Raw genomic sequence first — 57,671 nt, 5'->3', positions numbered from 1 at the left:
CATCTGTGAATATAGAGAAGAAAAGCCGATAGAGACTACATTTGAACTGACTGATGTAATTAAAAGGGCAATACCAAAAAAGGCGAGGGAGAACAAACATCCATCTAAAAAGACTTTTCAAGCCTTAAGGATAGAGGTAAATGATGAGCTTGGCGCATTAAATGCTGCCTTGCAAGACGCTATCGATATTTTAAATCCTGATGGAAGGATAGCGATAATAACATTTCATTCGATGGAAGATAAAATTGTTAAAGATATATTTAAATTTAACACGCTTGATTGCATTTGCCCGCCAGAGAGCATTATATGTACATGCAATCACAAGAGAAAGTTAAAACTTGTTAACAATAAGCCACTTGTGGCAAGTAAAGAGGAATTAGAAGCTAACCCAAGAAGTGAAAGCGCTAAACTTAGGATAGCTCAAAGAGTATAGGGAGGTATATTATGTCATCTGCAGCGAGAAAATTATATGATAGTCCAGTTTATTCGCAAGAAAGAACAATAAGTAAGCCACTAGTTAAAAAGAATTTAAAGCGTAGAACAAAAGCAAAGGAGAGAGTTATCAACGTATCTTTCGTAAGAACTGTTTTATGTGCTATGGCTCTTGGAATTGTTTTTACTATGCTTGTTTTTTGCGCAGATAGAGTGACTAGAGTACAAAACTCCATAAATCATAGTAACGCTGAGATCAATAGGCTAAAAACTACTCTTATAGACGAGACAGCAAAACTTGAAAGCCTTAAAAATGCAGGTGCAATCGAATTCGAAGCTAGGACTAAGCTTGGAATGATATACCCTAACGAATCCCAAATTTTAAACATAAATACTAATAGTAAAGAAGAAAAAGAGATTGATGATAAAGTTATTGTTAGTCTTGATTCAGATATCGATAAAAATATAGAAGAAAGTGAAAGAAAATGAAAACGCCGACAAGCGATAGACATAGAAGACCGAAAAAGACAGGCAAGTCTAAAATTCCTAACAAGTATAATAGGATTTTGACTGTTCTGGCTTTTTTTGGATTAATAATTACATTATTTTTAATAAAGCTATTTAAAGTGCAAATATCTGATGCAAAAGGATATAAGGAGTACGCTGTAGGCCAATGGACTAAGGCGGTGAGCCTTGGTAATCAAAGAGGTTTTATATATGACAGAAACAATAAACCACTAGCAGTTAACAAAAATATAGTTACTTTTTGGAGCGTTCCATTCAAAGAAGATGAGAATGAAAAAGAAGAGGCTAAATTAAAAAGAGAAAAAACTTATAAAGAGATAGCTGAAGAAGTCGCATCTAAGATAGCTGAAATGACTGGAGAAGACTCAATAGATGTATATGACAAAATTACATACGAGAGCAGAATTAGAGTCGTTCCTGAGATGGAGCTAGATGATTATAAAAAATTCAAGGAAAGTATGGGTAAAGTAAAGTTCAGAACTGTACTTGAAGTAGAAGAAAAGGCAAAGAGATATTATCCGTTCAACGATTTAGCATCACAGCTAATAGGTTTTAACAACATTGACAACGTGGGCATCAACGGCCTTGAAGTAAAACTGAACGATGCTTTGGAGGGAAGAGCCGCTAGAAAGGTTCAACAGCTTGAAGCCAACATGGTTAACGCGCTTCCAAATCAAGAGGCGAGAATAATTGAGGGCAAAAAGAGTGTCAACGTAGTTTTAACTATAGACGAAAAACTTCAAAGAGAAGTAGAGAAGATTGCCGATGCGGCAAGGGAAAAACAAAGTGCTGAGTCAGTATCCATCATAGTTATGGACCCGAGAGATTCATCGATACTTGCCTTAGCTAACACTGGCAGATACAATCTAAACGAACCAAGAAAAAAACCTGACGATGTTGAAGAAGAAGTTTGGGACGAAGCTAAAGATGAAGAGAGAAACCAAATTCTATTTGATAAATGGCGTAATAACGCGATAAGTGACTCGTACGAGCCGGGATCTGTATATAAGGTCATAAATTTAGCCGCTGGTCTTGAAGAAGGCAAGCTTAATGACAAGATGACTTTTTCGTGCACAGGATCAATTGATGTTTTTGAAAGAACCTTATCATGCGCTGAGCACATGGCGCACGGCACACAAAACATATCACAGGCACTTAACAATTCATGTAACGTTGCCTTTGTTCAAATTGGTAATATTTTAGGTAAAAACGATATACTTAGATATGCTAAAGCTTTTGGTTTTGGTGAAAAAAGCGGAATTGACCTTCCAGGTGAAAGTTTAGGAATACTTCCAACAAATCCAAATTTTATAGGTCCAGTTGAGCTTGCGACTATGTCATATGGTCATGGACTTGCGGTTACACCTATACAAATGGCGAATGCAATTTGCGCTGTAGTTAATGGTGGAACGCTTTATAAGCCAAAATTAGTTTTAAAAACAGTTGATGATTTTGGTAATGTTATAGACACACCAAAGAGTGTTGTCAGAAGAAGAGTTATATCGACAGAAACAAGCGAGCACATGAAAAAGCTACTCGAAAGCGTTGTTAGAGACGGTTACATCAAAAGATCTAGAATAGAAGGCTACAGAATTGGTGGTAAGACTGGTACAGCGCAAAAAATTGTTGATGGCAAATATAAAAAGAACGCATATATATCCTCCTTCGTTGGGGCATTTCCGATTGATAATCCAGAATTTGTTGTATTAGCAATCGTGGATGAGCCAAGAAGTGGTATTTCTTATGGTTCTTTAGTAGCGGCACCTATTTTTCAAGATGTAGCTAAATTTATTATTGATTACTATAAGATACCACCAGCAAGTGAAGTAAGCAGCGTTCAAAATGAAAAAGTTCAAGTGCCAGACCTTAAAGACAAGACTATGGGCGAGGCAGGACTTGAGCTTGCAGACCTATCTTTAAGCTTTGACACTAATTACAAAGAATATACAGATGAATCGCTAATCATTTCACAAAGCATCAAGCCGGGCGTTTTCGTAGACAAGGGCACAGTTATAACGCTTGATGTTGAAGTGAAAAAAGATGATACTATATTGACGCCTGATTTTAAGGGCATGACAAGAGACGAAGCTTTTGGACTTGCTGAAAAAGTTGGACTTAAGCTAAAAATTGAGGGCGATGGTCTTGTTAAAGAGCAAAGACCTGAGGCAGATAAAGAAGTGAAGAAGAATTCTATAGTAGAATTAAAATTGGGGGACTAAGATGATTAAAAATATAAGTGTATATAGTGTAATCATAGCAATACTAAGCTTTGCTTTGGTATGCATACTTGCGAAAATTATCATACCTGAGCTAAGAAAGTACAAGCTTGGACAAAATATAAGACAAGAAGGACCTAAGTCTCACTTAAAAAAGGCAGGCACACCAACTATGGGAGGCATATTATTTGTACTAAGCTCCTTAATCAGCGTGCTTGTATCTAAGCTTTTAGGCTTTGTTTTTACAAAAGAAATTATCTTACTGGCTTTAGGCAGCACTGCCTATGGCCTTGTAGGCTTTTTAGACGACTATATAAAATTCTTTATGCATAGAAATTTAGGTTTGAGAGCATATCAAAAATTATTATTGCAAATGATTTTTTCGGCTCTTATAGCTTATTTTGCATATGAACTTGTGGGCACAAAGGTATTTATACCGTTTTATAAAGAGGTCGATTTAGGCAAGTGGGTAATTTTACTAAACTTCTTTATATTAGTTGCCAGCACAAATGCAGTCAACTTAACCGATGGACTCGATGGACTTGCAACAGGCGTTATGTCAATCATATTATTGACACTTGCGATATTTTCATTAAAGATTTCAAATATGACTACTTATGCCTACTCAATAATTATGTTTGCATCACTTTTAGGCTTTTTAATCTTTAATAAATATCCAGCACAAATATTTATGGGCGACACAGGCTCATTATTCTTAGGAGGCGTACTAGCGATATTGACAATATTACTAGGCTTGCACTTCTATATGATTATTTATGCGCTTGTATTGATTTTTGAAACACTTTCAGTAATAATACAAGTATTAGTATTTAAAAAGACAGGCAAAAGAGTTTTTCTTATGAGCCCGCTTCACCATCACTTTGAGATGAAAGGCATGAAAGAGACTAAAGTTGTTATGATGTTCTGCGCATGGACACTAGTTTTATGCGTCGCATCGCTAATAATATTTTTGAGGTGATATTATGGACTACAAAGGTAAAAATATTCTGATTTTAGGATATGGAATATCTGGTTATGGAGCTTCTTTATACTTTATAAGTAAAGGAGCTAATGTTTATGTTTACGATGACAACATGGATCAAATTTTAAAAGACAGAGCAAATGAAAATCTAGACGATGTTAAATTTTTAACAAGAACTGAGCTTGACTCGATTGATTTTAGCTTTGTATTAAAGAGCCCTGGAATAAAGCCGTCATCAGATATAATTCGTTACCTTGTAGATAAAAATGTTGAGATAGTCTCTGATATAGAAATTTTATACAGAGATTTTAAAAATCATAAGTTTATAGTTATCACTGGAACCAATGGTAAGACAACTACAACGACTTTTATTGGAAAAGTTTTAAAAGACCTTGGATACAATGTCAATGTTATAGGCAACATCGGCGTTTCACCTTTACTTGAGGCAGCTAATTATGATACACATGTCATAGAAGCATCAAGCTTCCAACTTGAGTACACAAAAGATTTTAAGCCAAACATTGCCATTATATTAAATATCACACCAGATCATTTGGATTGGCACGGTTCATTCAAGGCTTATGAAGAAGCAAAAAAGAAAATTTATCAAAATATGGACAAATCTTCATATTTGATACTTAATTATGACGATATCGCCTTAAATAAGGTAGAGCAAGACACAAATATACTATATTTCTCATCAAAAGAAAAAGATATAGTGGATATGAATTATATCGCACCAAACATTGTGGATAAAGATAAAAACATTGTCATAAACAAGGACGATATATTTATAAAGGGACGCCATAACTATGAGAATCTCATGGCAGCGACACTTGCGCTAGAAGTTTTTGGAGTAAAAAGAGAAGATATTGTTAAAGAGATAAAAGATTTTAAAGGCGTTGAACACAGGATTGAATTTGTTAGGGAACTTGATGGAATAAGTTATTACAATGATTCCAAGGGAACTAATCCTGATGCTTCGCTCAAGGCGGTTGAAGCCTTTGATAAAAGCATAGTTTTAATCGCAGGCGGTTATGACAAAAACATACCGTTTGAAGATTTTGCTTTTAAAACAAAAAATAAACTTAGAAGCCTAATTTTATTTGGACAAACTAAGGACAAAATTAAAGAAGCCTTCACAAATGTAGGTTATGACAATATAACTATGGTTAAAAATATGAGTGAAGCAGTTAGCGTAGCTAGATCACACGCACAAAAAGGAGATATAGTTTTATTATCGCCATTATGCGCTAGCTGGGGAATTTATAAAAATTATAAAGAACGTGGAATAGAATTTAAAAAATTAGTAAATGAGTTGAAATAAATGAAAAAGAGTAATGCGCCTGATTATCACATTTTAATATCTGTAGTATGCCTAATAATTTTAGGTATCATACTTGTGTATACAAGCTCATACCCTTACAGCTACAAGCTTGAAGGCGGTAAATATGGCGGAGTATACTTCCTTACAAGGCACTTAGTCTTTGTTTTAGCAGGGGCAATACTATCTTTAATTGCTTATAGGATTGACTACAAAAAGTATGATACAAGATTTTTTGTTAGTTTTATGATTATATCGAGTATAGTCTTAGTATTACTACTAAAGTTTACACCACTAGGTACAGACTTTGGTAAAGGATCAAGAAGATGGATTAATTTAGGCGGTTTTTCATTTATGCCATCCGATATAATCAAAGTAGCGGCAGTATTTTGCATGGCATCATACATGAGCAAAATTAATTTACGTAGAAGAAATTTACAAAACATCGTCGTAGTACCAGTAGCTATCATATTATTCTTTACTTTATTAATATACATACAAAAAGATTTGGGCACGGCTGTTACAGTTGCTGGAGCCTTATCAATTATGTACTTTATAGGCGGAGCGCCACTAGGAATAATACCACCAGCACTTGGATTTGCTGGTATTGGTATATATTTAGCGATATATAGAAATGTATTTAGAAGAAATAGATTTTTTGCTTATCTTGATCCAATTAAAAACATCAAAGATACTGGTTGGCAGCCAGCGCAAAGTTTATTTGCTTATGCCAATGGCGGTCTATCGGGTGTTGGAATCGGTCATAGCACACAAAAATTCTTTTATATACCAGAAGTTTATAATGACTATATTTTGGCTGTTTGCGGCGAAGAATTAGGATTTTTAGGAATGATTTGCATTGTTGCCCTATTTTCTGTTATAATTATTAAAGGATATTTAACAGCTGCTAGAACAAAAGATAGATATGGCTTAATGCTAGCAAGTGGTATCAGCTCTTTGATAGCGATACAATTTTGGATCAATGCGGCAGTATCAGTAAATTTAGTTCCTTCAAAAGGAATAACACTTCCATTCATTAGCTATGGAGGCACATCACTAATCATTTACATGGTACTAACGGCGGTACTGTTAAATATTTCTAAGAATGCAAATTCAGAGGTGAAATAATGCGATTTATCGTAACTGGTGGTGGCACTGGTGGACACATATACCCAGCCATGACCATAGCAAAGAAATTAATTGAAAATAATCATGATGTTATATACGTTGGTAGAAAGGGAAGTCTTGAGGAAAGGCTTGTAGCTAAAGAGAATATTGAGTTTAAAGGCATTGACATAGTTAAAATACCTAAGAAAAATCCAAAAGACGCTTTTAAATTTTTGAGACTGCTTTTCAAATCTCTTGACGAATGTAAAAAGATAATCAAAGATTTTAAGCCCGACCTTGTAATAGGAACGGGTGGATACGTTTCAGGGCCACTTGTTTATGCTGCACAAAAGAAAAAGATAAAATCAATGATATTTGAGCTAAACGTTCACGCAGGTATAACTACAAGGCTTTTAAAGAAAAAAGCGACAAGGATACTTGTTACTAACGAAAACACAAAAAAGCTTCTTAATAAAGAAGATATTACAAATATAGTTGGCATACCGATTAGAGAAGAATTTGATGACATTCATAGTAAAGCTAGTCATGAGTCTTATTATGATTTTGATAATGATAAAAAAGTAGTTTTATCCTTCGGCGGAAGCGGTGGACAAAAATCCATTAATGAAAATGTTCTTGATATGATCAAGAAACATTACAAAGATATGGATTTCAACATTTTCCATGTGAGCGGAACTTATTCGTACAGCTGGTTTAAGGAAGAACTTGACAAGGAAGAGATTGATTATACAAAATCAAATGTTCGTGTTGGCGAGTATCTTTATGATATGCCTAAGGCTTTGATTGACGCTGACATGGTTATTACAAGCGCTGGAGCACTTACTCTTAACGAGGTTTCATGCGTAGCTAAACCAGTCATAATCATTCCTAAGGCTTATGTTGTTGAAAATCACCAAGAGTACAATGCACGCTATTTTGAAGATATGGGCGCTGCGAAGATGATTTTAGAAAAAGATCTTAACGAAGAAGTACTTTTTGATGAGGTCAATAAAATACTTCATAACGACGATATTTACAAGTCAATGCAAGAAGGACTTAAAAAGATATTTCACAAAAACGCAATTGATGAAATATATGATATAATTATAAAAACTGTTTAAAGGTGAAATTATGGAACCAATGAGTAAAAAGGATATAAGGAGAAACAGAATAAGAAGACAAAGACAAAGAAGGAGAAGTCTAATGAGATTTTTCGTAATAAGTGTTATTGTTTTTGCGTTTATTCTATTTATATTCAATACAAAACTCTTTGGGCTAAAGCATATAAAAGTTGTTGGCAATAAAAACTTATCTGCTGATAACATTATTAAGGCGAGTGAACTTGAAATTGGCGAGAACATTCTTAAGCAAAGCTTAACAGAAGCAAAAGCTAAGATCAAGACAAATCCTTATGTAGATGATGTTCATCTATCCAGATCTTCAAAGGATACTGTAACGATTGAGGTTAAGGAAAGATTGATAGCGGCAGAATTTTTTAGCGATTCAAAATATATCTATATTGACGATAAAGGTACTGTTCTTGAGAATAGCACATCTTATAAGGAAGGCTATCCGCTTATAAAGAATTTTGACAAGACTCATCTTGAACAAGGCGAAAACTTTTATAATACTGAGGTTGGCGCTACACTTGAAGAGCTAATAACTGAGATAAGCGCGAATAATTTAGTTAAAGATATCAAGACTATAGAAAAGAATGCTGATTTAGAAGTTTCTATGAACTATAGGAGTGGGCTTGTTGTTCAGCTAGGCGAATTAAAGGATATTAGATACAAGATGAAGGTCTTAAATGAGCTTATGATTAAGCTTCAAGACAAAGGAATAGTACCTAAGATGATTATGTTTAACAAGGGCAAGGCGCCTGTTGTAGTGGGTGAATAGATGAAAATTGATAAGAAAAAGATATTATTATTTGTTTCTTGTATACTTATAGGTCTTGCAATAACTATGCAGCTTAAAACAGTGAAAAAAACTGTTGGTAATCCTCTTAATGTAAAGAGGGTTCAAGAGCTTGCTCAAAGAGTCAAATCGCTTGAAGAGGAAAGAGACGGTTTATTGCAAAAGCTTGACGATGCAGAGGATAAGCTTAGAGAGTATGAAAAACCTGGCTCGAGTAATAACGAGGTAGCAAAAAAATTATACGAAGAAACTGAAAAATATAAAATGGTAGCTGGCTATACTGATTTAAAAGGCAAGGGAATAATATTAACTATTGATGAGCCAAAACTTGCCGATGGAGAAGTGAGCTTTGGCATACAAAACGATATAGATTTGCTTTTAAGTGCAATAAGCGTTTTAAATAGTGCTGGAGCTGAGGCTATATCTATAAACGAAGTGAGATACACATCATTTACTGAGATAGTTAGCGCAGGTAAACACATAGAAGTTGGCGGCGTTAGTACATCTGCGCCTATTGTTATAAAGGCTATAGGAGACGCAGGCACAATGCAATCAGCCATTGAATTTAAAGGCGGAATTAAGGATGAATTGCAAAACTATAATTATCAAGTCGTTTTAACTGTTAGAGATGATATAGTTATACCAAGATATAAGAAGAGCATAGATTTTCTATATGCAAAACCTGTATATGAAGTGCAAGAATGATGCATAAGATTAAACGCGTATTGCTTGTCATTATTTACTTGATTATAGGTGTGTTTCTAGGCTTATACTTAAAGACAGACAAAGAATTTTTCGAGCCTCTAAGTATAAATAAAATGAAAGAGACAAGCATAAAGATAAAAAATTTAAAGGCTGAGATAAAAAGCATAAACGATGAGCTTGATAAACAAAATAAAAAGCTTGAAACTTTGGATAAACTTGTTAAAAATGACAGCGATTTTCTAGAATTTTTAAAAGGCGAAATGCTTTTTTATAAGATGATATCGGGTGACGTTGATCTTGAAGGGCCAGGTATAGTCGTGACAATCACTGAAGATATTGTAGATAGACCAGTTAAGAGGACTGATGTTATTCATGATAGTGACCTATTAAGGATAATCAACGATCTAAGAGCATCTGGTGCTGAGGCTATATCTATAAACGATTTAAGAGTTTATTCGAGGACTGGCGTTAAGTGCAACGGACCAGTTGTTAGGCTCAATGGCAGAACAAAGGGAGCGCCTTTTGTTATCAACGCTATAGGCAATGGTGATAAGCTTTATTCAGCACTTAAGTCGCCAGGCACTTTTGCTAGCATCCTAGAGACTATAAATCCTATTACGCTAGATATAAAGCAAAGCGAAAAAGTTTTAGTGAAGAAAAAGATAGACGACGATAAAATTATATACTCACAGAACATAACAGGAGATGATAAAAAATGATTATTGCAATCATAGGTATAATAATTGGTGTAATTATTGGCTACGTAGTACCATATAGCTACAATCCATATTATTCATTATATATATCCATGGCGCTGCTTGCTGCAATTGACTCAGTCTTTGGCGGACTAAATGCTTATATGGATAACAATTTTAACAATAAACTATTTTTATCAGGCCTTATAGGTAATTCGATTATAGCTGCGTTATTAACTTGGCTTGGAGATATTCTTAGTATACCTATATATTATGCAGCGATTTTCGTCTTCGGAGGAAGAATTTTTAACAATTTTGCAACAATTAGAAGAAAAATACTAAACAAAATGTAATTTTTGTGGTAGAATATAAGTAATAGAGTAAATAATTAAATACTTAGTATAAAAGGAGGATTCGTAAATGATTGATTTTGATGTAGAAATTGACCAATTTGCCAAAATTAAAGTTATAGGTGTTGGTGGAGCAGGAAACAACGCTGTTAACAGAATGGTTGATGCAGGCGTAAAAGGCGTTGAGTTTATAGCTGTTAACACAGATAGACAAGCTTTAGCATCATCAAAGGCACAAAATAAGATTCAAATAGGAGATAAGGTTACAAAGGGCTTAGGCGCTGGAGCAAATCCAGAAGTTGGCTCACAAGCAGCTCTTGAAGATAAAGAAGGCATTACTGAAATGCTTAAAGGCACTGACATGGTATTTATCACAGCTGGTATGGGCGGTGGAACAGGTACTGGTGCTGCACCTATCATTGCGCAATTAGCTAAGGAACAAGGCATATTAACTGTAGGCGTTGTTACAAGACCATTTGGTTTTGAAGGTATGAAGAGAGCTAAAAACGCATCTCAAGGTATTAGCCAATTACTAGAAGTAGTTGACACACTAGTAACTATACCAAACGATAGACTTCTTCAAATAGCTGACAAGAAAACATCATTAAAAGATGCATTCATCATGGCTGACGAAGTATTAAAACAAGGTATACAAGGTATATCTGATTTAATTAGTGTACCAAACCTAATTAACCTTGACTTTGCTGACGTTAAGACTATCATGGAACAAAAGGGTATTGCTCACATGGGTATAGGTTTTGCTCAAGGAGACAACAGAGCAACAGATGCAGCTAAGCTTGCAATCAAGTCACCATTACTAGAAACATCTATAGAAGGATCTAAGTCTGTTCTATTAAATATCACTGGTGGTACTGACCTTGGTATGTTCGAAGTAAATGAAGCTGCAGACTTAATCAGACAATCGGTTGCTGACGATGCAAACATCATCTTCGGTGCTGGTATCGATGAAAGCCTTGGCGATTCTATTAAGATAACTGTTATCGCTACAGAATTTGAAGATGGATCTAAACCTGCTAAAAAAGATTCAAACAAGGATTCTGAAGAAGTAGAAGAAAAGCACGAAGAAAAGAGAAGTGAAAATACTTCAAGCTTCGACGATTCTTTATTAGTACCTGATTTTTTAAAGAATAATTAATTATGAAGTGTCCTTTTTGTTCTTACGAAGATTCAAAAGTACTAGATTCAAGACCTACTAATGAGGGTACTGCGATTAGGAGACGTAGAGAGTGTCTTCGCTGTAAAAAAAGATTTACAACATACGAAAAAATTGAAGAAACACCTTTAATAGTTGTCAAGAAAAACGGAGACAGAGAGACATTTGACAGAAGTAAGATATTAAAGGGCGTAATCAAATCTTGCGAAAAAAGGCCTGTTAGCTTAAGCCAAATTGAAGGCTTGGCAGATAGTGTTGAAGAAAAGCTTATGAGTACTATGAAAAAAGAAGTCTCATCAAATGAAGTAGGTGAGCTTATCATGCAAGGCCTTAAAGAGATAGATCAAGTAGCTTATGTAAGATTTGCTTCAGTATATAGAGAGTTTAAAGATACTCAGTCATTTATGAAAGAGCTCCAAAAGATAATAGACGAACAAAACAATTAAAATAAAGAATGCCTTTCTTGGATTTCCAGGAAAGGCATCTTTTGTCTATAAACATATTTATTTATTTTTTAGATATACATTGTCGTACCATTTTTGTTTTGAATTTATCAGTTTTTCAAAAACTGCATTTTTGCACTTATAAAGATTTTCATGAAGTGCTTGACAGTCCTTTAAATCATTTAGAGTTAAATCTGGATAATCTTTTAGTCCATAAGTACCATCAACAAATCTTGCGTATTCAAGATTGCCATCTTTTTTAATCCACATATCGCAAGTTGCCTCAACACCTTTTATCATCTTTTTAATAAATGCGCCGTTATTATTTTCTTTTTTTAGTATATCTTCATACATTAAAGCCTTTAGACCCATTAAGTGATGGTTTAGTGATGAGTGCGTCATGCCGATGTAATATTCAGCACCGTAGTCCATAACTAGAAATGCATCGTCGATATATGGGACTTTAATCGCATTTTGCTCAGCATATTTCTTATAATAAGTTAAAACTTTGTCCGCGATATTTATATATTTTTCATCCTTAAACATACTATACATTCTTAAGCAAATGTAAGCGTAATCAAGATTCCATCTCGTGTCGAAGTAGCCTTTACCTATGTTGTAGTCAGCCTTTAGCCACTCACTTCTATAAGGAATAGGGTAGTAGCCATCTTCATTTAGCTTTTTCGCTGTGTCATCAACAAGTTTTGCTGTTATCACTTGAGCAAATTTACTATCAATAACATCTAAAAGAGTGTTTGCAATGTATATAGCGCCTTGCATAAAGAAATAGCTTTCTTTGTATGGCACTGAGCGCGGATTCATTTGGTAGAAGTATCCGTCAGGTGTTATACAGTGCTTAGAAATTCTAAATTTCGAATCAACAAGCTTAAATGCTTCAGGCGTTTGAAAAGCTTTTTCATCCATGCTAGCGTAACAAATGCTATATTTAATATTTTTTTGTTCATCTTTTATATCTTTTAGCTTTAATTTTATTTGTAGCTTTGATTTGTCATATAAAATTTCACTATCAATATTTACCTTATCAATAATATTGTCTTGAACATCTTTATATGCGTTGATGGCTGTGATTACATAGTATTTTTCACCGTTATTTAAAACAAGTATGTTTGGATTTTTAAGAGTAAAAGCTTTTTTTTCTGTATTGATTATTTTTGCTTTTTCATCGATATACTCAGCGTTTGCATCTTTTATTTCAATTGGAAAATCAATATCTAAACTGTCTTTGCCATCAAAAGTTCCTGTGATAAATTTAAGTTTGGCACCATTAAATTCAAAGCCATCGTCCTTAGTCTCTTTAGTATCTTTTTCTTCTTTACTTTTCTCATTCTCTTTAGTTTCCTCAGTCTCTTTACTTTCTTCAGCATAAGCTGTATTTTTAAAACTTAAAATAAGTGTTAGCACGCTTAAGACTAGTAAAAGTACAAATATATTAATTTTTGTTATTCTTTTTATCTTCATCATTTTACTCCTATATATTTTATATCTTTTTAATTTTAACATTATAATTATACATTAAAAGATTTAGATTTACAAGAGATTTAACAGATTTGAAATGATTTATAAAGAAAAATCCTGACCAATTTATGGCCAGGATAATGATGGGAATATTTGACCTACTCTATAATGATAGGTCCGTTACTTGTTTTTATATCACCGAATAGAGTAAGTTCTGAATCGTTATTTAGTGAGGCAGTTGTAAGCTCGTCATTGTCTTTGTCAAGCTTGAATCTGTCGTCATCAAAGATGACTGGACATGTGTATTTATTAAGGCCTCTTAAATTTAATTTAACATTTTTACTTACGTTTTCTAATTCAAGTGTAACAGGTCCATTGCTATTAGTAACTATGATATTTTCAGCAGAGTTGAATATGTCTTTAACATCGACATAAGCGTTTGTTGTATGCGCTTCTAAATTAACGAATGGAGTGTTATTTAAAGTTATTTCAGCATTTGTTGTATTTATAAGCAAATCACTAAACTTTGAGTCTTTAATTTTTACTGAATCATTAGTAGTTTTTAGCTCTGATTTTCCAATGATGGAGTCTTCAATTTTGATATAGTCGTTACTTGTTGTTAAATAAAGCTCATCGCAGATAATTGAGTCAAGTTTAATTTTATCGTTGCTTGTGCTTGCTTTTACAGTGGCAAAGTCTTGTGCAGGCACTAAAACTTTTAGACTAACAGCAAAATCTTTTTTTGTTAGCTCTGAGTAGTTTGGTTCGATAAGTATTTCTTTATCATCGATAAAGCAGTTAATAAACTCATAATTTTCTGGAATATCTTTTTTATTTGTATAATAAATTTTGCCATAGACTTCAATTTGATCAGAGCTTGATGGAAGTATCTCTATCTTTTCATTTGTATTATTTATAATTAAATTGTATTTTTTATTTTTATCTAAGTCTAGCTTAAGTGTAGCAAATTTTTTATTTTTAAAGCTCTTGCTATCATCAAAGCTAAAGTTTGCGTATACACGGCCATTTCTCATACCTTCTTCAGCCGTTTGTAAAGATTTACTTACTATCTTATTAACAAAGTTTGAGATTTTGCTAGCAAATTTATCCGATGCATCGAAGACATCGTAGTCATCTGCTTCGATATGAATTTCATTTCTTTTTTTATTTGGCTTATAAGCTTTTTCGCCTTTCTTTTCGCCAACAGCGTTAAGAAGTTTTAGCGCCTCTTCTTCACTAATCTTGCCGTCCTTTAACATCTTAAGGATCATAATTTTTTCTTCAGACATTTTAAACCTCCTTTAAATCTAGAAGCATCTTCTCAGCTTCACTACTTGTAATTGTACCGCTATTTAAGAGCTCAAGAATTTCTTTCTCGCTAGTAGAACTCTTTTGATCAGAGATAATCTCATTGATTTGATCGAGCTTTTTAATTACGGTAGGGTAGGAAATACCCAAGGCTCTTTCAATCTCTTTAATATTGCCTCTCTTTAATAAGAAAGTTTTAATAAAATCAATTTGCTCGCTACTAAGCTTGTAAAATGAATTATTTTCAAATCTTCCTTCTATAGTCGTGTTGCAATTGTCACAAACTAGCCTTTCTATGTATAGTTTTGAACCGCAAACAGGACATTCATTTAATGCTTTATTAATCATAAGGTCCTCCTTTATTAAGATTATACATCTATAAATTAATTATGTCAATATATTTTTTAAAATATTTTAAAAATATTTATATTTTACTTAAAATTATTAAGTTTAAAATTAAATAATTTAAGAGTGGACATATTGAAGCTTATTTGATATAATAAAAAAGGTGAGAAAATGAATTTGTTTGACATGGAAAGAGAAAAAAATTTAAAACTGGGTCAAAATTTAGCTGAAAGATTTAGGCCGAAGAGTCTAGATGACTATATTGGTCAAGAGAAGGTACTTAATAAGAATTCTTTTCTTTACAAAGCAATCAAGGCCGATAGACTTCCATCGCTTATACTATATGGACCGGCAGGAACTGGTAAGACTTCACTTGCAAACGTTATTGCTAACACGAGCAAATCGAATTTTATCAAAATTAGTGCTGTGGGTAGCGGGGTGAGCGATTTAAAGAAGGCAGTTGAAGAGGCCAAGAGACTTTTGGAAGAGAATAAAAAAACCATACTCTTTGTTGATGAAATACACAGGTTTAACAAGGCTCAGCAGGATTTTTTGCTTCCATACGTTGAAGATTCGACCGTTACGCTCATAGGTGCAACGACTGAAAATCCATATTTTGAGGTCAATAGCGCACTTATATCAAGATGCTTCATAATTAGGCTAGAAAAAATGAGCGAAGAAAATTTAATTAAGCTTGCTAAGAAAGCTTTAAGTGATGAGCTGGGTGGACTTGCTTCACTAAAGGCGAGCATAGATGACGACGCACTTGAGTATCTAGTTAGAATTTCTAATGGCGATGCGAGAAACATGCTAAATTTTTTAGAGATAGCTGTTTTAAGCCAAGATCCAGAGGCTGATTTAACTCGTCATATCAAGTTCGAGGACGTCAAGGGCTTAGTTTTTGAAAGAGCTCACTCGTATGACAAGAGCTCGACCATGCACTACGATACAATTTCTGCTTTTATAAAAAGCATGAGAGGCTCAGATCCAGATGCAACAGTTTTTTATTTAGCTCACATGCTAAACAATGGCGAGGACCCACTCTTTATTGCGAGACGCATAGTGATATTCGCTTCAGAAGACATTGGACTTGCTGATCCAAATGCGCAAACGCTTGCTACATCAGCATTTTATGCAGTTAAAGCCATAGGCATGCCAGAAGCACGTATCATCTTGAGTAACGCAGCCATCTACATGGCACTCGCCGAAAAGAATAATTCGACCTATGTTGCCATTAACAAGGCTATGGCAGATGTCGATAAGATCAAAGAATTCCAAATTCCTCTTCACATAAGAGATGCTCACAACAATGACAAGAAGGTCTTTGGCGATCACGCGGACTATAAATATCCGCACAATTATAAGGATAAAAAGCCTGAGCAAAATTATTTGCCTGAAGGTTTAGAAGATAAAAAATATTTTAACAATAATTAAGGAGGTCAACAAATGAAAGTTGGTATTAATGGTTTTGGTAGGATTGGTAGAGATGTAGCTAGAATTCTAGTTGAAGAGAATAACGGCTTAGAATTAGTTCACATCAATGCATCAGGTGATTTAAAGACACTTGCTCATCTATTTAGAAATGATTCTCTATATGGTAGATTATCAGTTTCTTGTGAAGCTTGTGAAGATGGCTTCATGATTGATGGCAAGAAGATTACAAACACTCAATTTAGAGATCCGGCAGAAATTCCTTGGAAGGACTATGGAGTAGACATCGTTATCGACTCTACTGGAGCATTTAAAAACAACGAAACTCTTTACAAACACATCGAAAAGGGCGGCGCTAAAAAAGTTATTTTAACTGCACCTGCAAAGGGCGAAATCGATAAAACTATCGTTATGGGTGTAAACGAAAAAGAATATGACAAGAATAAACACAATGTTATCAGTAACGCATCTTGTACAACTAACTGTCTAGCACCATTAACAAAGGTTATTGAAGATAATTTTGGCATCAAAAGAGGCCTTATGACAACTATCCACGCTTATACTTCTGATCAAGTTTTACTTGATCACAAACACAAAGACATCAGAAGAGCAAGAGCAGCAGCTATGTCTATGGTGCCTACAACAACAGGCGCAGCAAAGGCAGTTGCACTAGTTATCCCATCACTTAAGGATAAATTAACTGGATACGCTGTTAGAGTGCCAGTTCCAACAGTTTCTCTTACAGATGTTGTTTTTGAATTAAACAAAAATGTTACTAAGGAAGAAATCAACGAAGCTGTTAAAAAAGCGAGCGAAAACGAATTAAAGGGCATACTTGAATACGCCGAAGAAGAACTTGTTTCTGTTGACTACGTTGGCGACAGACACTCATCAATCTTCGATCCATTCTTAACTTTAGCTATAGATGGCAATCTTGTAAAGGTAGTTTCATGGTATGACAATGAATATGGTTACAGCCACAGAGTAGTTGACCTAGCAAAATACATTGCTGATCAAGAATAATTATTATAAAAGGATAAAATAATGAAAAAAACATTAAAAGATTATAATTTTGATGATAAAACAGTTTTATTGAGATGTGATTTTAACGTACCAATGAAGGATGGCGTTATAACTGACAATAAACGTATATTTGAGTCTCTTCCTACAATCAAGCACCTTCTTGATCATGGCGCAAAAGTAATTATGATGAGCCACTTGGGTAGACCAAAGGGCGAATATAATTTAAAATATACTTTGGAGCCAGTTAGGGACGAGATCGAAAAACTTCTTGGAAGAGATGTAAAATTCATCTCTTGCCCTGAAGTAGTTAATGACGAAGTTAGAGAAGCAGCTAAAAATCTTAAAAAAGGAGAGCTTCTTTTACTAGAAAATACTAGATTTAGAAAAGAAGAAGAAAAATGCGACGAAGCTTTTTCTAAAGAGCTAGCAGACCTTGCAGATATCTATGTTAATGATGCTTTCGGCACTTCACACAGAGCTCATGCATCAAACGTTGGTGTAAGTAAATTTTTACCATCAGCACTAGGCTTTTTAGTTGAAAAAGAAATGAATATCATGGCGAAAGAGCTTGACGAGCCAAAGCATCCATTTATCGCTATACTTGGCGGATCAAAGGTATCTGATAAGATTGGCGTAATAGAAAATTTATTAAATAAGGCTGATAAGATACTTATTGGCGGCGCTATGGCATTTACATTCTTAAAGTCAAAGGGCATGAACGTTGGTAAGAGCTTAGTTGAAGACGACAAGTTAGATCTTGCACTTGAACTATTAAAAAAGGCTGATGCAAAGAAAGTTGATTTGGTACTACCAGTTGACGCTTTATGCGCTAAAGAGATAAAAGAAGATGCTGAAGCTGAATGCTATGAAGTAAATCATATACCAGATGATATGATGGGCCTTGACATAGGGCCAGAAACTATCGATGTTTTTACTAAAAAATTATTGGGAGCAAAAACTATAGTTTGGAACGGACCTATGGGCGTATTTGAAATGGATAAATTTAAAAACGGCACTAATGCCATCGCTAAGGCACTTGCAAACTCTGATGCTACTACCATAGTCGGCGGAGGAGATAGTGCGAGCGCTGTTCAAAAAGCTGGCTACGAAGAAAAAATTACACATGTTTCAACTGGCGGAGGCGCTTCACTTGAGCTAATGGAAGGAAAAGTGCTTCCTGGCATAGCTGCTATTAATGATAAATAAGGAGACAAATTTGAAAAAATTTTTATTTGCTGCAAACTGGAAGATGAATATGGACGTAAAAGAGACAGAAAGCTTTTTCAAGGATTTGAGCCTAAAGCCTAATGACTCTTATGACGTTTATGTCGCAGTTCCATTTACAGATATTTATTTAGCAAATAAAACTAAAAAATTTAATGAAATAAAGATAGGTGCTCAAAACATCTACTTTGAAGACAAGGGAGCTTTTACTGGCGAAATCAGTACTTCTATGATTAAATCATGTGGAGCGGATTTTGTCATCATCGGTCACTCTGAAAGAAGAGAAATTTTCGGTGAGTGCGATGAGATGATTAATAAAAAAGTTCTTAAGGCGATTGAAGATGGTGTAGAAGTAATTCTATGCGTTGGCGAGACTTTGTCTGAAAGAGAAGATAAAAAGCACTTTGAAAAGATTGAAAAACAATTAAAGGCTGACCTTGTTGGCGTAGACGCAGCTAAATTAGATAGCTTCGCCATAGCTTACGAGCCAATCTGGGCAATAGGTACAGGCAAGAGCGCTTCTAAGGAAGATGCTGAGGAAATGTGCCGCTTTGTTAGAGAAAAAGTTAAGGAAATGAATCCAAATCTTGAAGCAAAGCTTAGAGTGCTTTATGGCGGTAGCGTAAAAGAGGCAAACGCAGCTGATTTATCTAAAGAAGAAAATATCGATGGATTCTTAATCGGTGGCGCTTCACTAAAGACTGAGTCTTTTGAAGCCATTGCTAAGGAGATATAAGATGTCAAAAGCTATATTAATAATATTAGATGGTTTCGGAATCGGTAAAGATAACGACGCAAACGCTGTATATAGAGCCAAGACGCCGACAATCGATAAATTATTTAAAGATTGTCCTAATGCAAAATTACAAGCGAGCGGCGAATATGTAGGCCTACCCGCTGGACAGATGGGTAACTCCGAGGTTGGTCACTTAAACATAGGTTCAGGAAGAGTTGTTTATCAAGATCTTTCTATGATCAATAGAGACATTAAGAACGGAGATTTCTTTAAAAAAGAAGAATTTCTTAAGGCGATTGAGCACGCAAAGAAAAATAATACCAATCTTCATTTGATGGGTCTACTAAGCTATGGTGGAGTTCACTCGCACATCGATCACATAAAGGCGCTTCTTGATTTATGTAAAAAAGAAGGCGTGGGCGATAGAACTTATCTACACGCGATCTTAGATGGAAGAGATGTAGGCATACACTCAGCTGAGAACGATGTGAGCGAAATTATTTCTTACATGAAAAATAATTCATGTGCTCACCTTGCATCAATCAGCGGCAGATACTATGCCATGGACAGAGATAAGCGCTATGACAGAACAGAAAAGTATTACAAAACTGTCACATCTAAGGCGCCTGAACTTGTTTCGGATGATGCTATAGATACGATTAAAAAATCTTATGAAAAAGATGTGACTGATGAATTCATTTTGCCATGCGCTATTAAAAATGCTGGTGAAGTGAATGAAATAAAATCAGGAGACAGCATTATCTTTATTAATTTTAGACCGGATAGGGCAAGACAAATTACAGATGCTTTCACTAATAAAGATTTTTCTGGATTTGAAAGAAAGTTTTTAGATGACATTTATTATGTGTGCATGACAAATTATGACTCAAGCTTTAAAAATGTTCATATCGCTTATAAAGATGAAGAGATACTGAACACACTTGGAGAAGTTGTTTCAAAACATGGCTTAAAGCAGCTTCGTATAGCCGAAACAGAGAAATACGCTCATGTAACATACTTTTTCAATGGCGGCCGCGAAGAAAAATTTGCTGATGAAGACAGAATTTTAATCAATTCACCAAAGGTAGCGACATACGATTTAAAACCTGAGATGAGCGCTTATGAGCTTACAGATAAGCTAGTGAGCGTTATGGCAGATTATGATTTAATTATATTAAACTATGCAAACACAGACATGGTTGGACACACAGGAGTTGTTCCAGCCATAATCAAGGCGGTAGAAACAGTTGATACATGCCTTGCAAAACTGTTAGCAAAGGCAAAGGAATGTGGTTTTACAGCCATAATCACAGCGGATCACGGCAACTGCGAGGCAATGTTTGATGAAGATGGTAAACCAATCACATCACATACGACAAACCCAGTCCCTGTAATACTTTTTAACGACGGGAAGTATAAGCTTAAAGATGGCGTACTAGCTGACCTAGCACCATCACTATTAGATATATTAAATATAGAAAAGCCAAAAGAAATGACAGGCGAGAGCCTATTGGTATCGGAGGAATAAAATGAGTAGAATTATTGATGTATTTGCTATGGAAGTCTTAGATTCAAGATCTAACCCAACTGTAGAAGTAACAGTTTTAGCTGAATCAGGAGCAATCGGATCAGCTATAGTCCCATCAGGAGCATCTACTGGCGAACACGAAGCCGTAGAACTTAGAGATGGAGACCCAAAGAGATACGCTAAAAAAGGCGTGTTGAAGGCAGTTGACAACGTAAACAACGTTATCGCACCTGAAATTTTTGATATGGAAGTAACAGATCAAGTATCAATAGATAAATTGATGATAAATCTTGACGGAACAGAAAATAAAGGCAAACTTGGTGCAAACGCTATGCTTGGCGTATCACTAGCAGTTGCTAAGTGCGCTGCAAATGAATTAAACATGCCGCTTTATAGATACATCGGCGGAACTAATGCAAAAGTTTTACCAGTACCTATGATGAACATTTTAAACGGCGGTCAACACGCTGACAATAACGTAGACATACAAGAGTTTATGATTATGCCAATAGGCGCAGAAACATTTAGAGATGCGCTTAGAATGGGATCAGAAGTTTATCACAGCTTAAAGAATGTCCTTAAAGAAAGAAAATTAGCTACAGGCGTTGGTGATGAAGGCGGTTATGCACCAGACTTATCAAGCAATGAAGAAGCAATCGAAACTATAATCGAAGCTATTGAAAAAGCTGGTTATGAAGCAGGCAAGGACATCTATCTAGCTCTTGACGTTGCTGCGAGCGAATTATATAACGCAGATACTAAAAAATATTATCTAAAGAGCGATAACGCAGAGCTAACAGACGAAGAAATGATTAATTACTACGAAAAATTAGTTAATAAATATCCACTTTACTCAATCGAAGACGGCTTAGATGAAAATGACTGGGACGGCTGGAAGAAATTAACTGAAAGATTAGGAGATAAGATTCAATTAGTTGGAGACGACCTTTATGTTACAAACACAAAGAGAATCAAAAAAGGTATAGAAACTCACACAGCTAACTCAGTTTTAATCAAGCTTAACCAAATCGGAACATTAACTGAAACTATCGAAGCAATCGAAATGGCTCACAGAAATCATTACACAGCAGTTATTTCACACAGATCAGGCGAAACAGAAGATACAACAATCGCAGACCTTTCAGTTGCACTAAACACAGGACAAATCAAAACAGGTGCACCAGCTAGATCAGAAAGAGTTGCTAAATACAATCAACTTCTTAGAATAGAGTATATGCTTGACGATACAGCCATTTATGCAGGCAAGAGCATACTAAAAAAATAATTTAATAAAATATTTTACATGGGATGAGTTATATGCGCTCATCCCATTTTATTTTGCCTCACTATTAAGATAGAAAAAATTTAAGAATAAAAAATTTTATAAAATTCATTTAATGAGCGAAACGATATGAACTCATCATAAAGATATTAAAAATGAATTTTTATAAAAGATATTAAATAAGAAAAAAGCATTGCAAAATAAATGCTCTTGTGGTAAAATAGATATGTTATAAGAGAGAATGGAGGTGTGTGTATGAATTACGTATTGTATGCACTAGTTGCAATTTCAGCTTTAGTATTAACTATATCAGTAGCAGCTACTGAAGGGGATGATCAAGGCTTACAAGCATTAGGCGGTTCTGAAAGTATTTGGGGCTCTAAAAATCCTACAAGAAATGTTGTTTTAAAAAGAATAACAACAGTTTCATCAGTTGTGTTTATGGTAACAACTTTGATATTAGCAGCTTTATAATAATAAAATAGGAGGAAGAAATGGACAAAATTTTAATCATAGCTCCTATAGTCGGAGCTATAGCACTATTATTTGCTTTAGTTAAAGCTCTATTTGTTACTAAGCAAGAAGCTGGTAACGAAAGAATGAAAGAGATTGCTGGTTACATTCAAGAAGGCGCTCTTGCATTTTTAACAAGAGAATACAAATATTTAGCAATATTTATAGTTGTATTATTTGTAATTCTAGCTCTATTAATCAACATCGGTACAGCTGTATGTTATTTAATAGGTGCTGTATTCTCAATCTGTGCTGGATACATCGGCATGACAGTAGCTACTAAAGCTAACGTAAGAACTGCAAACGCAGCTAAGGAAAGCGGTATGGGCAAGGCTCTAAACGTTGCTTTCTCAGGCGGTACTGTTATGGGTATGTGCGTTGTAGGTTTAGGTTTACTAGGTACTAGCATTGTTTGGATGATATTCAAAGATGCAAACATCGTTACAGGTTTTGGTTTAGGTGCTTCATCAATCGCATTATTCGCAAGAGTTGGTGGCGGTATCTATACAAAGGCTGCAGACGTTGGTGCTGACTTAGTTGGTAAGGTTGAAGCTGGTATTCCAGAAGACGACCCAAGAAACCCAGCTGTTATCGCTGATAATGTTGGTGATAACGTTGGTGACGTTGCTGGTATGGGCGCTGACTTATTTGAATCATATGTTGGAGCAATTATTTCAGCTATTACTTTAGGTGCACTAGCATTTAGCGACAATGGTATTTCATTCGCATTAGCACTATGCTCAGTTGGTATCGTTGCATCAATCATCGGTACATTATTTGTAAAAGGCGACAAGAATCCTCAAAAAGCTCTTGATATGGCAACTTGGGGAAGTTCATTAATCACTATAATCGCTTCTTACTTCTTATCTACAAAGATTTTAGGCTCAATCCAACCATTCTATGCTATAGTAGCAGGTGTTGTTGTTGGATTAATTATAGCAAAAGTAACAGAATATTATACAGCTGCTGAATATAAGCCAGTTCAAAAAGTTGCTGAAGAATCAGAAACAGGTGCTTCAACAAACATTATCGCTGGTTTATCAGTAGGTATGATGTCAACAGCTATCCCTATGATAGTTATTTCAATAGGTATACTAGTTGCATTCTTCCTAGCAGGCGGCGCAGCAAGCCCAGTAAATGGTCTTTATGGAATTTCACTAGCAGCTATAGGTCTATTAGCAACAGCTGCTACAACTATCGCAGTTGACGCTTACGGCCCAGTTGCTGATAACGCTGGTGGTATCGCTGAAATGTGCGGTCTTCCAGAAAGCGTAAGAGATATCACAGATAAGCTAGACTCAGTTGGTAACACAACAGCAGCAGTTGGTAAAGGTTTTGCCATCGCTTCAGCTGCACTTACAGCTCTAGCATTGTTCGCTTCATATACACAAGCAGTTGGACTTGAAAAGATTGACTTAACAAATCCATTAACAATAGCAGGTGTATTCATCGGTGGTATGCTACCATTCTTATTCTCATCATTAACTATGGATGCAGTTGGTAAAGCTGCTAACCAAATGATCGAAGAAGTTAGAAGACAATTTAAATCAATTCCTGGTATCATGGAAGGAACTGCAAAACCTGATTATGGCAAGTGCGTAGACATTTCTACTAAGGCAGCTCTTAGAGAAATGGTTATCCCTGGTCTTCTTGCAGTTGTATGCCCAGTACTTGTTGGTGTACTTCTAGGAACAGAAGCTCTAGGCGGTCTACTTGCTGGTTCATTAGTAACAGGCGTTCTAATGGCAATCTTCATGTCAAACGCAGGCGGAGCTTGGGACAATGCTAAAAAGTATATTGAATCAGGAGTTCATGGTGGAAAAGGATCAGATGCTCACAAGGCAGCAGTAACAGGAGACACTGTTGGTGACCCATTCAAAGATACATCAGGACCATCTCTAAATATACTAATTAAATTAATGACAATAGTAGCATTAGTATTTGCACAAGTATTTGTTAGCTACGGTGGACTTATTATAAAATAAGATAAAATTGTAATTGGACTCCCCTTGATTTTAATGAGCGATGCTATTAAATAAGGGGAGCTTCATTTATAATATGGGTGATTTTATGGAAATAACAATTGACAATATTAAAATAAATTACATAATAGAAGGTGAATCAGAAAAGCCTGTACTTATACTTCATGGCTGGGGCGCTTCAATCGAAGCAGTCATGGGCATAGTGAACGCTTTGAAGGACACAAGAAAAGTTATTGCCATAGATTTACCAGGTCATGGCAAGTCATCTGAACCAGAGAGAGTTTTTGGTGGTGAGGACTATGCAAACATTGTTAAGGCCTTTGTTGAGAAGCTTGGTATTAAAAAATTTGACGCCATCGGTCACAGCTTTGGCGGCAAAACTTTGATACAAATCGCTTCTGAAGGCTATGAAAGACTTGATAAGATGGTTCTTATCGATGCTTCAGGGATACTTCCTAAGAGAAGTCTTTCATATTATTTAAAAGTTTATACATATAAAATCTTTAAAAAGCTTTATAGGCTAATCTTTTTTTACAAGAGTGAAGAAGAGCTTATGAAAAAGCTTTCAAAGAAATTTGGCTCTGACGATTACAAAAACACAAGTGGTATTATGAGAAAAACTTTTGTAAAGGTCGTTAACGAGTCTCTTCTTGATAGGCTGGATTCTATCAAGAACGATACCCTTATATTGTGGGGCAAAGATGATGATACAACTCCATTATATATGGGTAAAATTATGAATGAGAAGATAAAAAATTCTGCTCTGGTTGAACTTGAGGGCGGACACTTCTCTTATGCAGATGATTATCAAATATTTTCACGAGTAATTAGATCTTATCTTAGTAAGGAGGAACTATGATAGCTATATTTATATTCTTGCCAATTTTATTAACAGTTTTAATATATATACACTCTTTAGCATTTTTCCAAATAATGCAATTAAATATGTATATTTCAAGCGAATACGAAGCTTGGCTTAAAAATTTTGGCTGGCTTAAGAACGCTTTAAAAAAATTAAAACCTGGCGATAAAAAGCCTTTAGTCTTTACTGATAGGATGAAGAGGATGATGAAGATATTTGCTTTATTTAATGTAATTATCATGTATACATCAATCATTGCTTATCTAATATTTGGAGAAAAAATTGCGTTAGCATATTTACTAGTACTTGCCTTTCTTTTATATATCATAAGAGCAAGAAGCGTTAAATGTGCAAATTTACTAGCACTTCCAATTGAAAATAAAATTAATCACGGTTTTTACGTCGAGGCACAAAATAAAATTAAAAAAGAAAAAGAAAATAAATTAAAAGTTGTTGGAATAACTGGTAGCTATGGTAAAACATCTACAAAACTTGTTTTAAATGACATTGTAAAGAATAGTTTAAAGACATATGCAACACCAAGTTCTTTCAATACACCTATGGGTATTTCAAAAGTAATTAACAATGAGCTTGAGAGCGGAACTGAAGTTTTTATATCTGAGCTTGGAGCAAGATATGTGGGAGAAATTAAAGAAGTGGCTGATCTTGTTATGCCAGACATCGCCATCATCACAAACATAGGCCCGTGTCACATAGAAACTTTTGGCTCTATGGAAAATATTGTTAAGACAAAGTTTGAGCTTATCGATTCGCTTAAAGAAGGCGGTCTAGCGATATTTAACTATGATAACCCATATATTAAAGAAAAAGCGGCTGAGGTCAAGACTAGAAAGGTTTACATCTCACTTGAAGACGACGCTTGCGATTATTTTGCTAAAGATATAAGCGTAGGCGAATTTGGTACTGAATTTACTCTTATTTACAAAAATAATGAGTACAAGCTAAAGACAAAATTACTTGGCAAGCATAATATTTACAACGTACTTTTATCAGTAGCAGCGGCTCACGAGCTAGGCATGTCCATGGAAGAGATAGTTAAGGCAGTTCTTGATGTTAATCAAGTTGAGCATAGACTTTCTTTAGTAGAAAATCCAAATAATCTCATAATCATTGACGATGCATTTAACAGTAATCCAAGCGGCGCACAAGCGGCACTTGATGTAGTCTCTGAGTTTAAAGAGGGCAAAAAGATTGTTATCTCACCAGGTATGGTTGAATTAGGAGATTTACAATACGAAGAGAATAAAAAATTCGGCAAGAATGCAGCAGCTGTTGTAGATCACTTCATCATAGTTGCCGAAGTGAATAAAAAAGCAATTAAAGATGGTCTTATAGATGGTGGCCTCGATGAAAGATTTATACATGAGGCAGCAAGTTTAAGTGATGCACAATTAATTTTACAAAAAATATGTCAAGCAGGCGACGTGATTTTATTCGAAAACGATTTGCCTGATAATTATTAGGAGTTGATAGAATGCTAAAAGTAGGCGTTATATTTGGCGGGAGAAGTGTTGAACATGAAGTCTCAGTAATTACAGGAATGCAAGTTATTGAGAACATGGATAAAGAAAAATTTCTTCCAATTCCAATATATATTACAAAAGAAGGTAAGTGGCTAAGCTCTGAATCCTTCAAAAATTTTAAAACATTTAAAGATGGAGACTTTTCTTCAGCTAAGAACGTTATGCTTGGCTGTGATTATGGCGATTTTAATCTTTATATAAATCCAGAATCAAAGTCCATGTTTGATAAAAAAGTTTATGAAACATTAGATATGGTTTTCTTTGCTCTTCATGGAACCAATGGTGAGGACGGATCATGTCAAGGACTTATTGAAACAGTTGGACTTCCATATACAGGAACAAATGTTTTAAGCTCATCAGTTGGCATGGATAAGGTTATAATGAAGGATGTTTATAGAGCCAATGGTCTTCCTGTAGTTAATTACAAATACTACTACAGAAGCAAGTGGAGAAGCTCAAAAGAAGAAGTTATGGCAGATATTGAAAAGAATTTAAATTATCCATTATTTATAAAGCCATCTAATCTTGGATCTTCAATAGGCATATCAAAGGTAAAAAATAAGGACAATCTAGAAGAAGCTTTGATGATAGCCTTTAGTTATGACAAAAAAGTCATAGTTGAAGAATCAGTTGAAAATGCAAGAGAAATTAACTGTGCTGTAATGGGTTATGAAGAAAATGTTGAAACATCAGAGCTTGAAGAACCATTAGACTTCAAAGAACTATTAACATTTGATGATAAATATGTATCAAATAAAAAGACTCCTGGCACAAAGGTAAACAGAAATTTACTTAAAAAGGATGAACCGCTAAGAGAAGAGCTAGAAAGACTAGCTACTAAGGCATTTACTTCCATTGATGCATCAGGTAATGCAAGAGTTGATTTACTTGTATCTAAGGATACTGGAAAAGTTTATATCAATGAAATAAACACAATACCTGGTTCAGTTGCCTTTTATCTATGGGAGCCAAAAGGATATTCGTTTAAGGATCTTATAACAAAGATGCTAGAGATAGCTCAAGCAGTTGATACTATGAAGAAGGAAACTGTTTACTCTTACGATGCAGAGCTCTTTAAACGTATCCAATATGGAAAGAAATTATAGGTGATAAAATGAAAATCAGGGAACTTGTAATGAATTATTTTAGCAGAGAGGACTACGTTCCCCAAAGCAAGAAGGATTTATTAAGAACTTTTAAGATTACGAAGAAAGATAAAAAAATATTTGAAAAATTACTTAAATCATTAGAAAAAGATAAAAAGATTATTTGCAGCAACAATAAATATTACACTTACAATAGTTCCCGTGTTATTACAGGAAAGTATGAGGCTAATAAGCGTGGATTTGGTTTTGTTATTGGCGATGAATTTGATGTATTTATTAGATTTGAAAATTCAATGTATGCCATGGACTCTGATGAGGTATGCGCGACAATTACGGATAAAAAGCCAGATGGCAATTTCGAAGGCAAAATCATTAAGATACTTAATAGAGCAACTAAGAGAGTTGTCGGCACTTATCAAGATAATGATAGCTTTGGTTTTATTAGATGTGACGATGTAAAGATAATTTATGATGTCTTTATCAATAAAAGTGCATCGAAAAACGCCAAGAATGGCGATAAAGTAGTTGCCGAGATTATTAAGTATCCAGACAAAAATAAAAATCCAGAAGGAAGAGTCGTTGAAATCATCGGCAAAGAAGATGATCCAGGCATTGACATAACTTCGATAATTAAGTCTTATGACCTTAGAGAATATTTTCCAAATAGAGTAAAAGATGAATTAGAAGAAATAAATTATGAGATAAATTCAGATGAGATAGCTCGTAGAGTCGATTATAGAGACTTATTAACTATTACTATAGACGGCGTTGACTCAAAAGATTTAGATGATGCCATCAGCTTAGTGAAAAATGATGATAAATATACTTTGTACGTGCACATCGCAGACGTAGCAAACTATGTCAAAGAGCGCACTTACTTAGACAAGGAAGCTTACTTAAGAGGCAATTCCTACTACTTGCTTGATAGGGTCTTACCAATGCTTCCAAAAGAGCTATCGAACGGGATTTGCTCACTTAATCCAAATGAAGATAGATTAACTCTTTCAGTTAGAATAGACTTTGATAAAAACGGTGAAGTCCTTAGCCATAAGATTTCTGAAGCAATAATTAATTCTGATCATAGGCTTAACTACCCACAAGTATCAGATTTTCTAGAAGGCAAGAAGAAGGCTGAGGAGCTTGGACTTGAAGGTTTAGAAGAGACTCTTAAGAATATGCAAGAGCTAATGAATCTTCTTAACGAAAAAAGAAATAAAAGAGGCAATATTGATTTTGATATAGTTGAGACAAAAGTTATTTTAGATGAAAAAGGCAAAGTTATTGATATAAAGCCAGAAGAAAGACGTGTAGCTAACAAGATTATCGAAGAGTTTATGATAGCTGCGAATGAAACTGTGGCTAAAGAATATTTTATGAAAGATTTGCCATTCGTATACAGAGTGCATGAAAAGCCAAAGAGAGAGAAGATGTTCTACTTAGCTGAGTTTTTGAAGCGCTTCGATTTATACATTAATCCAGATAATGTTAGTCCAGCTGATATAGCAAATGTATTAAATCAGCTTAAGGGCAAAAAAGAGTCGGCACTTATATCAAATATCGTTCTAAGAACTATGCAAAAGGCGAGATACACTTATGAAGAGCTTGGACACTTTGGTCTTGCATCAAAATATTACTCGCATTTTACATCGCCTATCAGAAGATACTCAGACCTTATTATTCATAGAATTATCAAAGATTTTATCAATGGTAGACTTAAGGAAAGTAAAATTGTTTATTACGAGAAAAATCTTGATCAAATGACGAAACATATATCTGAGACTGAATTAGTTCAAGAAAAGGCAGAGCGCGATATAGTTCAAATGAAGTGCGCTGAGTACATGCAAGATAAAATTGGCAATGTATATGTCGGAGAAATATCTTCACTAACATCATTTGGCGTCTATGTAATGCTTGAAAACACTATAGAAGGACTTTGTCACTTTTCAAATATGGACGATGATTTTTATTATTTTGATGAAACAGAATACAAAGTTATCGGCAAGGACTCTTTAAATGAATACAAGATAGGCATGAAAGTCAGAGTAGCAGTCGTTGACGCATCAAAAGAGACAAGAACTATTGATTTTAAAATTCTTGGAGTGGTTGAATGAAAGACGAAGATTTAAAAGTTGTAGCTAATAATAAAAAAGCAAGACATGATTATTTTATTGAAAAGATATATGAGGCAGGCTTAGTTCTTAAGGGAACAGAGGTTAAATCCATAAGACAAGGCAGAGTGAATTTAAAAGAAAGCTATGTCATAGTGAAAGATGGCGAGATCTTTGTCTTTGGCATGCATGTAAGTCCTTATAAAGAAGGAAACATCTTTAACGAAGACCCATTAAGAACGAGAAAGCTATTGTTAAATAAAAATGAAATTAGAAGAATCTTTCAAGAGGTGAAACTAGCTGGAGCTACGGTAGTTCCCTTAAGACTATATTTTAAGAATGGCAGAGCCAAGCTTGAGATAGCACTTGCTAAAGGTAAAAAACTTTATGACAAAAGAGAGAGCCAAAGAGAAAAAGACATTAAAAGAAGTATTGATAGAAAGTATAAAATCTAGGAGGTAAGCAAATGAAAATCGGCGAATCAAGAGAAAATTATTTAGAGATGATACTAATGCTACAAAACAAAGGCATTAAGGTTAGAAGTACAGACGTTGCGAAGGCCCTTGATTTTTCTAAGCCAAGCGTTAGTAGAGCAGTTGGTATATTAAAAGAAGATGGTTATATCGAAGTTCAAGACGATGGCGAGCTAACATTTACAAAGGAAGGCGAAAAGCTAGCAAAACTTGTTTATGATAGGCACTGTACACTTAGAACTTTCTTTGAAAATATTGGTGTTGACCATGAGACTGCAAATGATGATGCTTGTAGGGTTGAGCACGTTATAAGCCAAGTTACATTTGATAAAATAAAGGAATTAGTTAATAAAGGTAATGAATAATATTTTAGATAGACTAAACGCGAACCAAAGGGAAGCTATTTTATATAACAGTGGTCCTTTATTAATCATGGCTGGAGCTGGATCGGGAAAAACAAGGGTCGTTACATATAAGATAGCTTATCTTATTGAGAATGGTTTTGCGAGCGAAAATGAAATACTTGCGATAACATTTACGAACAAAGCGGCAAAAGAGATGAAAGATAGGGTGGCATCATTTTTAAATAAGGATGTAAGCCCAATGTGGATAGGTACTTTTCACTCGATAGCGCTAAGACTACTTAGACGCCACGCAAACCTTGTTGGATACACAAACAGCTTCACTATTTATGATAGAGACAATCAAATAACACTTATTAAGGACATACTAAAGGAGCTTGAATTAGATCCTAAGACTTATGTCCCATCATATTTTATAGCGCTTATATCTAATTTAAAGATGCAAAATATGGATGCTGACGAATATGAAAGCATTTCTGATAGCTACAGAAAGAAAACTGATGCAGAAGTTTATAGACGTTATCAAAAGAAGATGCTTGAATACGATGCGATGGACTTTGACGATATGATAGTAAATTGTGTAAGACTTTTAGAAGAAAATGAAGACGTAAGACAAATCTATCAAGAAAGATTTAAATACGTTTTTGTCGATGAGTATCAAGATACAAATTTTATGCAATATAAGATGGCAAAGTTATTTTCAGATATGTACAAAAACATCTGCGTGGTTGGCGATGCTGACCAAAGTATATATGGCTGGAGAGGCGCTGACATAAGAAACATCTTAAATTTTGAAAAAGATTATAAGAATGTCAAGACCATACTACTTGAACAAAATTATAGATCTACTAAGAATATTTTAAAGGCAGCGAACAAGATTATCAAGAATAATGACGAGAGAAAAGAGAAGAATCTTTGGACTGACAATCAAGACGGGGACGATGTTTACTGCTACATAACACAAAGCAATGTTGAAGAGAGTTACTTTGTAGCACAAAAAATAAAAGAGTTATTGGATGAGGGATACAAAGAGAGCGATTTTGCAATTCTTTATAGAACAAACGCTCAGTCAAGATCCTTTGAAGATATGTTCTTAAAATTTGGAATAAAATATAATATTGTTGGCGGAGTAAAGTTCTATGACAGAAAAGAAATTAAGGACATACTTGCCTATTTTAAATTTTTAGATAATACAAATGATTTTATCTCTCTTAAAAGAATTATCAATACGCCAAAGAGAGGTATTGGTGATAAAAGCATTGAGAGCATCACGGGTGATATGATTAGTAAAAATATCAGCCTTTATGACGCACTATCGATTAGCACGAATAAAAAGATAAAAGAATTTTTTGAAGTGATTGAGTCAATCAAAAAGCTTAAGGACAATGTTACTCTGTCGGATTTATATGATTTAGTTCTTGATAGGACTGATTATTTAAACGCACTAGAGAGAGAAAATACTGTTGAAGCAAGAACTAGGATAGAAAACTTAGATGAGTTTAGAAACCTATTACTTGATTATGAAGATAACTATGATAATATCACTCTTAAGGACTTTTTAGGAGAGATATCACTTTTAACTGACCTTGACAAGACTGAGGACAAAGGCGGCGATGCAGTAACCATGATTACTATGCACAGCGCCAAGGGTCTTGAATATAATATAGTCTTCATAGTTGGCATGGAAGATGGCCTTTTCCCAAGCGAAAGAGCCATAGAAGAAGGTAGTCTAGAAGAAGAGAGAAGACTTTGTTACGTTGCTTTAACTAGGGCAATGAAAAAACTATTCTTAAGTTTAGCAAAAGAAAGAAGAGTTTATGGTCAAAGTATCATCTCAAAACCATCGAGGTTCATAGATGAGGCAGAGGACGCAATCAAAGTAGTGAGCTACAGATCAGATAAATTTGACGAAAGACCTATACTTGAAAATGCTAGCCTGAATAAGAGCGTTTATAAGGAAAGAGGCTTTGATAAAACTGTTTCACGCTTTAAATCATATGTAGGCACAGATAGTGCACCGAGCGATAAAAAAGACATCAAGGCAGGAGACAAGATTAAGCACAAGGCTTTTGGCGACGGCATGGTTGTTTCTGTCAATGGCAAGAACTTAACTATAAGTTTTCCAAATAAGGGTATTAAAATTTTGAATATTGATTTTGCACCAATAAAAAGGATAGATTGATATGGATAGGATGGAAGAATTAATCAAGAAGCTTGAGGAATACAACTACCACTACTATGTACTCGATGACCCGATAGTTTCTGATAAAGAATATGATAAGTTATATGATGAGCTAGTGAAGCTTGAAAACGAGACAGGAACTCATTTACCATACTCTCCGACACAAAGAGTAGGAGGCGCTGTTCTTGATAAATTTGTTAAGCATACTCATCTTGGAAGGCTTTGGAGCCTTGATAAAGCACAAAGTTTTGACGCGCTTAGAGATTGGCACGAGAAGAATCTTCGTTTTATAGAAGGATACAATGAAACGCATAGCGATAAACTTCCAAAACCTGAGTATATACTTGAATATAAATTCGACGGTCTTACTATTAATCTAACTTATGATGAAGGCATTTTGAAGATGGGAGCAACGAGAGGTACTGGCGAAGTCGGCGAAGAGATTTACGAGCAAGTACTTACAATTAAGTCAATACCACTAAGGGTTAAATACAAAGGTAAGTTTGAAGTTCAAGGCGAGGGCCTTATGCCACTATCAAAACTTAAAGAATATAACGAAAACAACGAAGTTCAGTTAAAAAATGCAAGAAATGCGGCGGCTGGTGCGCTTCGTAACCTTGATGTAAAAGAGACTGAAAAAAGGCACTTAATCACTTATCTTTACAATATTGCTTACATAGAAGGCAAAGAATTTAAAACGCAGGAAGAGATAGTCGCTTTTATAAAAGATAATGCACTGCCAGTTTCAAAATATCACAAAAAATTCTCGAATATGGAAGATTTATTAAAAGAGATTGAAGTGCAAAAAGAAGAAAGACTTAAACAAGATTTTCTTACTGACGGCATGGTAATCAAGATAAACGATGTTAAAACGCAAAAACTTATGGGCTACACTAATAAATTCCCAAGATTTGCGATTGCATATAAATTTGAGGCACTTGAAACATCTACTAGAATCATTGGTGTTGAGTGGAATGTCGGTAGAAGCGCGAAAGTTACGCCAACTGCGCTACTTGAGCCGGTTGATATAGGCGGCGTTACCATAAAGAGAGCGACACTTAATAATTTGGATGACATCAAGAGGAAAAAACTTCATCTAAACGAAAGAGTTTTGATTAGAAGATCAAATGACGTTATTCCTGAGATTATGGGTCCACTAAAGACAGACGAAGAAGTTTATGAGATAGAGCAGCCAAAATATTGCCCATATTGTCACAGCAAACTTTATAAAGAGGGCGTTCATTATTTCTGCCCGAATACCTTGGGATGCAAACCGCAACTAGTTAAAACCATAGTTCACTTTGCTTCGAAAGAGGCTATGAACATAGATGGCTTCAGTGAAAAAACTGCAGAATTATTCCTAGAAAAGCTAAATATTGATCAAGTTTCAATGCTATATGACCTTAAAGTAGAAGATTTACTAAAGCTAGAAGGTTTTAAAGAGAAAAAAGCAAATAATATTATTAGTTCTATACAAAATTCAAAGACAGTAGAGCTTAAAAATTTTATTTATGCTCTATCCATCGCCAATGTTGGTGTTAAGACGAGCCGTGATTTAGCAGAGCATTATAAAACTATAGATAATTTCTTAAATGCAAGCTTTGATGATTTAGTGGCTATCGAAGACGTGGGCGATATAACTGCTAATGAGATAGTTTCATTCTTAACAGACGAAACTAGTAAAAAATCTATACAAAGTCTATTTGATCACGGAATAAAAGTTTTAGACGTAGAAGATAGCGGAGATAAATCACTCGAAGGACTTAAATTTGTTTTGACAGGAACACTTGAAAATTACACTAGAGATGAATTAAAAAACATTCTTGAAAATAAAGGTGCCAAAGTGCAAGGCTCTGTCTCATCAAAGACAGACTATGTAGTTGTTGGCGAAAATCCTGGTTCAAAATTTGAAAAAGCAAAAACTTTAAATATAAAGATACTACATGAAAATGATTTGAAGGAGTTGATATGATGGAGAGAAAAGATATTGAAAATCTATGTTACACAGCAAGACTTGCTATAGACGAGTCAGACATGGATGCATTCACCAAAAAATTTAACGATATAATCAAGATGATATCCATTGTTAATGAGCTTGACGATAAGGACATAGACAAGACTTATCAAGTTAATGAGTACAAAGAGTGCTTATTAAGCGAGGATGAAGTTGACAGCGAATACTCATTATCAAAAGAGGATGCGCTAAAGAATGCGCCTGAAGAAAAATTTGGCTTCTTCAAGCTAAAAAGAGTAGTAGAAGCGTAGTATAGGAGATATTTATGGATATAACGAATTTAAAAGCATGGCAATTAAAAGAAAAAATTGCAAATAAAGAGCTAAAAGTATCTGAAATTGCAGAAAGTTTTATAAATAGAAGCAAAGAGATTGATAAAGACATCAACTCATTCGTATCACATGATTATGAAGGAGCACTTGAAAAAGCAAAATCTTTAGATGATAAAGATCCAAGCGGCAAATTATTTGGCCTTCCTATAGGTATTAAGGACAATATTTCTGTTAAAGGCATGAAAAATACTTGTTGTTCAAAGATGCTTGAGAATTATGAAGCAGTTTTTAATGCAAATTGCGTTGAACATATCAATGAAGAGAACGGTATTATAGTTGGCAAGCTAAACATGGATCAATTTGCTATGGGTGGATCAAACGAAACATCATATTTCGGTCCAGTTCATAACCCACTTGATTTAAAGAGAGTTCCTGGCGGTTCATCAGGTGGTTCAGCCGCAGCCGTTTCATCAAGACAAGTGCCTCTAAGTTTAGGTACAGATACAGGTGGATCAGTTAGACAACCAGCTAGTTATTGTTCGTGCGTTGGCTTTAAGCCAAGCTATGGAACAGTTTCAAGAAACGGAGTAGTATCTCTATCAAACACACTTGATCAAGTATCAACACTTGCAAACGATGTAAAAGATGCCTCTCTTATCACAAGTGCCATCGCTCATAAGGATCATAGAGACCTAACAAGTCTTTCCAATCCTATCAATGAGATTGATTACACTTATGATGACGCTATAAAATATTTAAAAACACTTAAAGTTGGCGTGCCAAAAGAAGTATTAGCAGATGAAAAAGATGATCAAGTTGAAAAAGCATATATAGATAGCATCAATTTATTAAAGAATAATGGTGTAGAGATCGTTGAAATTGACTTAAAAGATCTTAAATATGCGGTTGCAACATATTATATAATCATGAATGCAGAAGCAAGTTCAAATCTTTCAAGATTTGATGGCGTTAAATATGGTCTTAGAGACTTTGATGCAGAAAGCCTTGAAGAGATGTATATTAAGACTAGAGCCGAAGGTTTTGGTCCTGAAGTTAAGAGAAGAATATTATTTGGAACATATATACTTAGCCAAGATAAGGACAGAGACTACTTCCAAAACGCATTAAAGGCAAGAACACTTCTTATAAATGATTTTAAACAAGCATTTAAAATGGTTGATACCATCTTGGTACCTACATCACCTGTAATGCCATTTGAAATTGGAACAAATATCAACGATCCAATCAAGATGTATAACGCAGACAAATACACAGTTCCTGTTAATATAGCAGGCAACTGCGGCATATCCGTTCCAAGCACTAAAGAATATATATTAAATTCAGGCATGGAATTTATATGCGATAACTTAGAAGACAACAAACTTATCAAGATTGCTTATGCTTATGAAGGGTTGGTGAAGTAGATGGCTTATAAAACTATAATCGGGCTTGAGATACACGTCGAGCTAAAGACAAAGACAAAGATGTTCTGTCATTGTAAGAATGAATTTGGTGAAGAAGCAAACACCAATGTTTGTCCTATATGTCTAGGACTTCCAGGAGCTTTGCCACAAGTTAATAAAGAGGCAATCAATTTCGCAATCAAGGCAGGACTTGCTATGAACTGCAAAATTCATCAGCATACTAGATTCGATAGAAAGAGCTATTTCTACGCAGACCTTGTTAAAGGCTACCAAATAACACAAGATGAGCTTCCTTTATGCTACGAAGGTCATATAAATATCGAGGATGAAGATGGCAATGACAAAAAGATTAGATTAATTAGAATACACGTCGAAGAAGATACAGGTAAGTCACTTCACACTGATAAAGGCGAAACACTTCTTGATTACAATAGAAGCGGTGTCCCTCTTATAGAGATAGTTACTTATCCAGACATGAACTCAGCTAAAGAAGCGAGAGAATTTTTGGAAAAACTTAAGGCAACAGTCATTTATCTAGGCGTTTCTGATGGTAAGATGGAAGAGGGTTCCTTAAGATGCGATGTTAATGTCAATGTGGCCGACACAGAAACTGGAGTTAAGACAAACATCTCAGAAATTAAAAATATCGGTTCATTCAGAGGCGTTGAAAAAGCCATAGAATTTGAAGTGTCGAGACATATCGCACTTCTTGAAAAAGGCGAAAACACTAAGAAAGAAACAAGGAGATGGGATGAACTTAAGGGCGAATCCATCTTGATGAGAGAAAAAATTAAGGCAAATGACTATAGATACGCACCAGATGGCGATATTCCGCCAATGGATATACCTGACGAAATGATAGACGCAGTTAGAAAAGATATGCCAGAACTACCTGATGAAAAAATCACTAGACTAATGAAAGACTATGGCATAAGCAAAGACGACGCTAAAACACTTAGCCTTGATGTGAGCCTTGCAAATTATTACGAAGAGCTTGCAAAGAAAGTTGGCGACAACGCTCTAGCGCTTAACTGGCTATTAGGCGACGTACTAAGAAGACTTAAAGAAGATAACAAGAGCATAGATCAAATGCCATTTGCAATAAATGATCTTGAAAAACTACTTACACTTGTTAAAACAAATAAAATTAATAATAACGCTGGAAAGAAAGTTTTACAAGAGATGTTCAAGGCGCCAGAAGACCCTGAAGCAATCGTTAAGAGACTTGGACTAGTTCAAGTAACAGACGAAGGAGCCATAGAAGCAGTAGTTGATAAAGTTCTTGAAGCAAACCCACAATCAATCGAAGACTTTAAGAATGGCAAGTCGAGAGCCTTTGGTTTCTTAGTTGGTCAAGTAATGAAAGAGATGAAGGGCAAGGGCAACCCACAAATAATAAACGAATTATTAAATAAAAAACTAAATTAATAGTATAGCATGAAAGGCACATCGAAAGGTGTGTCTTTTTTATGCCTTGTGATTGATAATTTTGAAAGAAAAATAATCGCAATAGGACAATAATTTAAAATTATTTAATATAAGCAATTTAATTTATTAAATTTATGTAACAGTATACGTAAATGCTTGCAATTTACTCTCATTGATGTTAACATATTAATAGGAGGCATAGCTATGAAAAAATATATTTTAGGACTGATTTTTATTTTTTGCGTTTTTACTACAAAAAGTGCTTATGCAAAAAACGTTAATATAAAGATATCAAATAAAAATTATAAGGCAACATTAATAAATGTTAAGGTAGACGGTGAAAACAAGGTAAGTAAGGAGATGCCAAGTTTTATCTATCAAAGAAGGACTCTTGTTCCAATCAGATTCTTATCTGAAACTTTTGGAGCTAGTGTTGATTGGAACAGCAAAACTCAAGCGGCAACTATATCCTTGGCAGATAAAAGCATAGTCTTAACCATTGATAAGGCTGAGGCAATAATTAATGGTGTTACTAAACCTATTGAAAAGGCTTATACACCAAGACTTGTTAGAGTTAGTGGTGGAAGTGCAAGAACTTATGTTCCACTAAGACTTATATCTGAGCTTTTTGGCTATGATGTATCATGGAACAATAAATCTCAAACTGCCATAATCAATACAAATACGATCATTGAAGAGGATACAAATGATGTTATCATATTACCGAGCGGCGAGGAAGAGCCTGATCAAATCAAGCCTGACAATGATGCGATAAAACCAAATCCTAATGCAAATGACAATCCAAGCATAAAACCTAATCCAGATGGCTATGCTCATCTAACGAATGTAGTTTTAACTAGATATAATGACAAAGACGCGGTCTTATTCCAAGGCTTAAAGGGCAAGTACAAAGTGACTAAGCTTGATAATCCAGATAGGCTTGTACTTGATTTTGAAAAAGCAATCTTTGATGATCCAGAGCTTTATAGGGAATACAGTATTGTAATGAATGGCATCAAAGGCATTAGAGCGAGTCAATTCGCTGACAATGACACATCTAAGTCTGATAAGAATGTTAGGATAGTTATGGATCTTGAAGATAGCGCCATAGATTATCAAATTGATGAAACGAACGATGGACTTGTATTTTATATCAAAAAATCGATGAAGAGCTTTTATTCATACGATGGCAGAAATTTTGCTATAAAAAATACTGAGGGAAGGGTCTCTGAGCATACTTATGATGATTTAAGAAAAACTATTACCATGAGCGTTGAGACTAATAAAGATATCGAGACTGGCACTGAGAAATTTAAGGATCCATTTATAAGCTCGCTTGTGATTGAAAAAGCGGCCAATGGATATACATTCACCATAAATCTAGTGAGAAATGCACTTGTAGAAAAAAGTGATGACAGGGACGCTGACTATAGTCTAAGACTAAGTAGGATAGTTAATAGCAAGCCATCTGATTATCTAATCATGATTGACCCGGGTCACGGAGGAAAGGACCCAGGAGGAGTATCAAAGATTGATGGTTCTAGTGAAGTTGACTTTATCCCGATAGTTGCTAGAGCTTTGGAGGCAAAACTTAAGGCTGCAGGCTACAATGTCATGAAAACTAATGATACTATCGATGAATATGTTGATATTTTTGAAAGAGCTAAGATGGCTAATAGTGTTAACGCAGATGTATTTATAAGCATTCATGCGAATGTTGCTGATTCACCAGCTGCATCTGGCTTTGAGGTTCTTTACTCGAGTGAAGCAAAGCATAAGAACAAGACTAGAAAGCAAACTGAATTTGCAAATTGCATTTTAAATGCTGTTGGTGAACTTGTTGGCAACAAGGGACGCGGTCTTAAAGAAGGCGCCTACGTTGTTACAAGAAATACGAACATGCCGGCGGCTCTGCTTGAGATGGAATTCTTATCGAGTAAGAAGGGGCTAGCACTTTTAAAGAGCCAAGCCTACCTTGATAAGATGGTTGATGGTTTATTTAACGGCATCGTAGATTATTTGAACAATTATTATTAGAGGTTATTTATGAAAAAAGTTATTGTTTCAACAAACAATCAAAATAAATTAAAAGAAATTAAATTAATATTTCACGAGTTAGGTTACGAAGTTCTTTCTAAAAAAGAGGCTGGCATAGATGATTTTGATGTCGATGAGACAGGCACTACATTAGAGGAGAATGCCTACATCAAGGCGAAGGCTCTTCGTGATATGGTAGATTGCGCTGTAATTAGCGACGACTCAGGCCTTTTCTGCGATGGACTTTATGGCGAGCCAGGCATTTATTCGGCTCGTTACGCTGGCGAGCACGGTGATGACCATAAGAACAACGAGCTTTTACTAAAAAATCTTGAAGGAAGAGACAGAACAGCTCACTTCAAGAGTGTTATCTGTTTTATAGATGAAAACAATAAAGTTTTCTATGGACATGGCAATGTAGATGGTGAGATACTTTATGAATACAGAGGCACAGGCGGTTTTGGCTACGACCCACTCTTCTTACCAAAGGGTCATGACAAGACTTATGCTGAGATAGGTACTGAAGAGAAAAATAAGTTTTCTCATAGAAAAAGAGCCCTAGAAGATATTAAGGAAAAGATCTTACTTGAAGAAAAACATAAGGAGCTATATAAAAAAGTAGACTTTGCTTTGACGCTTGATGAGATGAAAAATATTTTCAGAGTAAATAAGATTGCTGATGGCTCACGAAGAGAGAATGATGCTGAACACAGTTTTCATGCGGCAGTTCTTGCGCCGGTTTTTAAGAACATGGGCAAGTTTGAGGTTGATGCAAATAAAACGGCGGTATTACTTTTGTATCATGATTTGATTGAGATATACGCTGGCGACACATATTGCTACGACACTAAGGGCAATGAGAGCAAGAAGCAAAGAGAGAGCGAAGCGGCTGATAAATTATATTCAAAGCTTGATTCATTAGGCGCTGAGCTAAGAAAATATTGGGAAGAGTTTGAGGCGGCTGAGACAAATGAAGCGAAGTACGCGAACGCTCTTGATAGATTCCAACCACTTTTGATGCATTTTGCATTTAACTCGCACTCTTGGCAAGATCACAAGATAACAAAGGAAGCCGTTCTTAAGAGGATGGCACCTATAAAGATATATTCAGACGAAATGTATGATTTTGTTTTGGATTATGTAGAAAGTCAATTTAAGAAAGAGGAGATGATTTAATGAAAATTACACTAAATGAAAAAAATGGTATCAAGGTCTTACCAGTATTTGAAGATGAAAGAGATTTTTTCGAAAAATCAGTAGGACTTGATGCTCTAGTAGAAAAAGAATACTTTACAGGTAAGGCTAGCGAAGTATTTGCAAAGCTTGGCGAAGATGAAATAATTTATCTTGGTCTTGGTAAAAAGAATGAGATCACTACAAAGAAAATTATAGTAGCTTTCTTTGAATTAGCTAAGGCACTTAGAAAGTATAAAATTAAAGATGCAAACATCATTTTCAATAAGAAGCTTGATGGTCTTTGCTACAAGACTACTATGAAGGCTATAGTTGATGGCCTTGCATGCTTTGATTATGATTTTGATAAATATTTATCTGATGATAACAAGCCAACAAAGCTTGGAACTATAAATATAGAAGTTATTGAGAACAAGAAAGATAAGGCTAAGGAAGCTGTTGAAGAGGCTCTTAACATTGCCGAAGGATATTCACTAACAAAGGATTTAGTCAATACACCAGCAATTGATATGTATCCAGAAGTTTTAGCTAATAGAGCTAAGGAAGACCTTGAGCCGCTTGGAGTTACTGTTGAAATTTATGGCAAAAAAGAGATTGAAGAACTTGGTATGAAGGCATTCTTAGCAGTTGCAGTTGGTTCAGACAAAGAGCCAAAGCTAATTGTTATGAAATATATGAATGGTGAAGCAGGCGATAAACTTACTGCACTTGTTGGTAAGGGCTTAACATATGACTCAGGCGGATATTGCATCAAAAACCCACAAGGCATGGCTACAATGCACATGGACATGGGCGGAGCAGGTGCAGTTATAGGCGCAATGCACGCTATCGCCAAAAACAAGGTTAAGAAGAACGTTGTAGCAGTTGTTGCTTCATGTGAAAACTTAATTTCAGGTAAAGCTTACAAGACTGGCGACTTAATCGGATCCATGTCTGGTAAGACTATAGAAGTAGCTAATACTGACGCTGAGGGCAGACTTACTCTTGCAGATGCTATTTATTACGCATGTGATGTGCTTAAGGCTGATAGAGTAGTTGACCTAGCTACACTTACAGGCGCTTGTGTAGTTGCACTTGGCTCATATAGAACTGGTGTTGTTACAAATAACGATGAGTTCATGAACGAAATGAGTGACGCAGCAAAAAGAGCTGATGAAAAGCTATGGTTAATGCCTAATGACGACGAGTACAAGGACATGGTTAAGGGAACTATGACTGATTTACTAAACTCAGTACCTGGCGGCGCTGGTATGATCACAGCTGGTATGTTCCTTGAAAACTTTGTTAAGGAAGGAACTCCATGGATACACATGGATATAGCAGGAACTTCAGATACTTCAAAGGACTTTGCTCAATACAAAAAAGGCTCAACTGGCGTTCCAGTTAAGACACTTTATTATTTAATAAATTCTGAACACAGTTGCTAATATTTATTTAGATAAAAATAAAGCTCTTCTCATTTTGATATGAGAAGAGCTTTTTAATGCGAAAACTATTTACTTAAATATTTTTTATATGCTTCTTCATCTAAAACTAAGTCAAACTCACCTATAAACTCGGTAAAGTCTTCTTCGTTTAAGAAGCCTCTTTTGAATCTATATAGGCCATCTTCATCGTCAAGCTTAAAAATTCCTCCAAAATCATATTTCTTAGCGCCATGCTCCTTCGCATACTTAATCATTTCCCATTGCATTTGATAGTTTGGCATAAAATTTCTGTGAAGATTGTTTGAAGCGCCATACATATACCAAGCGTATTCCTTATACATAATGAGTATCGCACTCGATAGAGGAGTACCCTCAAAGTCTGATAAAAATATTTTAGCGTCGTAATTATCTATAAGTCTCTTAAAATAATCTTTCGGTCTATAAGTGATGCCGTTACGCTCAGCCATAACCTTAGTTTCTTCGAAGAAGGTATTTAAGTCCTCATCCATTTGCGAAAGTCTAGTCGTAACACCTTTTCTGTAGCTTAGGCGAATGTTGTAGCGCGTTTTTGAGTGGAAGCCTGCTAAAACATCGTCCTCACTTTTATTTATATCGATGATTGCATTTCGCCTTGGCTGAATAAAGCTGTGTTCATCAGCGCCTCTCGTTCTTATTTTTAATTCTGTATCCTTATATAAACGGGTAAGTTTATCATCATAGGCAATGGCTGGATCAAATCTTAATAAAAATGCGTCCTTAAACTTTTCTATCTTTTTCACTTCATCTACTAAGGCTAAAACAGTTTTTTTATCATAAATATCACAAACAGGTCCGCGATTGGCATAAAGAAGCCACTTTCCATCTATTGCCTTAATAGACAAAATGCTCATAGCAGCAATTATCTCACCATTATTTTCTAAATAAACATAGTCTTCAGACCAATTATTTTTAATTTTCGCCCACGATCTGTCTTGAGTTAAAAAGCTATATTTAGAGTTTTTTACGAATTCATCGTAGCGCTTTATTTCATTTGCATCGTTTAAATTTAATATTGACATCTAATTTATCAACTTCTTTCTATAATTACTAATCTATAAATATTATAACATAAACTGAGACTACTTGCATAATAATAAAAATTTTCATCATTCTTTGTAATTCGTGGTCAAAATATGATATAATTAAAAAGGAGGTTTTTTTATGGAGAACAATTTTAATGATAATAATATAAATGAAAATATTGATATAAATGAAAAAGCAAAGGCAGCTAGTGAAAATGAAGTATTAGAAGCTGCAGAGGCGATGGCTAAGGCAAAACAAGATGACATCAAGTCGTGGATATTCTCAATAGTTGTAACAGTCGCCATCACTTTATTTTTAGTAAACTTTGTTTTTGCTCTAACAAGGGTTGAGGGCATATCGATGGAGCCGACTCTACATACAGGCGATAGGGTCTTCGAATGGAAGCTATTTAAGTACTTCAAGGAGCCAAAGAGACAAGAAATTGTTGTTATTAGGGGCGAAAAAACTAACGGTGACCACTATATCAAGAGACTAATCGGTCTTCCAGGTGATGTCATCGACATAATTGATGGAGAAGTTTATGTCAATGGTGATAAGCTCGACGAACCGTATTTAGACAGAAAAACTAGTGAGCAAAACGGCAATCACTGGGTTGTACCAGAGGACTCATACTTTGTTATGGGGGACAACAGAGAAGGAGGTAACTCCTACGACTCAAGAAGCTTTGGACCGATAAAGAAGTCATATTTACAAGGTAAGGCCTTATTTAGATTTTGGCCTTTGAATAAATTAAAATTATTTAGATAGGATGATAAGATGGATCAAAAATATATACGTAACTTTTCAATCATAGCGCATATCGACCACGGTAAATCTACTTTGGCTGATAGAATCATTGAAAAGACTGGATTACTTACTCAAAGAGAGATGCAATCACAAGTTTTGGATAGCATGGATCTTGAAAGAGAAAGAGGAATAACAATTAAATTAAAGGCGATACGCTTGATTTATAAGGCAAAAGATGGACAGGACTATATTTTTAACTTGATAGATACTCCTGGTCATGTCGATTTTAACTACGAAGTGAGTAGATCGCTTAAGGCGTGTGAAGGCGCAGTACTTGTTGTTGACGCAACTCAAGGCGTTGAAGCGCAAACGTTATCAAACGTGTACTTAGCTATAGACCAAGATTTGGAGATACTTCCTGTTATTAATAAGATGGATTTACCAAGCGCAAGACCAGATGAAGTTAAGGAAGAGATTGAAGACATCATAGGCCTTGACACGACTGAAGCGCCTTTAATCAGCGCAAAGAGCGGTCTTAACATAGAAGATGTTTTAGAGGACATCGTTAAAAATGTTCCACCACCAAATGGTGATAAGAACAAGCCACTTAAGGCGCTTATATTTGACTCAATATATGATGCTTACAGAGGTGTTATCTGCTACATCAGAGTTTTCGATGGCATTATTAAAAAAGGTACAAAGATTAAGATGATGCAGACAGGCTCTGTATTTGAAGTTGATGAAGTTGGCGTAAATAACACCTCTTTATTAAAGAAAGACACTCTTGAAGCAGGCGAGGTAGGTTATTTCACTGCGCAGATTAAAAATGTGAAGGACGCAAGAGTTGGTGACACTATCACTTATCTTGACAATCCAACAGCTGAGCCACTTAGCGGATACAAAAAAGTTGTACCAATGGTTTACTGCGGTATATATCCAGCAGAGGGCGAAGATTTTAACAGCGTTAGAGAGGCTCTTGAAAAACTTCAAGTTAATGATGCATCACTTGTTTTTGAAGCAGAAAATTCAGTTGCCTTAGGCTTTGGTTTTAGATGCGGCTTCTTAGGACTACTTCACATGGAGATAATTACTGAAAGACTTGAAAGAGAATTTAATCTAAATATAATCACAACTGCACCATCAGTTATTTATGAAGTTCATAAAAAAGATGGTTCAACGATATTTATACAAAACCCATCCAACCTTCCTGATCCGAGTGAAATTGATTACATGGAAGAGCCGGTTGTTAACGCTGAGATCATGACTCCAAAGGAATATGTCGGCGCTATCATGGATATTTGTCAAAATAGACGTGGCGAATTTATAAATATGGAATACCTTGATCAAACAAGGGTTACACTTCATTATAAAATGCCACTAAATGAGGTTATATATGATTTCTTCGATGCACTTAAATCAAATACAAAGGGCTATGCATCGCTTGATTACGAAATCTCAGGCTATCAAAGAAGTGAGCTTGTTAAGGTTGACATACTTATCAACGGAGACCTTATCGACGCGTTCAGCTTGATTTTACACGAGTCAAACGCTTATGAAAGAAGTAGATCAATTGTCGAAGGACTAAAGGATGTTATCCCAAGACATCAATTCCAAATACCTTTACAAGCAGCCATCGGCTCAAAGATTATAGCGAGAGAAACAATCAAAGCGCTTAGAAAAGACGTTCTTGCGAAATGCTACGGCGGCGATATTTCAAGAAAGAAAAAATTACTTGAAAAGCAAAAAGAAGGTAAGAAGAGGATGCGCCAAATTGGCTCAGTAGAACTACCACAAGAGGCCTTCCTATCAGTATTGAAGTACAAGGAAAAGAAATAATGAATAAATTAGGAATATATATACATATTCCTTTCTGTGAAAGAAGATGTAAATATTGCGATTTTACATCTTCTATTTTTAATCAAAGCAGAATGAAGGAGTATCTAGAAAATTTATTGTTGGAGATAAAAAATAATAAGGAGCTATTAAAAAATTACATTGTTGATACCATATTTATAGGTGGAGGCACGCCATCTTTATTAAGCATAGACGAACTAACTAGCCTTGTGAATGGTTTACGTGAGGCTATAAACTTAGATGAAAATTACGAATTTACCATAGAAACAAATCCAAACTCAATAAGTGAAGAAAAATTAATAGCTTATAAAAATTTAGGAATAAACAGAATTTCTATAGGGGTGCAAAGCTTTAACGATAGGCTTCTTAGGATTATTGGTAGGCTTCATACAAGTGAAGAAGCTAGAGAAAAAATTAAATTAGCAAAAAAATATTTTGACAATCTTAGTCTTGATTTTATTTTTTCACTGCCAACAGAAACTTTATCAGATGTAATCGATTCCATTGACATAGCAAAGGAACTAGGCGCTTCGCACGTATCGCTTTATTCACTTATACTTGAGGAAGGGACTAAACTTAGCGCTTTGGTAGACAGAGGCGTTTATAGAGTGAATGATCAAGTGACAGATAGGCTCATATATAGAAAAGCAAGCGAGCACTTGGAAAAACTTGGCTACAAGCAATATGAAATTTCAAATTTTGCTAAGGACAATCGCTACTCAAGGCATAATTACAAATACTGGTCCATGGATGAGTATCTAGGCCTTGGCATGGCGGCACACTCATTTATTAAAAATAAAAGATTTTTTAATGCGAGCACTTTTAACGAATACTTTGACGATGTGAAGAAAAATATTTATCACGATGAAGAAATTTTGTCAATAGAAGATAAAATTACTGAGTATATAATTTTTAAATTAAGGACAAATGAAGGCATAATTATAGACGAGATTAATAAAAATTTCGATATAGATTTTGAAGATATATATAAGGAAGAATTAAAGAAAGCGATAGATGAAAAACTATTAAAAAAATGTGGCGGAAGATATTTTTACACAGAGCTTGGCAAGGACCTTGCGAACCAAGTAGAGATACTTTTTGTATAAGGAGAGGCTATGATTGATATAATTAAAAAAGCGATTGAGTACCTAGAAAATATTTTTGATGGTAACTCAGACGGTCACGGCGCAGATCACAGCCTGAGAGTTTATAATAATGCATCTTTGATAAGAAAAGCTTATGAATGCAATGAGCTATATGTAGATTTAGGAGCTCTTCTTCATGACGTCGACGATCATAAGTTATTTAATAATAAAAATAATGAAAACGCTAGAAAATTTTTAGTTGAAAATGATTTTGATAGTGAAGCAATTGAAGATATTGTTGAGATAATCAATTCAGTTTCATTTACAAAGAACAGGGGAACCAAGCCAAAAACACTTGAAGCATGCATAGTACAAGATGCTGATAGGCTTGATGCGATAGGAGCTATAGGCATCGCTAGAACCTTTATGTATAGCGGTAAACATGAACGCGGCATAGAAGACTCATTAAAGCATTTCGATGAAAAGCTATTATTATTAAAAGACATGATGAACACTGACGAAGCAAAAAGGCTCGCCCAAAAAAGAGATAGCTTTATGAAGGAATTTTTATCAGAAATAAATGATGAGCTTGGCTATAAAAATAAATATCTGTATAAAAGGCGATTTTATCGTCTTTTTTTATGCTTTTAAGAAAAATTTTGCAAAAATTTTGAAAAAAATTAAATATTTTTGAAAAAAGCTTGATTTTTTTATTATTTTGGGTATAATAGAAATAGAGTTAGCACTCACCGAGTAAGAGTGCTAACAAAAACGACGGAAGGTGATCAATTGGATGAGAGAAAATTAAAGATTTTAAAAGCTATAATCAGCTCATACAATGAAACTGGCGAACCGGTTGGCTCAAGACTTGTTGCCAAAGACGACTCCATTGGTCTTAGCTCAGCAACTATTAGAAATGAGATGCAAGACCTTGAAGAAGCGGGCTACTTAATCAAAACTCATCTCTCTAGCGGAAGAGTGCCATCGCAAAAGGCATATCGCTTGTATGTTGACATGGTACTTCAAAAAGACTTCGAAAAATTATCATCTTCAGAAAAGAAATTTTTCTTAGATGATATAAAAGATAAGTCAAAGAACTTAGATAGTATGATAGGAAAGATGTCAAAAGTTTTATCAAGCTTAACTGATTTTACATCACTTGCTTATATAAGGAAGAGCGGCGAGACAAAGTTAAAGAGCTTGGAGCTTTTAAAAGTTGATGAAAATAAAATTCTTGCCATCTTTGTATATGAAGACTTTGCCATTGACAAGAAATTGATAACGCTTAATGAAGATATAAATGAAGAAGAACTTAATTATTTTAAAGAGATTTTAAATAAGAATTTAGCAGGCAAGTCCATAAATTCGGTTGATTTCAACACACTTAAATATGAAAAGGACAGCCTTCTTAAATACAGAAGCATTTTAGATAGCGTTTTAGAAAAGTTTTCACAAAAAGACGAAAAGAATAATGCAAATAGCATATTCCTAGAAGGAATAAATAAGATTTTAAATTATCCAGAGTATTCAAATTTTGATAAGGCAAAAGAATTAATCGAGCTTCTCGAAGACAAAAAGGGCCTACTAAATTTACTTGAGAGCGAAAATTTGGATAAAGATCTTGTTATTAAGATAGGTAATGAGAATGATATCGACATATTTGATAATATTGCCTTAGTTCTTAAGAATGTAAACATCTTGGATAATGAAGTTACTTTTGGTTTAATCGCACCAATGAGAATTGATTACAAAAAAGTTCTTTCTATATTTGATGATTTTTATATGGATGATTTATTTTAGGAGGGATTAGATGAAAAAAGATAAAACAATAGATATGGATGAAGAAAAGCTTATAAATGAAGAAGCAGAAGAAGCTCAAGAAAAAGCTGAAGCTGAAGAGCAAGATGGCGTGTCATCTGAAATAAATGATCTTCAAACAAAGCTTGTGAGACTTCAAGCAGACTTTCAAAATTATAAAAAGAGAGTAGAAAAAGAAAAGGACGACCTAGTATCGATAGGCGTTGTAAGTATTGCAAATGAAATACTTCCTGTCATAGATAACTTTGAAAGAGCCTTGGAGCATGAAGGTGACAGTGCTTCGTTTAAGGAAGGCATGGAGCTTATCTACGAAGGATTAAAAAATGCTCTCAAAGCAAAGGGCATAGTTGAGTTAAAAGCACTAGGCGAGGACTTCAATCCAGATTTTCATCAAGCGGTATCTATGGGCCACAACGATGAATACAAAGAAAATCAAGTCATAGAAGTTTTATTAAAAGGTTATGAATACAATGGCAAGGTTATTCGCCATGCCATGGTTATTGTAAATAAATAAGAAAATTATTAAGGAGGAAATATATTATGGGAAAAATAATTGGTATTGACTTAGGTACAACAAACTCTTGTGTATCAGTAATGGAAGGTGGAGAAGCTATAATCATTCCTAACGTTGAAGGTAATAGAACTACTCCATCAGTAGTTGCTTTCACAAAAGACGGAGAAAGATTAGTAGGAGAAACAGCTAAAAGACAAGCTATAACAAATCCAGACAGAACTATCTCATCAATTAAAAGAGAGATGGGCAGTAACTATAAGATTGACATAGACGGAAAAGATTATACACCACAAGATATATCAGCAATGATATTACAAAAATTAAAATCAGACGCAGAAAGCTATTTGGGAGAAAAAATTACAGAAGCAGTTATCACTGTTCCTGCATATTTCACAGACGCTCAAAGACAAGCTACAAAGGACGCTGGTAAGATCGCTGGCCTTGAAGTAAAGAGAATCATAAACGAGCCAACAGCAGCAGCACTTGCTTATGGTATGGACAAAGAGCATGGCCAACACAAGATTATGGTATATGACCTTGGCGGAGGTACATTCGATGTGTCTATCCTAGAAGTAGGCGACGGAGTTTTTGAAGTACTAGCAACTAGAGGTAATAACAAGCTTGGCGGAGACGACTTTGACCAAAGAATTATAAATTATATAGCAGAAAACTTTAAAAAGGAAAATGGCGTAGACTTAACTCAAGACAAGATGAGTCTACAAAGATTAAAAGAAGCAGCAGAAAAAGCTAAGAAAGAGCTTTCTACTACAATGACAACAAACATCAACTTACCATTCATCTCTGCTACAGCAGCTGGTCCACTTCACTTAAACATGGACTTAAGTAGAGCAAAGTTCAATGAACTAACTCATGACTTAGTTGAAAAAACTACTGAGCCAGTTAGAAGCGCTATAAAAGATGCTGGTATTGAAGCAAAAGACATTGACAAAGTATTATTAGTTGGTGGTTCAACAAGAATCCCAGCCGTTCAAGAAGCAGTTAAACAAATCATCGGCAAGGATCCTCAAAAGGACATCAACCCAGATGAATGTGTTGCCATCGGTGCATCAATCCAAGGCGGTGTATTAACAGGTGAAGTTAAGGACTTATTATTACTAGACGTAACACCACTATCACTTGGTCTAGAAACACTTGGCGGAGTAACTACAAGACTTATCGAAAGAAACACAACTATTCCAACAAAGAAATCACAAATATTCACAACAGCATCTGACTCACAAACATCAGTTGATATACACGTACTTCAAGGTGAAAGAGAGATGGCAGCTGACAATACAACACTTGGCCGCTTCCAACTAGAAGGTATAGCACCAGCACCAAGAGGAATCCCTCAAATCGAAGTAACATTTGATATCGATGCTAATGGTATTGTTAATGTATCAGCAAAGGATTTAGGTACAGGTAAGGAACAAAAGATCACTATCACAGCTTCATCTAACTTATCAAAAGAAGATATTGATAAGAAAGTTAAAGAAGCAGAAGAATTTGCTCAACAAGATAAGAAGAAAAAAGAAAATATTGAAGTAAAGAATAACGCAGATCAAATGATATATCAAACAGAAAAGCTTATGAAGGACCTAGAAGGCAAAATTTCTGAAGATGAAAAGAAGGACATCGAAGCAAAACTTGCTGATCTTAAGAAAGCTAGCGAAGGCTCAGACTATGACGATATGAAGAAGAAGACAGAAGATTTAACACAAGCCTTCTATAAAGTTTCTGAAAAGCTTTATAAACAAAATGCAGAAGCAGGTGCAGCTGGAGCTGAAGCAGGCGCACAAGGCTCTGAAGAACACAAAGGTGACGATGACGTAGTTGATGGTGACTACGAAGTAGTTGACGACGATAAATAAATTTATTAGATTTTGATTAAGAAGAATGGAGAAAAGCTTCATTCTTCTTTTTTTACATAAAATAAAAGAATTTCATTAGGCTTTTATTTTTCTCACATTTTTGGTATAATATAATGTACGTGATAATTATTTTACATTTTAGAAAGGGTGTAAGTTTTGAAAGATTTATACGAAGTTTTAGAGATAGAATCAACTGCGACTGAAGCTGAGATAAAAACTCAATACAGGAAGCTTGCTAAAAAATATCATCCGGACCTAAATCCAGGAGATGCAGAGGCTGAAGCAAGATTTAAGGAGATATCTGCCGCTTATGAAGTTTTAGGCAACGCTGAGAAGAGAAAGCAATATGATACATACGGCGAATCGATGTTTCAAAATGGCGGCACAGGAGCTGGTGGATACGGCGGTTTTTCTGAGGATATATTTAGTGATATCTTTGATATTTTTGGAGGCGGTTTTGGCGGTTTCTCATCTGGTGCTACGCAAAGCAAACGTCCAATGTATGGCGAGGACGTAAGATATAACCTTACCATAGACCTAGAAGATGTTTTAAATGGAACTCAAAGAGAGATTGAGATAGAGAGAGTCGAAGAGTGCTCACATTGCAACGGAAGCGGAGCAAAAGATAAGGATAGCAAAAAGACTTGCAAGACTTGTTCTGGCAGAGGAAGCGTTAGAAAAGAGAGAAGAACAGCTTTTGGCGTATTCGTTCAAACTGAAGTTTGCCCTGACTGTCACGGCGCAGGCGAGATAATTACTGAAGAATGCCCACATTGCCATGGCAATGGAACTGAGAAGAAAAAGAAAAAAATTCTTGTTAAGGTGCCAAAGGGCGTTCGTGAAGATAGCGTCATCAGCATAAGAGGCGAAGGAAGCGTTGGTAAGAATGGCGGACCAAACGGTGATTTAAACGTTTACGTAGACATTAGGGAGAATAATAAATTCAAAAGAAGCGGCGATGATTTATACACAAGCGTTAGCATAAATTATTTACAAGCGGTTTTAGGTGACCAGATTGAAATTGATACGCTTGATGGCAAGGTTAAATTAACTATACCTGAGGGAACTCAGAGTCATACGAAGTTTAAAATTGCAGGTAAGGGACTATATCCACTACACAAGAATTATAGATGCGATTTATACGTTGTAGTCAAGGTTGATGTGCCAAAGAATTTGAATGACGAGCAAAAAGAGTCATTAATAAGGCACTTTAAAGACATGAATTTTGATTACGAGCCAAAGAAGAAAAATATTTTTGAAAAAATAAAAGAAAAATTTTAGGAGTTAATATGAATTTTAGAGAAATTAAATTAAAATTTAAAAAAGAATATGAAGAAAGGGTCGAAATTTTCTTATCTGACCTAGGCATTGACAACATGGCTATAGAAGATCCAGACGATTTAAAGATTTTCCAAGAAAGGCAAAATGCTTGGGACCTATATGACGACGACCTTATAAAATTAGAAAAAGGTTATATAAGGTTTACCATATACTTAGATGATATTTCTGACAATGATGATAGAGAAGCTAAAATTAAGGCTCACATCGAAGAGCTTGGCGGAGAATTTTCTAAGGAAATAATTGACGATAGCGATTGGAAAAACAATTGGAAGAAATTTTTTAAGATTTTAAAACCAAACAAAACTATAGTTATAGTGCCAACTTGGGAAGAGTACGAAAAGAAAGATGGAGAAAAGATAATAAAGCTAGAGCCGGGCATGGCTTTTGGAACTGGTTCACACGAGACAACATCACTATGCATAAAGAAGCTTGAAGAGTACATGGAGCCTCAGATGAAAGTTCTAGACATAGGTACAGGTAGCGGCATACTATCAATTGCAGCGTCAAAACTAGGTGCTAGCGAGGTTTTAGGCGTTGACATAGACCCAATGAGCGTATATATCGCAAACGAAAATAAAAAATTAAATGAAGTTAAAAACGCAGAATTCATAGTCGGAGACCTTCTTTCAAAGGTTAAAGACAAGTATGATATAGTCGTTTCAAATATACTTGCAGAAGTCATAGTCACAATGACAGGTGATTTACACAAATTTTTGAACAAGAACGGAATTTTTATTTCTTCAGGAATTTTAAAAGTTAAGTCTGCCATGGTTATCGACTCACTTGAAGCCAATGGCTTTGAGATTTTAAACGTCGAAGACCTAAACGAATGGACTTCAATCGTAGCTAAACATGCATAGATTTTTCGCAGAAAAAAGAGCTGAAAATCTTTTATATTTAGCAAAGGAAGATATAAAGCACTTTAAAGACGTCTTGAGAATAAAAGATGACGAAGAAGTTGAAGTTTATATTGATGGTGCTGGCTATATCGCTGTTCTTAACTCATATTCAAAGAATGAACTGAGTCTTAAGATAATTTCTGAAATAAAAGAAAAATATGAGTCTGAGCTAAAAATAAGCTTATTCCAAAGCTTAGTAAAGTCTGATAAGATGGACTTTATCATACAAAAAGCTATAGAAATGGGTGTTTATAGCATAGTTCCTATAGAGACTAAGAGGTCCATTGTAAAGAAAAAAGATATAAAAGATAAAAAACTGGAAAGATATAAAAATATTGCAAAGGCAGCGGCGATGCAGTCAAAGCGCGAGTTTATCCCCGCTGTTTCTGATGCAATGAAGCTAGATGAAGCAAAAGAAATTTTAGATGGTTTTGACTTAGTTTTAATTGCTTATGAAGATGAACTTGATAATAGCATAAAAAATTATGATATCAAAGACAAAAAGAACATCGCCATCGTCGTAGGACCTGAGGGCGGCTTCGATATAGGTGAAATAGATGAGCTTAAGAAATTTGGCTACAAATCCATTAGCCTGGGAAAGAGAATACTTAGAGCAGAAACAGCGCCAATTGCGCTGCTTACTATGCTTTACTACGAATTTAACGGAAGTGGTCTTTTATGATGAAGGTTTATGTGCAAAATTTGGGCTGCAAAGTAAATTTATATGAAGCTCAAGCGATAAAAAATTCTTTCGAGCAAAGAGGCTATGAGGTAAAGGAAGATTTTGACGATATCGATGTCTATGTGATAAATACTTGTACTGTAACAAATAAGTCGGATTCAAAGTCAAGGCAGATGATATCTAAAGTCAAGAAGAAAAATCCAGATGCTATAATAATTATTTGTGGCTGCTATAGTCAGATTAATTCTAAAGAGATAGAAGAGATGGATATAGCGGACATTATAGTCGGCACACAAGGCAGAAATAAGATAGCTGACTACTTAGAAGAATATTTAAACCTTGGCGAAAAGAAAAATTATGTTGAGGATAATATTGACAAAAATTATGAAGAGCTTCTTTTTGATAAAAATTTCGATAGCACTAGAGCTTTTATTAAAATAGAAGATGGATGTAATAATTTTTGCTCATACTGCATAATTCCATATGCAAGAGGAAGAGTGCGCTCGAGAAAGGCAGATAGCATCATTAAAGAGATAGAAACGCTTGCTAAAGATGGCTACAAAGAATTTGTTATCACAGGCATACAGATAACTGATTATGAAGATAATGACATCGACCTAATAAAATTATTAGAAATGATAGATGAAGTGCCAGGCGTTGAAAGAGTGAGACTTGGTTCGATTCAGCCAAAATTATTAAAAGATGAAACGGTAGAAAGATTAGCCAAACTAAAGCACTTGCAACACCAGTTCCATTTATCCTTACAAAGTGGCTCAAATAAAGTGCTTAAGCTAATGAACAGAAAATACACGAGAGAAGATTATATTGAAAATACAAGTAAGATATATAAGGCAATGCCGGACTCTGCCATAACTACAGACATTATCGTTGGTTTCCCACAGGAAGATGATGAAGATTTTAAAGAGTCCATTGACATAGTGAAAAAAGTAAATTTCTTAAAGGTTCATGTTTTTAGATATTCAAGGCGTAAAGGCACAAAAGCTTACGATATGAAAGGACAAATTGCTGAGAGCGTAAAAAAAGACAGAGCAGAAATTTTAGAAGAGTATCAAGAAGCCTCGAGACATATATTTATAAATAAATTTATTGGCGATGAATTTGAAGTTTTGTTTGAAGAGAAAAAAGATGAATACTTTGAAGGCTACACATCAAATTATATCAGAGCTTATCTTAAGACAGATGATAATCTTCATAACCAAATAATAAAAGTAAAGGCAGTAGAAAAATTTAGAGACGGAATATTAGTAGAAAGGATTTGATTTTATGGATTGTTTATTTTGTAAGATTATAGAAGGAAGCATTCCTTCTGAAAAAATTTACGAAGACGACATGATGCTTTGCTTCAAAGATATCAACCCAACATGCCCAGTTCATGTGCTTATGATACCCAAAAAGCATATCTCATCCCTTGATGATTTAAAACAAGGCGATGAAGAAGTAATTTCTCACTTGATGCTAAAAGTTAAGGATATAGCTAAGACTATGGGCCTTGACAATGGCTACAGACTAGTCATCAATACAGGTGAAGACGGTCAACAAAGCGTAAAACATTTACACATGCATTTAATTGGCGGCAGAAAGCTTAATTGGCCAGCAGGTTAAAAACAAGAAAATTAGCAAAAAAGATTAAAAAAACCTTGAAAAAGCTTTAATTTTGTTGTATAATATTTGTAACTTAGTCATAAATGATAGTAACTGTTTTATGAGGGGAGGGATACTATGACAGAAATAAGAGTTAGAGAAGACGAATCACTTGATAATGCACTTAAGAGATTCAAAAGATCATGCGCAAGATCAGGCGTCTTAGGAGAAGTTAGAAAAAGAGAACACTATGAAAAACCAAGCGTAAGACGTAAACTAAAATCTGAAGCAGCAAGAAGGAAAAAACATCAAAAGTTTTAATTTAAATTTATTTGTAAAGATAGAAGGTGTATGATGTCCCTTAAAAACGAACTAAAAAGTAGATATATAGAATCTATGAAAAATAAAGATACAATCATTAAAAACACTATCATGATGGTTAATTCAGCTATAAAGCAAATTGAAGTTGACCAAAGAAAAGAACTAAGTGACCAAGACATTATAGCAATAATACAAAAGCAAATAAAGGAAAAGAAAGGCGCTATAGCTGAGTTTGAACAAGGCCATAGAGCAGATTTAGTTGAACAAACTAAAAAAGAAATAGAAATTCTTATGGAGTACGTACCAAAGGAACTTTCTGAAGAAGAGATAAAAACTATGATTAAAGATACTTGCGAAGAACTTGGAGACAATAAAACAAATTTTGGCTTAGTCATGAAGACTATGATGTCAAAAGTTAAGGGCAGGGCAGATGGATCATTAGTTACAAATCTTGTTAAAGAATATCTAGCCGGTGCAAAATAGCATCGGTTTTTTCTTGTGATGAGCCTTAGCTCACAGTATATTTTATATAAAAGGGAGGATATTATGAAATTTGTAAAAACTTTAAGCAAAAGAAACTTATTAAAAACAGCTAAGCACGGCGGATGTGGCGAATGCCAAACTTCATGTCAATCAGCTTGTAAGACATCTTGTACAGTTGGTAACCAAAAGTGCGAAAATAAGAAAAATCATAAATAGACTTTGATGTACGATACTAATTTAA

55 protein-coding genes (2 of these 55 running past the window's edge) are annotated in these 57,671 nt (G+C 34.9%); 51 read left to right on the top strand and 4 right to left on the bottom strand.

All coding sequences use genetic code 11. The features are described from left to right. The 13 genes from rsmH to nrdR all read left to right on the top strand — a co-directional run. On the top strand, positions 1-433 hold the 3' portion of the coding sequence (rsmH, locus tag AC2UOP_RS02850) for a 16S rRNA (cytosine(1402)-N(4))-methyltransferase RsmH (protein ID WP_484832553.1). 500 nt of this gene lie to the left of the window's left edge; 433 of the gene's 933 nt are visible here — the last part of the coding sequence; its start codon lies beyond the left edge, outside the window; it ends in the stop codon at positions 431-433. Positions 434-444: 11 nt separating this feature from the next. Continuing rightward, positions 445-921, top strand: a complete 477-nt coding sequence (locus AC2UOP_RS02845; RefSeq protein ID WP_484832552.1) for a hypothetical protein — start codon at positions 445-447, stop codon at positions 919-921. Further along, complete coding sequence (locus tag AC2UOP_RS02840; RefSeq protein ID WP_484832551.1) at positions 918-3,176, top strand: peptidoglycan D,D-transpeptidase FtsI family protein; 2,259 nt, start codon at positions 918-920, stop codon at positions 3,174-3,176. The genes AC2UOP_RS02845 and AC2UOP_RS02840 overlap by 4 nt, the downstream gene beginning before the upstream one ends. Position 3,177: 1 nt before the next feature. Beyond that, complete coding sequence (gene mraY / locus AC2UOP_RS02835) at positions 3,178-4,152, top strand: phospho-N-acetylmuramoyl-pentapeptide-transferase (protein ID WP_484832550.1); 975 nt, start codon at positions 3,178-3,180, stop codon at positions 4,150-4,152. A 4-nt stretch (positions 4,153-4,156) separates the two neighbouring features. Further along, positions 4,157-5,482: a UDP-N-acetylmuramoyl-L-alanine--D-glutamate ligase gene (gene murD, locus AC2UOP_RS02830; RefSeq protein ID WP_480019758.1), complete on the top strand. Its 1,326-nt coding sequence runs from the start codon at positions 4,157-4,159 to the stop codon at positions 5,480-5,482. Further along, positions 5,483-6,607, top strand: coding sequence for an FtsW/RodA/SpoVE family cell cycle protein (locus tag AC2UOP_RS02825; RefSeq protein ID WP_484832549.1), 1,125 nt, complete (start codon positions 5,483-5,485; stop codon positions 6,605-6,607). Then, positions 6,607-7,707, top strand: a complete 1,101-nt coding sequence (murG, locus tag AC2UOP_RS02820; protein ID WP_106018702.1) for an undecaprenyldiphospho-muramoylpentapeptide beta-N-acetylglucosaminyltransferase — start codon at positions 6,607-6,609, stop codon at positions 7,705-7,707. The genes AC2UOP_RS02825 and murG overlap by 1 nt, the downstream gene beginning before the upstream one ends. Positions 7,708-7,789: 82 nt before the next feature. Beyond that, entirely contained in the window at positions 7,790-8,485 is a 696-nt protein-coding gene (locus AC2UOP_RS02815; RefSeq protein ID WP_480020305.1) for a cell division protein FtsQ/DivIB, read from the top strand. Continuing rightward, positions 8,486-9,208, top strand: coding sequence for a DUF881 domain-containing protein (locus tag AC2UOP_RS02810; protein WP_480019755.1), 723 nt, complete (start codon positions 8,486-8,488; stop codon positions 9,206-9,208). Beyond that, complete coding sequence (locus tag AC2UOP_RS02805) at positions 9,208-9,927, top strand: DUF881 domain-containing protein (protein ID WP_480019754.1); 720 nt, start codon at positions 9,208-9,210, stop codon at positions 9,925-9,927. Before AC2UOP_RS02810 ends, AC2UOP_RS02805 begins: the two co-directional genes overlap by 1 nt. Continuing rightward, positions 9,924-10,256, top strand: a complete 333-nt coding sequence (locus AC2UOP_RS02800) for a small basic family protein (protein WP_085840008.1) — start codon at positions 9,924-9,926, stop codon at positions 10,254-10,256. Before AC2UOP_RS02805 ends, AC2UOP_RS02800 begins: the two co-directional genes overlap by 4 nt. A 67-nt stretch (positions 10,257-10,323) precedes the next feature. Then, positions 10,324-11,409: a cell division protein FtsZ gene (gene ftsZ, locus AC2UOP_RS02795; protein WP_019213797.1), complete on the top strand. Its 1,086-nt coding sequence runs from the start codon at positions 10,324-10,326 to the stop codon at positions 11,407-11,409. Between the two features lie 2 nt (positions 11,410-11,411). Further along, complete coding sequence (gene nrdR / locus AC2UOP_RS02790) at positions 11,412-11,873, top strand: transcriptional regulator NrdR (RefSeq protein ID WP_019213796.1); 462 nt, start codon at positions 11,412-11,414, stop codon at positions 11,871-11,873. A 57-nt stretch (positions 11,874-11,930) separates the two neighbouring features. On the opposite strand, the gene AC2UOP_RS02785 is transcribed toward nrdR, so the two are convergent. From AC2UOP_RS02785 to AC2UOP_RS02775, 3 genes are all read right to left on the bottom strand, one after another. Further along, positions 11,931-13,349 (bottom strand): hypothetical protein, encoded by a 1,419-nt coding sequence (locus tag AC2UOP_RS02785; protein ID WP_484832548.1) that lies wholly within the window; start codon positions 13,347-13,349, stop codon positions 11,931-11,933. 155 nt (positions 13,350-13,504) lie between these two features. Then, positions 13,505-14,635, bottom strand: coding sequence for an SHOCT-like domain-containing protein (locus AC2UOP_RS02780; protein WP_484832547.1), 1,131 nt, complete (start codon positions 14,633-14,635; stop codon positions 13,505-13,507). Between the two features lies 1 nt (position 14,636). Further along, complete coding sequence (locus AC2UOP_RS02775) at positions 14,637-15,002, bottom strand: DUF2089 domain-containing protein (RefSeq protein WP_019213793.1); 366 nt, start codon at positions 15,000-15,002, stop codon at positions 14,637-14,639. A 168-nt stretch (positions 15,003-15,170) separates the two neighbouring features. On the opposite strand from AC2UOP_RS02775, the gene AC2UOP_RS02770 reads away from it, so the two are divergent. The 22 genes from AC2UOP_RS02770 to AC2UOP_RS02665 all read left to right on the top strand — a co-directional run bounded on the left by AC2UOP_RS02770 (position 15,171) and on the right by AC2UOP_RS02665 (position 43,151). Further along, positions 15,171-16,433, top strand: a complete 1,263-nt coding sequence (locus tag AC2UOP_RS02770; RefSeq protein WP_484832546.1) for a replication-associated recombination protein A — start codon at positions 15,171-15,173, stop codon at positions 16,431-16,433. Between the two features lie 12 nt (positions 16,434-16,445). Next, positions 16,446-17,453, top strand: a complete 1,008-nt coding sequence (gap, locus tag AC2UOP_RS02765; protein WP_484832545.1) for a type I glyceraldehyde-3-phosphate dehydrogenase — start codon at positions 16,446-16,448, stop codon at positions 17,451-17,453. Positions 17,454-17,474: 21 nt separating this feature from the next. Beyond that, complete coding sequence (locus tag AC2UOP_RS02760) at positions 17,475-18,659, top strand: phosphoglycerate kinase (protein ID WP_484832544.1); 1,185 nt, start codon at positions 17,475-17,477, stop codon at positions 18,657-18,659. 10 nt (positions 18,660-18,669) lie between these two features. After that, positions 18,670-19,413: a triose-phosphate isomerase gene (gene tpiA / locus AC2UOP_RS02755; protein ID WP_484832543.1), complete on the top strand. Its 744-nt coding sequence runs from the start codon at positions 18,670-18,672 to the stop codon at positions 19,411-19,413. A 1-nt stretch (position 19,414) separates the two neighbouring features. Further along, positions 19,415-20,941 (top strand): 2,3-bisphosphoglycerate-independent phosphoglycerate mutase, encoded by a 1,527-nt coding sequence (gene gpmI / locus AC2UOP_RS02750; protein ID WP_484832542.1) that lies wholly within the window; start codon positions 19,415-19,417, stop codon positions 20,939-20,941. 1 nt (position 20,942) lies between these two features. Then, on the top strand, positions 20,943-22,226 hold the full coding sequence (eno, locus tag AC2UOP_RS02745; protein ID WP_085840013.1) for a phosphopyruvate hydratase: 1,284 nt from the start codon (positions 20,943-20,945) through the stop codon (positions 22,224-22,226). A gap of 252 nt (positions 22,227-22,478) precedes the next feature. Beyond that, complete coding sequence (gene secG, locus AC2UOP_RS02740; protein ID WP_019213784.1) at positions 22,479-22,697, top strand: preprotein translocase subunit SecG; 219 nt, start codon at positions 22,479-22,481, stop codon at positions 22,695-22,697. A gap of 20 nt (positions 22,698-22,717) precedes the next feature. After that, positions 22,718-24,721, top strand: a complete 2,004-nt coding sequence (locus tag AC2UOP_RS02735) for a sodium-translocating pyrophosphatase (RefSeq protein ID WP_019213783.1) — start codon at positions 22,718-22,720, stop codon at positions 24,719-24,721. Positions 24,722-24,806: 85 nt separating this feature from the next. After that, positions 24,807-25,577, top strand: a complete 771-nt coding sequence (locus AC2UOP_RS02730) for an alpha/beta fold hydrolase (RefSeq protein WP_484832541.1) — start codon at positions 24,807-24,809, stop codon at positions 25,575-25,577. Continuing rightward, a complete protein-coding gene (locus tag AC2UOP_RS02725; RefSeq protein ID WP_484832540.1) occupies positions 25,574-27,064 on the top strand; it encodes a UDP-N-acetylmuramoyl-tripeptide--D-alanyl-D-alanine ligase in 1,491 nt (496 codons plus the stop codon). Before AC2UOP_RS02730 ends, AC2UOP_RS02725 begins: the two co-directional genes overlap by 4 nt. A gap of 11 nt (positions 27,065-27,075) precedes the next feature. Beyond that, positions 27,076-28,230 (top strand): D-alanine--D-alanine ligase family protein, encoded by a 1,155-nt coding sequence (locus AC2UOP_RS02720; RefSeq protein ID WP_019213780.1) that lies wholly within the window; start codon positions 27,076-27,078, stop codon positions 28,228-28,230. An 8-nt stretch (positions 28,231-28,238) separates the two neighbouring features. Next, positions 28,239-30,341 carry a ribonuclease R gene (gene rnr, locus AC2UOP_RS02715; protein ID WP_484832539.1) on the top strand — a complete coding sequence of 701 codons (2,103 nt, stop codon included), beginning with the start codon at positions 28,239-28,241 and terminating at the stop codon, positions 30,339-30,341. Further along, positions 30,338-30,793, top strand: a complete 456-nt coding sequence (smpB, locus tag AC2UOP_RS02710; protein ID WP_484832538.1) for an SsrA-binding protein SmpB — start codon at positions 30,338-30,340, stop codon at positions 30,791-30,793. The genes rnr and smpB overlap by 4 nt, the downstream gene beginning before the upstream one ends. Before the next feature lie 11 nt (positions 30,794-30,804). Further along, entirely contained in the window at positions 30,805-31,176 is a 372-nt protein-coding gene (locus AC2UOP_RS02705; RefSeq protein ID WP_249242236.1) for a metal-dependent transcriptional regulator, read from the top strand. After that, on the top strand, positions 31,169-33,355 hold the full coding sequence (locus tag AC2UOP_RS02700) for an ATP-dependent helicase (RefSeq protein ID WP_484832537.1): 2,187 nt from the start codon (positions 31,169-31,171) through the stop codon (positions 33,353-33,355). Before AC2UOP_RS02705 ends, AC2UOP_RS02700 begins: the two co-directional genes overlap by 8 nt. A 1-nt stretch (position 33,356) precedes the next feature. After that, positions 33,357-35,327: an NAD-dependent DNA ligase LigA gene (gene ligA / locus AC2UOP_RS02695; RefSeq protein WP_484832536.1), complete on the top strand. Its 1,971-nt coding sequence runs from the start codon at positions 33,357-33,359 to the stop codon at positions 35,325-35,327. Then, the gene (gene gatC / locus AC2UOP_RS02690; RefSeq protein WP_026880612.1) at positions 35,324-35,620 is read left to right on the top strand and encodes an Asp-tRNA(Asn)/Glu-tRNA(Gln) amidotransferase subunit GatC; all 297 of its coding nucleotides are present in this window, start codon (positions 35,324-35,326) and stop codon (positions 35,618-35,620) included. Before ligA ends, gatC begins: the two co-directional genes overlap by 4 nt. Before the next feature lie 14 nt (positions 35,621-35,634). Continuing rightward, positions 35,635-37,065 carry an Asp-tRNA(Asn)/Glu-tRNA(Gln) amidotransferase subunit GatA gene (gatA, locus tag AC2UOP_RS02685; RefSeq protein WP_484832535.1) on the top strand — a complete coding sequence of 477 codons (1,431 nt, stop codon included), beginning with the start codon at positions 35,635-35,637 and terminating at the stop codon, positions 37,063-37,065. After that, positions 37,066-38,493, top strand: a complete 1,428-nt coding sequence (gene gatB / locus AC2UOP_RS02680) for an Asp-tRNA(Asn)/Glu-tRNA(Gln) amidotransferase subunit GatB (RefSeq protein ID WP_070599042.1) — start codon at positions 37,066-37,068, stop codon at positions 38,491-38,493. It abuts the gene before it with no gap. A gap of 204 nt (positions 38,494-38,697) precedes the next feature. Beyond that, positions 38,698-40,530: an N-acetylmuramoyl-L-alanine amidase gene (locus tag AC2UOP_RS02675; RefSeq protein ID WP_484832534.1), complete on the top strand. Its 1,833-nt coding sequence runs from the start codon at positions 38,698-38,700 to the stop codon at positions 40,528-40,530. A 9-nt stretch (positions 40,531-40,539) separates the two neighbouring features. After that, positions 40,540-41,706, top strand: coding sequence for an RdgB/HAM1 family non-canonical purine NTP pyrophosphatase (rdgB, locus tag AC2UOP_RS02670; RefSeq protein ID WP_484832533.1), 1,167 nt, complete (start codon positions 40,540-40,542; stop codon positions 41,704-41,706). Further along, the gene (locus tag AC2UOP_RS02665; RefSeq protein ID WP_484832532.1) at positions 41,706-43,151 is read left to right on the top strand and encodes a leucyl aminopeptidase; all 1,446 of its coding nucleotides are present in this window, start codon (positions 41,706-41,708) and stop codon (positions 43,149-43,151) included. Before rdgB ends, AC2UOP_RS02665 begins: the two co-directional genes overlap by 1 nt. A gap of 65 nt (positions 43,152-43,216) precedes the next feature. On the opposite strand, the gene AC2UOP_RS02660 is transcribed toward AC2UOP_RS02665, so the two are convergent. Beyond that, positions 43,217-44,209 (bottom strand): lipid II:glycine glycyltransferase FemX, encoded by a 993-nt coding sequence (locus AC2UOP_RS02660; protein ID WP_484832531.1) that lies wholly within the window; start codon positions 44,207-44,209, stop codon positions 43,217-43,219. A gap of 142 nt (positions 44,210-44,351) precedes the next feature. Here AC2UOP_RS02660 and lepB point away from each other — a divergent pair, with 142 nt between their 5' ends. The 16 genes from lepB to scfB all read left to right on the top strand — a co-directional run. Continuing rightward, a complete protein-coding gene (lepB, locus tag AC2UOP_RS02655; RefSeq protein ID WP_484832530.1) occupies positions 44,352-44,981 on the top strand; it encodes a signal peptidase I in 630 nt (209 codons plus the stop codon). A 9-nt stretch (positions 44,982-44,990) separates the two neighbouring features. Continuing rightward, positions 44,991-46,796 (top strand): translation elongation factor 4, encoded by a 1,806-nt coding sequence (lepA, locus tag AC2UOP_RS02650; protein ID WP_484832529.1) that lies wholly within the window; start codon positions 44,991-44,993, stop codon positions 46,794-46,796. Further along, positions 46,796-47,920, top strand: a complete 1,125-nt coding sequence (gene hemW, locus AC2UOP_RS02645) for a radical SAM family heme chaperone HemW (protein WP_484832528.1) — start codon at positions 46,796-46,798, stop codon at positions 47,918-47,920. The genes lepA and hemW overlap by 1 nt, the downstream gene beginning before the upstream one ends. A gap of 9 nt (positions 47,921-47,929) precedes the next feature. Then, positions 47,930-48,550 (top strand): HD domain-containing protein, encoded by a 621-nt coding sequence (locus tag AC2UOP_RS02640; protein WP_484832527.1) that lies wholly within the window; start codon positions 47,930-47,932, stop codon positions 48,548-48,550. Between the two features lie 138 nt (positions 48,551-48,688). Then, positions 48,689-49,699, top strand: a complete 1,011-nt coding sequence (gene hrcA, locus AC2UOP_RS02635) for a heat-inducible transcriptional repressor HrcA (RefSeq protein ID WP_249242223.1) — start codon at positions 48,689-48,691, stop codon at positions 49,697-49,699. Positions 49,700-49,709: 10 nt separating this feature from the next. After that, the gene (gene grpE / locus AC2UOP_RS02630; protein ID WP_484832526.1) at positions 49,710-50,231 is read left to right on the top strand and encodes a nucleotide exchange factor GrpE; all 522 of its coding nucleotides are present in this window, start codon (positions 49,710-49,712) and stop codon (positions 50,229-50,231) included. A gap of 26 nt (positions 50,232-50,257) precedes the next feature. Continuing rightward, positions 50,258-52,102, top strand: coding sequence for a molecular chaperone DnaK (gene dnaK / locus AC2UOP_RS02625; RefSeq protein WP_484832525.1), 1,845 nt, complete (start codon positions 50,258-50,260; stop codon positions 52,100-52,102). 156 nt (positions 52,103-52,258) lie between these two features. Beyond that, positions 52,259-53,383 carry a molecular chaperone DnaJ gene (gene dnaJ / locus AC2UOP_RS02620; RefSeq protein ID WP_484832524.1) on the top strand — a complete coding sequence of 375 codons (1,125 nt, stop codon included), beginning with the start codon at positions 52,259-52,261 and terminating at the stop codon, positions 53,381-53,383. An 8-nt stretch (positions 53,384-53,391) separates the two neighbouring features. Continuing rightward, positions 53,392-54,303 carry a 50S ribosomal protein L11 methyltransferase gene (gene prmA / locus AC2UOP_RS02615; RefSeq protein ID WP_484832523.1) on the top strand — a complete coding sequence of 304 codons (912 nt, stop codon included), beginning with the start codon at positions 53,392-53,394 and terminating at the stop codon, positions 54,301-54,303. Next, entirely contained in the window at positions 54,296-55,024 is a 729-nt protein-coding gene (locus AC2UOP_RS02610; RefSeq protein WP_484832522.1) for an RsmE family RNA methyltransferase, read from the top strand. The genes prmA and AC2UOP_RS02610 overlap by 8 nt, the downstream gene beginning before the upstream one ends. Continuing rightward, positions 55,021-56,304: a tRNA (N(6)-L-threonylcarbamoyladenosine(37)-C(2))-methylthiotransferase MtaB gene (gene mtaB, locus AC2UOP_RS02605; RefSeq protein WP_484832521.1), complete on the top strand. Its 1,284-nt coding sequence runs from the start codon at positions 55,021-55,023 to the stop codon at positions 56,302-56,304. The genes AC2UOP_RS02610 and mtaB overlap by 4 nt, the downstream gene beginning before the upstream one ends. Positions 56,305-56,308: 4 nt before the next feature. Further along, entirely contained in the window at positions 56,309-56,647 is a 339-nt protein-coding gene (locus AC2UOP_RS02600; RefSeq protein ID WP_484832520.1) for a histidine triad nucleotide-binding protein, read from the top strand. Positions 56,648-56,764: 117 nt separating this feature from the next. Then, entirely contained in the window at positions 56,765-56,947 is a 183-nt protein-coding gene (gene rpsU, locus AC2UOP_RS02595; RefSeq protein WP_019213754.1) for a 30S ribosomal protein S21, read from the top strand. A gap of 30 nt (positions 56,948-56,977) precedes the next feature. Continuing rightward, positions 56,978-57,430 carry a GatB/YqeY domain-containing protein gene (locus AC2UOP_RS02590; RefSeq protein WP_484832519.1) on the top strand — a complete coding sequence of 151 codons (453 nt, stop codon included), beginning with the start codon at positions 56,978-56,980 and terminating at the stop codon, positions 57,428-57,430. Between the two features lie 63 nt (positions 57,431-57,493). Further along, a complete protein-coding gene (gene scfA, locus AC2UOP_RS02585) occupies positions 57,494-57,646 on the top strand; it encodes a six-cysteine ranthipeptide SCIFF (protein ID WP_019213752.1) in 153 nt (50 codons plus the stop codon). A 6-nt stretch (positions 57,647-57,652) separates the two neighbouring features. Next, positions 57,653-57,671, top strand: the start of a protein-coding gene (gene scfB, locus AC2UOP_RS02580) for a thioether cross-link-forming SCIFF peptide maturase (RefSeq protein WP_484832518.1). It continues 1,337 nt past the right edge of the window; the window shows 19 of its 1,356 coding nt (coding positions 1-19); the start codon lies at positions 57,653-57,655; the stop codon falls past the right edge of the window.

The organism is Fenollaria sp. (assembly GCF_057222035.1).
The sequence above is the reverse complement of the archived record's forward strand: the minus strand, read 5'-3'. Positions and strand labels throughout refer to the sequence as shown.

Excerpts from the sequence above, each read along its gene's own strand:
- AC2UOP_RS02845 (WP_484832552.1), top strand. The coding sequence starts at position 445 with ATGTCATCTGCAGCGAGAAAATTATATGATAGTCCAGTTTATTCGCAA.
- AC2UOP_RS02840 (WP_484832551.1), top strand. The coding sequence starts at position 918 with ATGAAAACGCCGACAAGCGATAGACATAGAAGACCGAAAAAGACAGGC.
- mraY (WP_484832550.1), top strand. The coding sequence starts at position 3,178 with ATGATTAAAAATATAAGTGTATATAGTGTAATCATAGCAATACTAAGC.
- murD (WP_480019758.1), top strand. The coding sequence starts at position 4,157 with ATGGACTACAAAGGTAAAAATATTCTGATTTTAGGATATGGAATATCT.
- AC2UOP_RS02825 (WP_484832549.1), top strand. The coding sequence starts at position 5,483 with ATGAAAAAGAGTAATGCGCCTGATTATCACATTTTAATATCTGTAGTA.
- murG (WP_106018702.1), top strand. The coding sequence starts at position 6,607 with ATGCGATTTATCGTAACTGGTGGTGGCACTGGTGGACACATATACCCA.
- AC2UOP_RS02815 (WP_480020305.1), top strand. The coding sequence starts at position 7,790 with ATGAGATTTTTCGTAATAAGTGTTATTGTTTTTGCGTTTATTCTATTT.
- AC2UOP_RS02810 (WP_480019755.1), top strand. The coding sequence starts at position 8,486 with ATGAAAATTGATAAGAAAAAGATATTATTATTTGTTTCTTGTATACTT.
- AC2UOP_RS02805 (WP_480019754.1), top strand. The coding sequence starts at position 9,208 with ATGCATAAGATTAAACGCGTATTGCTTGTCATTATTTACTTGATTATA.
- AC2UOP_RS02800 (WP_085840008.1), top strand. The coding sequence starts at position 9,924 with ATGATTATTGCAATCATAGGTATAATAATTGGTGTAATTATTGGCTAC.
- ftsZ (WP_019213797.1), top strand. The coding sequence starts at position 10,324 with ATGATTGATTTTGATGTAGAAATTGACCAATTTGCCAAAATTAAAGTT.
- nrdR (WP_019213796.1), top strand. The coding sequence starts at position 11,412 with ATGAAGTGTCCTTTTTGTTCTTACGAAGATTCAAAAGTACTAGATTCA.
- AC2UOP_RS02785 (WP_484832548.1), bottom strand. The coding sequence starts at position 13,349 with ATGAAGATAAAAAGAATAACAAAAATTAATATATTTGTACTTTTACTA.
- AC2UOP_RS02780 (WP_484832547.1), bottom strand. The coding sequence starts at position 14,635 with ATGTCTGAAGAAAAAATTATGATCCTTAAGATGTTAAAGGACGGCAAG.
- AC2UOP_RS02775 (WP_019213793.1), bottom strand. The coding sequence starts at position 15,002 with ATGATTAATAAAGCATTAAATGAATGTCCTGTTTGCGGTTCAAAACTA.
- AC2UOP_RS02770 (WP_484832546.1), top strand. The coding sequence starts at position 15,171 with ATGAATTTGTTTGACATGGAAAGAGAAAAAAATTTAAAACTGGGTCAA.
- gap (WP_484832545.1), top strand. The coding sequence starts at position 16,446 with ATGAAAGTTGGTATTAATGGTTTTGGTAGGATTGGTAGAGATGTAGCT.
- AC2UOP_RS02760 (WP_484832544.1), top strand. The coding sequence starts at position 17,475 with ATGAAAAAAACATTAAAAGATTATAATTTTGATGATAAAACAGTTTTA.
- gpmI (WP_484832542.1), top strand. The coding sequence starts at position 19,415 with ATGTCAAAAGCTATATTAATAATATTAGATGGTTTCGGAATCGGTAAA.
- eno (WP_085840013.1), top strand. The coding sequence starts at position 20,943 with ATGAGTAGAATTATTGATGTATTTGCTATGGAAGTCTTAGATTCAAGA.
- secG (WP_019213784.1), top strand. The coding sequence starts at position 22,479 with ATGAATTACGTATTGTATGCACTAGTTGCAATTTCAGCTTTAGTATTA.
- AC2UOP_RS02735 (WP_019213783.1), top strand. The coding sequence starts at position 22,718 with ATGGACAAAATTTTAATCATAGCTCCTATAGTCGGAGCTATAGCACTA.
- AC2UOP_RS02730 (WP_484832541.1), top strand. The coding sequence starts at position 24,807 with ATGGAAATAACAATTGACAATATTAAAATAAATTACATAATAGAAGGT.
- AC2UOP_RS02725 (WP_484832540.1), top strand. The coding sequence starts at position 25,574 with ATGATAGCTATATTTATATTCTTGCCAATTTTATTAACAGTTTTAATA.
- AC2UOP_RS02720 (WP_019213780.1), top strand. The coding sequence starts at position 27,076 with ATGCTAAAAGTAGGCGTTATATTTGGCGGGAGAAGTGTTGAACATGAA.
- rnr (WP_484832539.1), top strand. The coding sequence starts at position 28,239 with ATGAAAATCAGGGAACTTGTAATGAATTATTTTAGCAGAGAGGACTAC.
- smpB (WP_484832538.1), top strand. The coding sequence starts at position 30,338 with ATGAAAGACGAAGATTTAAAAGTTGTAGCTAATAATAAAAAAGCAAGA.
- AC2UOP_RS02705 (WP_249242236.1), top strand. The coding sequence starts at position 30,805 with ATGAAAATCGGCGAATCAAGAGAAAATTATTTAGAGATGATACTAATG.
- AC2UOP_RS02700 (WP_484832537.1), top strand. The coding sequence starts at position 31,169 with ATGAATAATATTTTAGATAGACTAAACGCGAACCAAAGGGAAGCTATT.
- ligA (WP_484832536.1), top strand. The coding sequence starts at position 33,357 with ATGGATAGGATGGAAGAATTAATCAAGAAGCTTGAGGAATACAACTAC.
- gatC (WP_026880612.1), top strand. The coding sequence starts at position 35,324 with ATGATGGAGAGAAAAGATATTGAAAATCTATGTTACACAGCAAGACTT.
- gatA (WP_484832535.1), top strand. The coding sequence starts at position 35,635 with ATGGATATAACGAATTTAAAAGCATGGCAATTAAAAGAAAAAATTGCA.
- gatB (WP_070599042.1), top strand. The coding sequence starts at position 37,066 with ATGGCTTATAAAACTATAATCGGGCTTGAGATACACGTCGAGCTAAAG.
- AC2UOP_RS02675 (WP_484832534.1), top strand. The coding sequence starts at position 38,698 with ATGAAAAAATATATTTTAGGACTGATTTTTATTTTTTGCGTTTTTACT.
- rdgB (WP_484832533.1), top strand. The coding sequence starts at position 40,540 with ATGAAAAAAGTTATTGTTTCAACAAACAATCAAAATAAATTAAAAGAA.
- AC2UOP_RS02665 (WP_484832532.1), top strand. The coding sequence starts at position 41,706 with ATGAAAATTACACTAAATGAAAAAAATGGTATCAAGGTCTTACCAGTA.
- AC2UOP_RS02660 (WP_484832531.1), bottom strand. The coding sequence starts at position 44,209 with ATGTCAATATTAAATTTAAACGATGCAAATGAAATAAAGCGCTACGAT.
- lepB (WP_484832530.1), top strand. The coding sequence starts at position 44,352 with ATGGAGAACAATTTTAATGATAATAATATAAATGAAAATATTGATATA.
- lepA (WP_484832529.1), top strand. The coding sequence starts at position 44,991 with ATGGATCAAAAATATATACGTAACTTTTCAATCATAGCGCATATCGAC.
- hemW (WP_484832528.1), top strand. The coding sequence starts at position 46,796 with ATGAATAAATTAGGAATATATATACATATTCCTTTCTGTGAAAGAAGA.
- AC2UOP_RS02640 (WP_484832527.1), top strand. The coding sequence starts at position 47,930 with ATGATTGATATAATTAAAAAAGCGATTGAGTACCTAGAAAATATTTTT.
- grpE (WP_484832526.1), top strand. The coding sequence starts at position 49,710 with ATGAAAAAAGATAAAACAATAGATATGGATGAAGAAAAGCTTATAAAT.
- dnaK (WP_484832525.1), top strand. The coding sequence starts at position 50,258 with ATGGGAAAAATAATTGGTATTGACTTAGGTACAACAAACTCTTGTGTA.
- prmA (WP_484832523.1), top strand. The coding sequence starts at position 53,392 with ATGAATTTTAGAGAAATTAAATTAAAATTTAAAAAAGAATATGAAGAA.
- AC2UOP_RS02610 (WP_484832522.1), top strand. The coding sequence starts at position 54,296 with ATGCATAGATTTTTCGCAGAAAAAAGAGCTGAAAATCTTTTATATTTA.
- mtaB (WP_484832521.1), top strand. The coding sequence starts at position 55,021 with ATGATGAAGGTTTATGTGCAAAATTTGGGCTGCAAAGTAAATTTATAT.
- AC2UOP_RS02600 (WP_484832520.1), top strand. The coding sequence starts at position 56,309 with ATGGATTGTTTATTTTGTAAGATTATAGAAGGAAGCATTCCTTCTGAA.
- rpsU (WP_019213754.1), top strand. The coding sequence starts at position 56,765 with ATGACAGAAATAAGAGTTAGAGAAGACGAATCACTTGATAATGCACTT.
- AC2UOP_RS02590 (WP_484832519.1), top strand. The coding sequence starts at position 56,978 with ATGATGTCCCTTAAAAACGAACTAAAAAGTAGATATATAGAATCTATG.
- scfA (WP_019213752.1), top strand. The coding sequence starts at position 57,494 with ATGAAATTTGTAAAAACTTTAAGCAAAAGAAACTTATTAAAAACAGCT.